The sequence below is a fragment of the Methylophaga sp. F-2 genome (assembly GCF_056859315.1).
Genome location: NZ_JBSXOF010000019.1, coordinates 747462 through 805132 on the forward strand (window position 1 = coordinate 747462; position 57671 = coordinate 805132).

The window sequence follows — 57671 nt, forward strand, 5'->3', positions numbered from 1 at the left end:
AGGTATGGGGTTATTTGTTTCAGTAAACTCAGTGCCTGACGGTTATAGATAGCATATGTAAGGCTTGGTGTATGATGGCTTTGAGCGGTTTTCTTTTTAGTGATTTTCCCAGCCACTACTTGAGTCATTACGTAATCTAATAGCTCTCGCTCAGTGTTACTAATCGTCACTGAAAGTTGTCTGTTTTCATTTTTATGTTTTCGACACAGGGTAACGGTGCCTTCACCGTCTATAAGTCCTGCGATATATGCAGCATCGATGGCTGAGAGTTCAGCTGTAACCTTGTAGAGAGACATTCCATTACCTCGTCTGTTGGGCTATCTGGTATTTGATAATTAGATTATAGGTTGGATAAAAGTATGAAACCAAACCAACAACATCATACAAGATATCAAAATATTGGGATTCGCTATAGCTCCTCCCAACTTACTCCTCAGATTTTCAGGCACAAAAAAACCACCCGAAGGTGGTTGTTTTGTATTTGGTGGAGGCGGCGGGACAGTGATTCCTGAATTTTCATTCAGGCCTGGACTATTCCTTCATCTGATAAATCAGATGGAGAGCGTTTGTGAGTATCAGTTTTACCATCAACCCACCCTAGTATTCCATGAAGACAAGTCTCGTTAGGAACCTATGAGTCTCTAGCCGGCTTACTGGTTTCCCATTCACCGGACGGCGTTGGCATAGGACCCTTGTCCCGTAGCGTTCACCGTATGAGCTCTCTTTTTCCAATAGGGATCACTCCCTATGGCGACCATTTTACTAATCGAACCCGCGTCCGCAGATCCTCCGCCTTCGGATCTACATGCTTATTTCATCTATTAATTTAACTACCTGCTACCCGATGAACAGGGAAAACAAGTAGCGATCTTGTAAGGTTTTAATCTCTTAGTACCAAGCATACCTCGAGACGATCTTGTGAGAGTCGACGCCCGATACCAGACGCACAAGCACGGATCTGGTCGAACGGCATTCACTGGTTATTAAGCAGCTAGTGCGTAGTTGTTATCGTTAGCAACTAATTTAATTCCAGTCTTTTTTACGAGAGAACTGAAGTACTCGGCATGCACCTTAGGTTTTGTAATCCCCGTCGAAGCCAGGTCGCCCCCAAAGTGTTGAACTCTTATATTGTATCGGATTAGGCGTTTTTCAACCAGTGAAAACTTATCTTGCTTTCAGAATTCTGGCTTTGTCACGATTCCAGTCGCGATCTTTCTCTGTTGCGCGTTTATCGTGAAGTTGTTTACCTTTGGCCAGCGCAATTTCAATCTTGGCCATGCCTTTTTTCCAGTACATATTTAATGGAATCAGCGTGTAACCTTTACGCTCAACTGCACCGATCAGTTTGTGTAATTCTGCTCTATGCAGCAGTAACTTACGGTCACGTTGTGGCTCTGGTTTGATATGTGTGGATGCGGTTTTTAACGCGGTAATGAGTGCGTTGGCTAACCAGGCTTCACCATTGCGAACGTGGACATAGCTTTCGTTGAGCTGCACTTTTCCATCACGCAGGCTTTTCACTTCCCACCCTTCGAGAACCAGTCCTGCTTCAAATTTATCTTCGATGAAAAATTCATGCCGTGCCTTACGGTTCACTGCGATGGTGTTTTCGCCTACTTTCTTTTTATTCTTTTTCGCTGCCATGTGCATATTATAGAGTGTTTAAACAGCGGCTTCATTATTTATCATTCACGAAACTAAAATGAGTGCGGTTTGTTGAAAGACAAAAGTTTTGGGTACAATCGAGTGAATTTACTTTTTTGAGGCGACCGAATGGCTAGACCTACAAAGTCGATTCATGGCGAGTGGACATCTCGCTGGGCATTTATTCTTGCAGCAACAGGATCGGCTGTTGGCCTGGGAAACATCTGGAAATTCCCATACATCACGGGTGAAAATGGTGGTGGTGCCTTTGTTCTAATTTATCTGCTGTGTATTGCCATTATCGGCGTTCCGCTGATGATGGCTGAAATTCTTATCGGTCGTCGAGGCCGACAAAATCCCATCAATAGTTTGAAGTCGATTGCTGAAGAAGAAGGCCGAAGTACAAATTGGCAATGGCTTGGTGGCATGGGTGTGCTGACGGGGTTTTTGATTCTTTCCTACTATAGTGTAATTGCCGGCCAGGCTATGGCGTATATTCCGCGCGCTTTTTCTGGTGTATTTGAAGGGGTCACCGCTGATGGCGCAATTAGTATCCATAAAGCCCTGGTCAATGATCCGGAACGTTTATTAGCCTGGCATACGATCTTTATGCTGATGACGGTTGGGATTGTGGTACGCGGTGTCCAGCATGGTTTAGAAAAGTCTGTGCGAATTATTATGCCCGCCCTGTTTATCATCATATTGATGTTGGTTGGCTATGGTTACAATACTGGGCAATATTTTGATCAGAGTGTGCAGTTTTTATTTGCCATCGATTTTTCTAAATTAACGCATACTGGCGTGCTCACTGCGATGGGCCATGCCTTTTTCACCTTAAGTTTAGGTATGGGCGCGATTATGGTGTATGGCTCTTACTTACCTAAAAAAGCGTCCATCTTTAAAGTATCGCTGACCATTTCTATTATGGATACTACGGTTGCCTTGCTGGCTGGCTTGGCAATTTTCCCTCTGGTATTTGCTAATGGGCTTGAGCCTACGGCGGGGCCAGGTTTGATTTTTGACACTCTGCCGATTGCCTTTGGTCATATGCCTTGGGGGCAGTTCTTTGGCGGTATCTTTTTCATCTTATTATTATTCGCTGCCTGGAGTTCGGGTATTTCTCTGGTAGAGCCCATTGTGGTCTGGCTGGTTGAGAATAAAAACATGACTCGGCTAAGAGCGAGTGTGTATTCAGGTGTCATCATCTGGTTGCTAGGCTTGTTGACGATTTTCTCATTTAACCTTGGTCGGGAATGGCGATTATTCGGATTAACGATGTTTGAGTTGCTTGACTACCTCACAGCGAATATTATGTTGCCTTTGGGCGGATTACTGATAGCCTTGTTTGCAGGCTGGGTAATGAAGCGAAATAGCTCTATGGATGAGCTGGGATTAGGCAATGGATTGTTGTATTCGACTTGGCGAGTACTTGTACGTTTTATTACACCGATTGCAATTTTGATTGTTTTTGCCAATCTTATCGGTCTTCTGAATTAATTAATGACGTAACCGGATTTCAATGACTACCATCACACGAAGCTCTCTGGTCATGTACACACCTGATCAAATGTTTGATTTGGTTAATGATGTTGAAGCCTATCCACGGTTTTTGCCTTGGTGTCGCGACAGCAGAATTATCAGTAAAAATGAAGATGTTATCTGCGCCTCTCTGGATATAGCCAAAGGCGGTATTCATCATGAATTTTCTACTCGAAATGTCCTCGACCATGGCAATGCCATACGCATCGAATTAATTGATGGCCCCTTTCGCCATCTTGAAGGCCACTGGCAATTCAAACCGATTGGTGACAATCAGGGTTGTCGTGTTCAACTGGATATGGACTTCGAGTTTTCAACTCGTTTATTAGACTTGGCACTGGGCCCTGTCTTTACTCAAATATCAGGTTCATTAGTGGAAGCATTTTGTAAACGCGCACAGGAAATCTATGGAAAACGCTGATTTAATCCATATTGAGGTAGCTTATGCCCTACCTAATGAACAAGTTATTATTCCTCTTGAAGTACCCAAAGATTGTCTGGTTGAAGATGCGATTAAACGGTCCGGTATTCTCGAACGTTTTCCTCAAATTGACTTAAAAACCGATAAGGTCGGTATCTTTGGCAAAATGTGCAAACTCAATGCTGAGCTTAATAATAAAGACCGTATTGAAATCTACCGTCCGCTGATTGCTGATCCTAAAGAATCACGTCGCCAAAAAGCTGAGATGGAGAAAAAGAAAAAAGCAGAGGCTGATTAATCAGCCTCTTTTTTTATACACCGCCTGAGATTCCAGTAAATCCATTTCCTGCTCGGTAAACCCGGCATCCAACCTGGCTTCAGTATGGAATGGCCCGCGAATTTCCCCGTTAAAATAGGTATTCAGTAAGGTTTTAAATGTCTCAAAAGGATCAACGCCGCGCTGTTCACAAAGATAGTTAAACCAACGGGTGCCGATCGTCACATGGCCTATTTCTTCTTGCAGAATCAACGTCAGAATATCAAAGGCTTTGATATCACCTGAGTTTTTCAACTTATTCATCATCGACGGTGTAACATCCAGTCCCCTCGCCTCCAACACTCTAGGCACCAACGCCATTCTTGTTAAGGGATCATGATGTGTCTTTTGCGCCATTTCCCACATCCCATCATGAGCAGGAAAGTCACCGTAGTGAAACCCCATGGTTTGTAAATGCTCATCCAATAACAGAAAATGATGCGCCTCTTCATAAGCGACCTGCATCCAGTCCTGATAAAAAGCCTCAGGCATCTCAACAAACCGTGCTGTCGCGTCCAATGCCAGATTAATCGCATTAAACTCAATATGGCAGATAGCATGAATCAGTGTGGCATGGCCAGTTTGCTGGTTATTACGTCGTCTGGGTAAGGCTTTTGGTGGCACTAAGTCCGGCTTGTCTGGTCTGCCAGGCACGGTCGGTACATCTAGCTGTTCACGATTGAGATGAAATCCTTCTTTAATGATCTGCTCGTAGAGTGCTCGGGTTTCGTGTGCTTTTTGCCACGGGTCATTCATCAACAAGCAGCTTAAAGCCTGTTGACGGACATCAATATTATCAACCATCTAATCTGACTCGTGGATCGACTAAGGTGTATGAAATATCAGTCATGACAAGACCAACAATGTATAAAACTGAGCCCAGAAATACCATAGCCCGGACAATCGCAAAGTCTTGAGCTTGAATAGCATCAATAGTGTAGCTACCTAAGCCGGGAATACCAAAAAAAGATTCAAGGATCAGGCTGCCCATGAATAAGGTAGGTAAGACAACCACTGCTCCGGTCAGTATAGGGATCATCGCATTCTTTAACACATGCTTAAACAACACTCTGACTTCTGATAAACCTTTCGCCCGGGCTGTGCGCACATAGTCTTTTGAGACTTCTTCCAAAAATAAGGTGCGATACCAACGTGAGCCAGATCCGATACCAGAAACGATGCCGATAAAAACAGGCAGAATAATAAACTTAAAGGCATCCAGTCCTTGTGCGTAGCCGGACAGCGGGACCAGTTGCATGATTTTACCCACTAGAAACTGACCGCCGATAATATAAAACAGACCCGAAATAGACATCAGGATAACGCACAGAATAACGCCACTAAGATCGAGATAACTCGCTCTAAAAAATACCATCAACATGGCAAAGGTAATATTGGCTAGTATGCCAATAATAAAAATCGGAACCGCTATCGCTAGGCTCGGCCACATGCGTGTTTGTATATCTTCACCAATATCGCGACCATCGTCTGCCTGACCAAATTCAAAGGCAAACAAAGTTAAGGATTTATCAAAGAAAATAGTGTGTGTGAGCTTGTTTAAGCCTTGCTCTTCACTATTCCAGAGCAAGGCTTTGTCATAGCCTCTTTCTTCTTTCCAGACGTCGACGGCTTCTTGTGTGACATGTTTATTCCCTAAGTGCATACGCGCCATATCATCCGGCGTATTAACCATAAAAAATAAAGCAAAGGTCAGCGCATTAACCCCAATCAAGATGGGGAATGCATAAAGAATCCTTCTGACAATATAAGCAAACATAGATTAACCAGGCTGTTTCATTCGTTAGCACGACTTTATCGTAAGTCATCACTTTGTCTGTTCGACATTATGACGCTAAGACACTCATTGAGAAAGAGCTATTACATCTTTGCAGGTTCACTTTAAAGCATTTTGTTACTCAGCGTTTCAAATGCTTATCTGAATGCGGTTTTAAACGCTTTTCAAAATTAGCATTTACTAATACACAAATTTTGTTATCGTGTAGCGACGATCATCATAAACAGCTAACGAGGTCACGATGAGCTTAACAGCAATGGATTTAGTCAAAAAGGCTAAGAGTGAAATTAATGAAATCAGTTGTGATCAGGCTGCATCAATGCTTGATGATGCTACCGTGATAGATGTCAGAGAACCCGCGGAATTTGATGCAGGCCATATCTCTGGTGCCATTCATATTCCCAGAGGGATGTTGGAGTTTTCACTCGCATCTCACCCGTCACTCGCTAATGTCGAAGACCCTGTTATTGTCTATTGTAAAACTGGTGGTCGCGCTGCTCTAGCAGCTCAGACATTGCAGCTAATGGGCTATCAACAGGTTTACTCGATTGCCGGTGGTTATGACGCCTGGCAGCAGATTTAAATTACAGGAATATACCAATGAACCTCTGTAAATACACGCTACTACTGCTCGCATCTACTCTCATACCTTCACTTTCGTATGCAGAGACAACGCAAATTATGATTAGAGCAATGGCTAATGATGCCAAGTATATCGGCACCAGTGTGGGCGGTGTTCGGGTGATAGTGAAAGATGCGGAAACAGATCAGTTACTTGATGAAGGTTGGATTAATGGTGGCACAGGCGATACTGATCGTTTGATCAAAAATCCCATTCATCGCGGTGATGTATTAAGCGATAGAAACACGGCGGGTTATCTGGCGACAGTCGATATTGATACACCACGTTTGATTAAAATCACTGTGCTTGGGCCCTATGCCTATCGTCAGTCCCTGCAAGAGGCAAGCATCACGACCTGGATAATTCCTGGCAAAGATCTGCTCGGTGACGGCATTAGTATAAAAATGCCAGGGTTTATTGCCGATGGCTGGACCCAGGTTTTACAAGGTGGTGTAGTAGAGTTTTATCTGGATGCGTCATTATTATGCGGCTGTCCAATTAAGAAAAATGGTTTGTGGGATCCTAAAAACTACGAGGCAAAAGCTATCTTGATGCAGGATGAGAAAAAAATTAATGAAATCCCACTTAGTTTTACCGGACCGATTGGTATCTTCTCTGCAAAAACCCAATTGAAAGAGAGTGGCCATTACAAAGCGATTCTCTATGTCATTGATACCAAGACAGGTAATGTCGGGGTGGACAGAACGATGTTTGAGATTAATTTAGACTAAAGGTTGTAACAATCGCAGCATGAGATCGTCTTTGTTAAGACAACATTCTGCAGGAGAATAATATGGCGCTTCCATCATGTCCGGTCACAGGAACAGGCCTTGGACTTCGCCGACAATTTATCGATGAGCTGTTAAAGTCGGCCAATCATGATATCGATTTCATGGAGGTGGCTCCAGAGAACTGGATGGGAATGGGTGGTAAGTATGCCAAGCAATTCACGGCCGCATGCGAACGCTTTCCCATGTTATGTCATGGCTTATCATTGTCTATCGGCAGTCCGGCGCCACTGGATATCAACTTTCTAAAACAGTTAAAGCAATTTTTTGATAAGCATCAAATCGTCAGCTATAGCGAACATTTAAGCTTTTGTAGTGATGAAGGACATCTCTATGATTTAATGCCGATTCCATTCACTGACGAATCTGTTCGTTATGTCGCAGATCGCATTAAACAGGTGCAGGACATTCTCGAACGGAAGCTCATCATAGAAAACGTTTCATACTACGCCGCTCCCGGCCAGGAAATCACTGAAATTGATTTTACGCGTCAGATATTAGAAGAAGCCGACTGTGACCTGTTGTTGGATGTGAACAATGTCTATGTGAACAGCATTAATCATGGCTATGATGCTCAGACGTTTATCAACTCGATGCCGACGGGTCGTATTGCTTATCTGCACATAGCCGGGCATTACAATGAAGCAGAAGATTTGATTGTCGACACTCACGGTGCCGATATTATTGATCCTGTCTGGCTACTACTTAGTCACACCTATCAAACACATGGTGTTATCCCAACGCTGCTTGAGCGTGATTTTAATATCCCTTCTCTATCTCATTTATTAGATGAAATGGCTGTTATCAGACAATATCAACAGCAGCCACAAAACATGCATGCAGCTCATGGCTAATCATTTTCAGCAAACACAATATCAGTTCGCCGCCTATATCCGTGATCCGGAGCATCAGGCTATTCCAGATCAACTGGAAAGCCGCCGAATGGCGATTTACCGCGACTTATTTTTTAATAATATCAACAATACCTTATCGACTGCTTTTCCTGTTATACGGCAACTGATGACTCAAAATGACTGGTTAAATCTGGTCAGATCGTTCATGAAAGATCATTTTTGCCAATCCCCCCGCTTTGTTGATGTGTCAAAAGAATTTATTAATTATTTACACCAGCAAAATGATGTTGATAAGGCTATGCCTTTTTTACATGAACTTGCTCATTATGAGTGGGTTGAATTGGCATTGAGTATCGCTGAGGAAGAATGGCAACAAAGTGAAATTGATGAACATACCAATTTGCTGGCAATGTCTTATCAAGGTTCTCCACTTGCCTGGTTATTAAGTTTTGATTTCCCAGTACATCAAATCAGTCATGACTTTCAACCAACATCGGCTTCTGAAACACCCCATTTTCTGTTGGTATACCGTAATCAAGCTGATGAAGTGAAGTTTATTGAGCTCAATGGCTTGAGTGCACATTTGTTCGAACGCATCACGGCGGGTGAGGATGTCGATTCCGTTATAGATTCTATAGCAGAAGTGATGCCGCAACTTGACCGTCAATTGATAACAAATGGAGCCAGAGATTTAATAACGGATTGGTTAGCAAAAGGCATTTTGCTGTTAAGATAGGCATAAAAAAGGCCGGGAATATCCCGGCCTTTTTATTCTAGATGCGAATAACGTTTAAGCAGTCGCTAATTCAATCGCTTCAGCAGAAAGACGGGTAATTTCATCCCAATTTTCAGCATCGACTAAATCTGCAGCACACATCCATGAACCACCGACACAACCGACATTAGACAGACTGTAATAGTCCTTCACATTTTTCTGGTTGACACCGCCAGTTGGGCAGAAGGTAATTTGTGGAATCGGCGCACCGATTGATTTCAGCATTGGCACACCACCCGCTGCTTCAGCAGGGAAGAACTTCATTGCTGTAATACCTTTTTCCAGTAAAGCCATCGCCTGACTTGGATCAGCAACACCCGGTAATAAAGGCACACCGGTTTCTAATGCCGCATCAATCAATTTTTCCGTGGTGCCAGGGCTGACGATAAACTCGGCGCCAGCGTCAATTGCCGCATTTAATGTTTCAATATTGATGATAGTACCAGCACCGACGATAGCATCTGGAACTTCAGCTTTAATACGGCGAATAGATTCAAGTGCTGCATCTGTTCTCAGTGTAATTTCCAGAACTTTTAAACCACCTTTAACCAACGCTTTAGCTAAAGGCACAGCATGTTCAACGTTATTGATAACCATCACCGGTACAATCGGTGATACTTTCATGATCTCTTGAATTGTTTTAGACATTGATTAATTTATTCCAAATAATTATTCGACATTAAACATGTTAATGGCACCCGTTTCAGCTGATGAAACACCTTGGCGGAAGCTATCAAACAGTTCACGGCCCATGCCATAGTGATGTTCAGTATTAGCCAGAACACAAGCCATACGTGAGTTCAGTTCTTCTTCATCAACTAACACATTTAATTCGCCACGCTGTGTATCAAGACGAATCATATCGCCATCGCGAACTTTGGTCAGGATGCTGCCATCTGCACATTCCGGACAGAGATGGATAGCTGAAGGCACTTTACCAGAGGCACCAGACATACGGCCGTCAGTAACAAGCGCTACTTTAAAGCCTTTATCCTGTAATACGCCCAATGGTGGTGTCAGTTTGTGCAACTCAGGCATACCATTTGATTTTGGTCCTTGGAAGCGCAGAACAACAATCACGTCTTTGTTCATTTCGCCACGTTTGAAGGCTTCAACAACATCATCCTGGTGATCAAAGACCATCGCCGGTGCTTCAACCACTTGATGTTTCGGATCAACCGCTGAAATCTTAGACATACCACGGCCAAGATTACCTTTGATCAGATGTAAGCCACCGCTTGTTGCAAATGGTGCTGCCACACTACCGATAACATCAGTATCAAGAGAACCTTCAGGGCCTTCTTCCCATGTCAGTGTGCCATCTTTTAGAGTTGGCTCTTTGGTGTACTGTTCCATACCTTTTTCATCACCGATAGTAATGATGTCAGTATGCATTAAGCCATTTTTAGATAGTTCACGAATTAACACACCCATACCACCGGCAGCCTGGAAGTGGTTCACATCAGCTGTACCATTAGGATAAATACGTGTCACTAATGGAATAATTTTTGACAGACGGTCAAAGTCATCCCAGTTAATGATAATACCTGCCGCACGGGCAATCGCAATCAGATGAATAGTGTGGTTAGTTGAACCACCTGTGGCTAATAGACCCACCAGGGCATTCAAAATCGCTTTCTCATCGATCATATGACCGATTGGACGATAGTCATCGCCTAACGCGGTAAATTTGAGTGCTTGTTCAGTCGCACGTTTTGTTAACGCATCACGCAGCGGTGTGTTTGGATTAATGAAGGAGCTACCAGGGAGGTGTAAGCCCATCATTTCAACCATCATTTGGTTACTGTTTGCTGTACCGTAGAAAGTACATGTACCAGGGCTATGATAAGACTCAGACTCTGCTTTTAATAACTCTTCACGACCGACTTTACCTTCAGCGTAGAGCTGACGAATACGGACTTTCTCTTTGTTAGGCAAACCGCTCGGCATAGGTCCTGCCGGTACGAAAACAGCCGGTAAGTGACCAAAACTCAATGCACCAATCAATAAACCCGGAACAATTTTGTCACAAACGCCCAGATACATAGCGGCATCGAACATATTGTGGCTGAGGCCAATGGCGGTTGCCATTGCAATGACGTCACGGCTGAAAAGCGACAGTTCCATACCTGGCTGGCCTTGCGTAATACCATCACACATGGCAGGAACACCACCAGCAAACTGAGCGACACCACCGGCTTCGGTTGCAGCTTTCTTGATGATTGCAGGGAAATCTTTAAACGGCTCGTGCGCCGATAACATGTCGTTGTATGAAGAAATAATCGCGATATTGGCTTTTTTATCTCCTGCCAAGTCCGCTTTTTCTGACATGGAACAGGCAGCAAATCCATGAGCTAAATTGCCGCAGCCCAATACAGCACGATGTGGGCCTTTTTGCATCGCCTCATCAATACGGCCGAGATAGATTTCCCGTGTTTTTTTGCTTCTCTCGATTACGTCATTGGTGACGGCTTCTAAAACTGGATGAACCATACTTTCCTTCTCTCTTAAATGCTTTGCCTGATTATATGCAAAGATAATGGCGGGGCTCGGAGTACCCTTAAGATTCTACGTAAAGACCAAATATTATAACGCTAATAGTCATTTTTAGCACGCTGTTATCAAAAACTTACACCGTCAACGCTCGATAAAAAAGAGGTCTTTTTATTGTTTTTCAACATCCATACAACGTAATCAGGCGTAAACATTGGTTGTGATATGCATCACATTGTCGTTTCAATAAGATTGTCTGAATATAAAAAATTTTGCTTGCCGTGTTATCCATTAGCGCTTCAGGTATCATAACGGCCTTTAAATTTTTACCGATACGATCTATGACAACTGAAACAAAAACCCTGCGCCAAATCCGCAGTTTTGTTCGCCGTGAAGGCAGACTGACGCCTGGTCAACAACGTGCTCTGGACAATCACTGGCCCGTCTTTGGTATCGATGATGATACAGATTTGTCTGATCTCAACGCATTGTTTGGTCGCGAAGCACCAAAAATTATAGAAATTGGCTTTGGTAATGGTGCATCGCTGATTGAAATGGCAAAAAATCAGCCTGACCAAGACTATATTGGCATCGAAGTACATCGTCCAGGTGTAGGCCAGCTTCTTAAAGCCATTGATGACGAACAACTGACGAATGTCAGAGTGGCATGCACAGATGCCGTACAGCTTATTAAGCATCGCATTAAAAACCAGGTTCTGGCACGTGTTCAAATCTACTTTCCTGATCCATGGCATAAAAAACGCCATAACAAACGACGCATCATTCAACCTGAATTCGTCAATGTGCTGGCTGATAAACTAACGCATGGCGGACATCTTCATTTAGCTACAGATTGGCAGGATTATGCTGAGCAAATGCTCGCCGACGTTTCTTCCAATGCTCGCTTTCAGAATACCAGTCCTGACAATACCTATATCGAACGCCCAAGTTATCGCCCGCTGACAAAATTCGAACAGCGTGGACATAGGCTCGGTCATGGCGTTTGGGATTTAGTATTTAAAAGAGTCTAATCTGTGATTGAGAAAAGCTTGCACGCCTTAAGCGCTTAGGATACTTTATCTTCTTGTTCAAAAAACCGCTGCAAGTGATTGACTATGAAATTAAATATCCTCAAGGCTCCGACTTTTTTATTACTCGGCACAATGAGCAGTGCCAGCTTTGGTGCAGGCTTTGCGATTATTGAGCAAAGTGTGACGGGACTCGGTAGAGCCTTTGCAGGGAGTGCTGCATCTGCAGAAGATGCCAGTACCATTTATTTCAACCCAGCGGGTTTGATGTATTTAAAACAGGCAGAAATGGATTTGGCAATTAACTACATAGCGCCAAACTCAGAGTTTAATAATGATGGTACATCATCACCCTCGAATGGCGGCGAAGGCGGCGATGCTGCAAAAAATGCTGTGGTACCCAACTTTTATTACGCTAAACCTCTAAATGACAAAGTGGTTATAGGGTTTGGGATTACCGCCCCTTTTGGTCTGGTGACTGAATATAATGAAAAATGGGTAGGTCGATATTTTGCAGTCAAATCTGATCTTAAAACCATTAACTTCAATCCCAGCATTGCTTACAAGCCAACAGATAAATTATCTATTGGCTTTGGTGTTAGTGCTGAATATATCGATCTGACATTAGTTCAAATGACAAATCTAGGTACATCTGACGGCAAAGTGAAACTGGAAGCCGATGACTGGGGCTATGGCTACAACCTGGGAATGATGTATCAAGCTACGCCAGATACCCGATTGGCCTTGGCTTATCGTTCCAAAATTTCACACACACTCAAAGGTGATGGCACTCTAACAGCCGTCAATGGCAGTGTTCTGGCCGATGAGAATACATGGTGATGTGGATTTACCTGAGACTATTTCATTGGCTATTCATCATCAGATTAATTCGAAATGGTCGGTTCTGGCTGACGCCACTATGACAAGATGGAGCCGTTTCCAGGAGCTCGCCATTGAATCTGATGGGGGTACTTTCACCAGTACAAAACCAGAAGACTGGGAAAACAGTATGCGTTATGGCTTGGGGGTAAATTACCGTTATAACGATAAATGGCAATTCCGATCTGGGATTGCTTATGACGAAACAGCTGTGCCAGGTATAAAGCGAAGAACAGCCAGAATACCTGATATCGACAGAAAATGGATTGCTATCGGTGCCACATATAACTATTCCGACAATCTGATTATTGATGCTGGTTATGCACATTTATTTGCCAATAATCCTTCAATAAAAGAATCTGACGGAACCAATAGTCTTAATGGTGATTACGATGTCAGTGTTGACTTGTTGGGAGTTCAACTTCGTTGGTTAATGTAAATGTCCAAAGATATGACAGATTACATTTCAGCCAGTGCCGCTCAGACCTTATATGGCTTATTCAGGGAAAGACTCAATAAAACGCCTGACTCACCGGCCTATATTAATTACTGTGAACAAACTCAACAGTGGCAAACGATAAGTTGGTCAGATGCTGCTCAGCAGATAGCATACTGGCAACAGGCTTTAAAAGCTGAAGGTTTATCTCCTGGTGATCGTGTCGCCTTAAACCTGAAAAATTGTCCTGAATGGGTATTTTTTGATCAAGCGGCGTTAAGTCTGGGACTGATCACCGTACCGCTCTACCCCGATGATCGGCCTGACAGTCTTGCTTTTATATTGCAGGATGCTGATGTCAGATTTTTGCTGTTACAAAACCACCATCAGTGGAATCGTCTAAAGCCTTCTCTTTCAGAGGATCATCAGCTTAAACGTGTCATTATTAAAAGTGCTGACAAGTTAATGCTTGATGCACCTGCAATGTATTTGGATGAGTGGTTAAAAAAAGACATCATCTATCCGCTGCTTGACTGGCAAACAGAGACAGATCAGCTTGCAACTATCATTTATACGTCTGGCACGACGGGGAAACCCAAGGGAGTCATGCTAAGTCACCATAATATTCTATCGGTGGCCAGTGCCTCACTTAAACATTTTAAAATTCAATCTAATGACTTATTTCTCTCCTTCCTACCTTTGTCTCATACCCTAGAACGAACCGCAGGCTATTATTTGCCAATGATGACAGGATCGAAAGTCGCTTTCTCCAGAGGCATTCCTCAATTAGCAAATGATATTCAACAACTACAACCCTCAGCCTTAATTGCTGTGCCTCGAATATTCGAACGTATTTATCAACGATTACATACAAATGTGTCATCACAGCCTTGGTATAAACGTTTTTTATTCCTGCTGACACATAAAATCGGTTGGTCATATTTCCTCTACAATCAACAACGCCGTCATTGGTCACCTATTTTCCTTCTTATGCCTGTATTGGATAAATTAGTGGCAAAGAACGTACAGGCATTATTTGGTGGGCAACTGAGAGTCGCCGTTACGGGAGGAGCAGCTATTCCACACCATGTTGCCGAGATATTTATTGGCATGGGCATCAATCTGTTACAAGGATATGGTTTAACTGAAACAAGCCCGGTTATTAGTGTGAATACACTTGGCGATAATCAACCATACAGTGTTGGTCACCCTATCCCCACTGTTAAAGTAAAGATCGCCGAAAATTCAGAATTATTAGTGCAGAGCCCTGGCAATATGCTGGGCTATTGGAATAATCATAAAGCCACGGCAAAAGCCATCGACTCTGATGGTTGGCTTCACACTGGTGATCAAGCTGAGATATCTGACAGTGGACATATTTTCATTACCGGACGCATTAAAGATATTCTGGTTTTGAGTAACGGTGAAAAGGTTTCGCCTGCCGATATGGAGATGGCGATCACCAGCGATGAACTGTTTGAGCAAGCCTTGATTGTAGGAGAAGGTAAACCCTTCCTGTCTGCCCTGATTGTGTTGAATGCTGAACAATGGCTTGTGCTAGCGCAAAAGCTAAAGCTGGATGCGATGAATAAACATAGTCTGCAGGATAAATCCTTACAGCAGCATGTTATCCAACAGTTCAGACGTTTATTGCACGACTTTCCTGCCTACGCCAAAATTCGTCGGGTTAACCTGAGTTTATCGCCTTGGACGATCGAGAATGGCATGCTTACTCCAACAATGAAAATAAAACGCGCCAAGATTATTGAATCAAATCAGCACATCATTACCGGGTTTTATCAAGACTGATTATTCAGCTGTACTTGTGAGTCTGTTTTGGAACTCAGGTAAAACTCTCATCACCGCTTCGACAGTATGAAATGAACCGAACACAAGAACCCTGTCACCCGCTTGCACATGTAATAAGGCTTGTTCATAAGCCTCAATTACGGTGGTGTGACAGCTGAAGTTTTCCTGCCCGGCATCTTGCATCGTTTTAGCAGCTATAGACTGAGCATCCATACCACGGCTACCATCCAGTCCTGCAAAGAACCAATGAGCGATGTCCTTTTGCAGAATCTGCGTCACCGCCTGACAATCTTTGTCTTTTAACATGGCTAAAACAGCATAGGTGTTACCTGTACTATTTCGCTCTGATAACAAGCGCTGAAGGTTTTCTGCACCCTGCTGATTATGGGTAACATCTAAAATTATGGTGATGTCTTCGTGTCTGATTTCTTGAAAACGTCCTGCCAGAACAACGTTCTTCAGTCCATCGCTAATGGCAGAATCATCAATCAGCATACCTTGCTCGCGTAACAGATAACAAACCTGAATGACGGCTGCGGCATTCTGAAGCTGATAATCACCAACTAAGGCTGGATACGGAAGCACCATTGCCTCTTTGTCAGTTGACTGCCATGACCATGTATCTGCTGTTAGCGGTGAATAGCGATAAGCCATACCAGCCTTGTATATAGGTGCTTCTAGTGAGATTGCATAATCAATCAAGGTATGAGGTGGTTCAGACTCAGAACAAACAACTGGCGTTTGGGCTCGAATAATGCCCGCTTTTTCATAGGCAATTTTTTCGCGTGTGTCACCTAACCAGGCAGTATGGTCTAAGCCAATCGGGGTAATCAGTGCAACATCAGCGTCGAATAGATTAACAGCATCTAAACGCCCGCCCATTCCAACTTCCAATACCGCAATATCAATTTCTTGCTGACGAAAAATATCAGCGGCCGCTAAGGTAGCAAACTCAAAATAAGTCAGTGAAATGTCACCACGAGCCTGATCGATTCGAGCAAAAGAGGCACATATCTGCTCGTCTGAACAGGGAGTACCGTTAATGGCTATGCGTTCGTTATAAGCAAGCAAATGCGGTGAGGTATAAGTGCCTGTGCGATAACCAGCAGCCATGAGAATACTACTCGTCATAGCCACCGATGAACCTTTACCATTGGTGCCAGCAATAGTCACCACCTTAAATGGTAGGTGTGTCTGCCCTTGCATTTTTTCCCATACCTGACCAATACGTGCCAGACCGGGATCAATTTCAGTAAAGTGTAACTTTTCTTGCCACTCTAACCATTGTGGCAATGTGCTGAACCGCATACAGTGGCTAGGCTATAGCACGATGCTGAAGCATGCTGAGAATATTAGATAATCTATCTCGCATTTGACGACGGTCAATAATCATATCAATTGCACCATGTTCAAGCAGGAACTCAGCACGCTGAAAACCTTCCGGTAAAGTTTCACGAACCGTTTGCTCAATAACACGTGGACCAGCAAAACCAATCAGAGCATTAGGCTCAGCGACGTTGATATCACCCAGCATCGCTAAACTTGCAGAAACACCACCCATTGTGGGATCAGTCATCACCGATACAAACGGGATACCCGCATTACTTAGCTGAGTCAGGATCGCACTGGTTTTTGCCATTTGCATTAAAGATAACAAGCCTTCCTGCATACGCGCACCACCACTGGCAGAAAAACAGACCAATGGAATATTATTTTTCAGAGCGACTTTGGCAGCGCGAACAAATTTTTCACCCACCACAGATCCCATTGAACCAGCCATAAAGTTAAAATCAAAACTCACAGCAACTAATGGCAGACCATTCACTCTACCCTGCATTGCTAGTAAAGCATCATTTTCACCTGTTGAACGCTGTGCTTGGGTGAGACGATCTTTATAGCGCTTACTATCTTTGAATTTAAGGGTATCGACCGGCTTTACTTCAGTAGCAATTTCTTTACGATCACCCTCATCCAAAAAACTCTCCAGGCGTGTTCTGGCATTGATGCGTTGGTGATGATCGCACTTAGGACAAACCATCAGGTTACGTTCAAGCTCAGCACGATAAAGCACATTGTCACAACTTGGACACTTGCACCAGACACCTTCGGGCACTGAACGGCTGCGTACTGTCGTGCGAATTTTTGAGGGAAGTAATCTTTCAAACCAGCTCATCTTGTCACCTTCGTTATATTTATGCTTTTGCTAAATCACGCGCATTAATAGCGTGTCGCATTTCGGCTACTAAGCCAGCTACCGCAGCAGGTAACTCTTCAAGTCGTTGGGCATGTTCTTCAATACACTTCACGAGTGTACTTCCCACAACAACCGCATCGGCTATTTCAGCCACTGCTGCAGCCGACTTACCATCTCGAATACCAAAGCCTACACCTAACGGTAAATCTGTTCTTTCTCTCAATAATGCCAGTTTGTTGTTTACTTCCGTAACATCAAGTGAAGCAGATCCTGTTACCCCTTTTATGGAAACATAATAAATGAATCCTCGAGCATAACTGGCAATCATCGTCATACGTTCGTTGGATGTGGTTGGTGCAACGAGGTAAATCGTATCGATTTCATGCTCATCCATGATCTGACGGAAATCATCTGATTCTTCAGGCGGTACATCAACGGTTAAAACACCATCAACACCCGCTTCTTTGGCTAATTTGGCAAAGGTGGGATAGCCAATGGCTTCTATTGGGTTGGCGTAGCCCATTAACACGATGGGTGTTTCAGAATTTTTCTCACGAAACTTCTTCACCATCTCTAAGACAGACTTCACACTCACGTCATTCTTTAATGCCCGTTCACAGGCTTTTTGAATAACCGGGCCATCGCTCATTGGATCCGAAAAAGGAATACCCAGTTCAATAATATCAGCACCAGCATCGACGAGTGCGTGTAATAATGGCACAGTTACCCAAGGCTCAGGATCACCCGCTGTGACATAGGGAATCAGAGCTGTCTGTCCATCTGCTTTCAGTTTTTTAAAACACTGACTTATACGACTCATTGTTACTTCCTTAGAATTTTAATCCAGCCATTGCTGCAACGGTATGCATGTCTTTGTCACCACGGCCCGATAAATTGACTAACAATGTTTGTTCAGGTGACATTGTCGGTGCCAATTTTTTCACATAGGCCAGCGCATGACTCGACTCAAGTGCTGGAATAATTCCTTCCGTACGGGTTAAATCATGAAATGCGGTTAGCGCTTCTTCATCTGTTACTGATACGTAATTTGCCCGACCAATATCTTTCAACCAAGCATGTTCAGGACCCACACCAGGATAATCTAATCCTGCTGAAATAGAGTGCGTTTCAATAATCTCACCATAATCATCTTGCATAAGATAAGTACGGTTACCATGCAATACACCAGGTCTTCCCGCACTTAGTGGGGCTGAATGCTGGCCTGTTTCAATGCCATGTCCGGCACCTTCAACACCATACATAGCCACAGATTCATCTTCAATAAATGGATGAAACAAACCGATAGCATTTGAACCACCACCAATACACGCCAACAGTGCATCCGGCAGCTTGCCATTAATATCAAACATTTGCTGTTTTGCTTCACGACCGATGATAGATTGAAAATCTCTCACCATCGTCGGATAAGGATGAGGCCCAGCTACAGTCCCGATAATATAGAACGTATCATCAACATTCGTTACCCAGTCGCGCAAAGCTTCATTCAAGGCATCTTTGAGTGTACGTGAACCTGACTCAACAGGCACAACTTGTGCACCTAATAACTTCATTCTATAGACGTTCTGCGCCTGACGTTCAACATCTTCAGCGCCCATGTAGACAATACATTCCAAGCCCATCCTAGCTGCCACTGTGGCGGTAGCAACACCATGCTGTCCAGCACCTGTTTCAGCAATAATACGGGTTTTACCCATTCGCTTGGCTAATAAAGCCTGGCCGATGGTATTGTTCACTTTGTGAGCACCGGTGTGATTCAGGTCTTCACGTTTCAAATAAATCTGGGCGCCGCCTAATTTCTTTGTCCAGTTTTCAGCCAGGTAGAGAGGTGATGGACGACCAACAAAGGTACTCAGGTCTCTGTCCATTTCTGCCAAAAAATCAGGATCGTTACGATACTGTTCATAAGCATCTTGTAACTCATAAATAGCTCCCATCAGCGTTTCGCCAACGAAACGACCACCATAGGGCCCGAAATGTCCGCGCGCATCAGGAAATGATTTGTAATAATCGTGAATATGCTCTTTAAGCATTTGCCACCTCTCTCATAAAAGTGCTGATCTTCTCATGACTTTTTATCCCCTTATCGCTCTCAACGCCACCACTGACGTCAACAGCATAAGGTTGCACTTGATGGATAGCCTCTCTGACATTCGTCACATCAAGACCACCCGCTAAAATAATCGGTTTGTTTATACGACCGATCAAAGACCAGTCGAAGGTTTTTCCAGTACCGCCTGGTATCCCAGGCTGATAGGTGTCTAACAGTAAAGCTGAAGCTGACGAGTAGCGAGCTGCAATTTCAGACAAATCTGTACCCTCTCTCATTCTGATTGCTTTCAGATACGGTAAATCGAATTGCTGACAAAATTCAGGTGTCTCATTACCATGAAACTGAATTATATCAACCGATACATCGTCAAGGCAGCGTGAAACCAGATCTTTTTCTGGGTCAACGAATAGCGCAACTTTTGAAACAAAAGGAGATAAATCAGCGGTAATCACCTTAGCCTGCGCAAAAGATATCGCTCGCGGACTCGGGGGATAAAACACCAGGCCAATGGCATCCGCCCCTGATTCTGCAGCAAAATCAGCATCTTGCTGACGTGTTATGCCACATATTTTTACTCGGGTTCTCATCTGTTTCGGTTTTACTCTCAAATAGAGCTGTTACTTTACCAGAGCACCGGAAAAGCTGACACCGTAGGTATTGAATATTGTTGCGGATATCTCACATCGACCAGATACAAGCCTTCTGCGGGAGCAGTAATGCCTCCCTGACTTCTATCAACACTACGTAGAACTTGACCTGCCCAGTCGACTGGCTTGCTGCCATCACCAATAGCCGCCATGACCCCAACCAGATTTCTTACCATGTGATGTAGAAAAGACAGTGCTTCGACATCAATAGCAATACAATCTTGCTGCTGGCTAACCTGAATTTTATCCAGTGTCTTTATTGGACTTTTTGCCTGGCATTCACTCGCCCTGAATGCTGAAAAATCATGGCGACCGATTAGTTGGTCAGCTGCCGCCTGCATTTTTCCGATATCTAGCGGCGGATAATGCCACCACATCCGGTTTTGGTGAATAGAGGAACGGCTAAGACGGTTTAAAATTAAATAACGATAACTACGTTTAATTGCAGAAAAGCGGGCATTAAAATCATCATCAACAAACTGAACCCAAGTAACATTAACATCTTTGGGTAGATTGGCGTTAATCCCCAAAAGCCAGCCTCGCTTTTCACGAACTGAATCGGTGTCAAAATGTACAACTTGATTTAAACCATGTACACCAGTGTCCGTTCGCCCCGCGGCATAGACTTCGACAGGATGGTTTGCCACAATGGAAACGGCTTTCTGTAACTCACCCTGAACGGTTCTGGAATGCGACTGAATTTGCCAGCCACAAAAATCAGTTCCGGCATATTCTATGCCGAGTGCTATTCTCACTACGTCCTCTCTCTAATTATTCTGATAATGAGTCGAGGATCGTTTGGGCACGTACTCTTTGCTCTTCGTTACCTTCGGCTAACACTTCATTAAGAATACTTCTCGCGCCATCAGCATCATCCATCTCGATATAAGCCGAAGCCAGATCCAGTTTCGTTTCAGCCTCATCAATTTCGTCAATATCACCGATATCAAACTCGATATCAGGTTCATCATCATTACCATTGATATCGAATGGTGCAATATCGATACGCTCAGGATCTAGTGAGCTCGATGCACCCGGTTCAAAAGGAAGTAAAGAGTCATGCTCAATTTCATTTTCATCCTCGTCATCATCTTGTTCAACTGTGCCGAAAGTCGTCCCCGTATCAAATGATAAAAGATCATCATCAATATGATTTTCCTCAGACTTATCATCTTCTTCGAGTAGAACGTCTGATGTGGTCGCTGGATCGGAAAGCAATAGTTCGTCATCAGCATTATCAGACGAGTACCGCACTACAGTATCAAATTCCAATGGCGCTTCATCATTATCTTCGGTGGTCTCGGTATCAATCGAATCATCATTGTCTTCGGAGAGCTCAACAACAATCGAATCTTCATCAGTGTCATTGTGGCGACTAAATTCTAATCGTTCATCATCAACATCATCCACGTCAACCGTATCTTCAATGACTGAAACAGGCTGAATATCCTCTGTTACTTGTGACTCCTCAGCTGTAAATAATGCATGACCAGGAGCCAATTGCGCTCCCCATTGTTTTATTTCATCCCACTCAATACTTTCTTCATCGAAATCTGTCGTTTCAGCAAGTGAAATAAAATCATCAACCTGTTTTTGTTTATATAAAATAAACAACAATTTATATGCTACCAGTGTATTAGCTGGCTCTCTGGCTTTAGCTTGCTCCAGAGCAATTTTCGCTTGTGCATAATCGGCATAGCCAACAAACATATCCGCTTGCTCAACCAGTTCCATCACACTTTTCTGTGGTAGTTGTTCCTGACTGAGAGGTTCATCATCACGATGGTCATCTACGTCGTTATTTTCAGGCACTTCATCAACCTGAATTTCTGATCTGTATTGCTCATCATCTGTTGGGCTCGGTGCATCAAAATCTGTCACTTCAGTATATGAGCTGTCATCACTATTTTTTCTTCTGGCAAGTAATAACAGTACAAGCAGCAGTAGTAGTAACGCGCCACCGAGCTGTAATTTATATTCGACTAGGAAAGCCTTGATAGTATCAACAAGGTTGTCAGGTACAACGCCATCTGATGCAGGCAGTTCACTAATAGTCTCTTCAGTTTCTGTTGGTACAGCGTCTCCTTCTTCTGATTCGATTGAAGAAGAATCCGGCTTATCAACACTGCTGGCATCTGATTCTGTCTCTGCTGCGACTTCAGTATCAGATAAATCATCCATTGCTTCAACTGAGGTATTAGACTGATCTTTGTCCTCTAATAAATCTTGCAATCGGGCGAGATCAGCATCCTTCAGCGAGATTAAGCGACGCATGGTTTCCAACTGCTCTTCCATGGCATCCATTCGTGCTTTGAAGTCGATATTTTCTTGAGCTTGTGCTTCTATCGTTTCCTGTGCCAGCGTCAGTTGCTCTGTCAACGCATTAATTTTTTCATTGCCAGCCAGGTTAGGTGAAGCGTCATCTTGTGTGGTTTCACTTTGCTCAGGCGCAACCAGTTTCAAGTGTGCTTCTTTATCTGCGTCACTTTCAATTGCAGGAGACGACGCTTGCAAATTATCTTTTACTGGATTTTCAGCATCCGCTTGAACGACCTCGTCTTCAGTCGATGCTGCTTGAGGCTGCTCCAGAACGGCAGGCGCTGCCTTAACTGGCGCTTTATTACGTTGACGCCATTGTGCATTCTGGCTTTTAAATAATTGATAAGCTTCAGCCTGAGATTTTGACAATATGGCCGCTTGATCAGGAATAGTGAGGGTATACCCCGCTTTCAGTCCGTTAATATTGTTATCGACAAAGGCTTCGGGATTAGCCTCAACCAGTGCCAACATCATTTGCTGAACTGAAACAGAGGCATTGGGACGTGTTGTCAGTGCAATGTTCCAAAGAGTATCTGCCTTGGCAACGGGCCCGTATTTCTGACTACTGAACCCTAATGCATTTGATTGACTACTTTCAGTTTTCGTTGATGTTACGGTGTTAGCTTTCGGGGTGGAGCGGGTTTTCGCTGTCGATGACATCAACACTTCAGGTGGATCAAGCAGAACCGTGTATTCTCTGATAAGTCGGCCACCACCCGCTGAAGCTGTTAACAAAAAATCCAGAAAAGGTTCTTTAATCGGTTGTTCAGAACTAATTAAAACGCGCGATTTTCCTTGCTGTTCAACAACATCAAATTTCAGTTGTGTCAAAATATAGCTTCGATCCAGACCCGCTTTATCAAATTCATCATTTGACGCTATTCTGATTTCAAAACTTTCTTTTTCTTCGGCAGCTAAAGCATTGATGTCTATGCTTGCTTTGAATGGCTCATTCAAAGCTGACATCACTTTGATTTCGCCCAAACCAAAAGCATAACTAGTTAAGGGGGTGAAAAAACCTATCGTTGATGCGACAGCGATACTGGCAAAAAGCTGTTTCTTCATTTTCATCCCCTTAACTTCCTTATCTAGCTTAATTTAAAGGTACTTTTCAACTAAGACTTCAGCAATCTGAACACTGTTAAGCGCAGCACCTTTACGAACGTTATCTGCAACAACCCATAAATTTAATCCTTTTTCATGGGAAATGTCTTCGCGGATACGTCCGACAAATACGGGATCTTGTCCTGAAGACTCGGTCACAGCAGTTGGATATCCACCATCTTTACGCTCATCAAGCAATACGATGCCTTCAGCCTTTTCATATAATGCTTTGCATTGTTCTGCCGTTATTTTGTCACGAGTTTCGATATGAATTGCTTCTGAGTGCCCGAAAAACACAGGTACACGAACTGCTGTTGGATTAACTTGAATGGATTCATCACCCATAATTTTGCGGGTTTCCCACACCATTTTCATTTCTTCTTTGGTGTAGCCGTTATCCATAAACACATCAATTTGTGGTAACACATTAAACGCGATTTGTTTTGGATAGACTTCTGCTTTCACAGGACGTCCGTTTAATAAATCCGCTGTCTGCTTGGCAAGCTCATCCATTGCAGGCTTACCGGAACCAGAAACCGCCTGATAGGTACAAACATTAATACGTGTGATACCGACAGCATCGTAAATAGGCTTCAGTGCCACCATCATTTGGATGGTTGAGCAATTAGGATTAGCAATGATGCCACGGTTTTTATAATCAGCTACTGCTTCTGGATTGACTTCAGGCACGACCAGCGGGATATCATCGTCATAGCGGAACTGTGATGTGTTATCGATAACTACACAACCAGCTGCCGCGGCTTTTGGCGCATAAATTGCGGATACGCTTGCACCAGGAGAAAACAGGCCAACCTGCACTTTTGAGAAATCAAATTCAGCCAAATCTTCGACAAGTATCGATTTATTGCCAAAGCTAACTGTAGAGCCTGCACTTCGTTCACTCGCCAGCGCATATACTTTACCCACTGGGAACTGACGTTGGTGCAAAATTTCCAACATGGCCTCACCTACGGCCCCTGTAGCACCTACAACTGCAACATCTACTTTTTTATTCACAATACACCTTTCGTTTTTAATTTATAACGCTGCAAGCACCGCATCACCCATCTCTGCAGTAGAGACCTTGGTCATACCCGCAGAGTAGATATCAGCAGTACGAAGACCGTCATCCAACACCTTGCTCACAGCTTTTTCAATTCGATCTGCCATTGAGGCTTCATCGAGCGTGTAACGTAACATCATAGCAGCTGATAAAATTGTCGCTAGTGGATTCGCAATATTCTGTCCGGCAATATCAGGTGCAGAACCATGGATTGGCTCATACATGCCTTTGCTGTTTTCATCCAGTGATGCTGAAGGTAACATCCCAATCGAGCCGGTAAGCATAGAAGCACAGTCCGATAAAATATCCCCAAACATATTGGTGGTAACCATGACATCAAATTGCTTCGGTGCCCTCACCAATTGCATTGCCGCGTTATCCACATACATATGACTCAATTCAATATCCGGATAGGATTTTGACAATGTTGTCATAGTTTCACGCCACAATTCTGTGCTTTCCAGCACATTTGCTTTATCTACAGAGCAAACTCTGCCTTGTCGTTTGGCGGCGATATCAAAAGCGACTTTACCAATTCGGTTGATTTCACTTTCGCGATACACAAGTGTATTGAATCCTTGTTTTTCGCCATTATCCAATGTTCTGATACCACGAGGCTGACCGAAATAAATCCCCCCCGTCAACTCGCGCACAATCATCAAATCCAAGCCAGCAACGACTTCAGGTTTCAAAGTAGACGCATCAGCTAACTGCGGATACAAAATAGCCGGACGTAAATTAGCAAATAAATTCAATTCAGAACGTATGCCTAAGAGGCCTTTTTCCGGTCTTACACTAATGTCCAGAGATTCCCATTTATAACCACCAACAGCACCTAGCAAAATAGCATCAGCCTGTTTTGACATTTCTAAGGTTTCTGCTGGAAGGGGGGTGCCTGTTTCATCATAGGCCGCACCACCAATTAAGCCGTACTCAAGGTTGATATCCAGACCTTCTTCACGAAACTTTTCAAGAATTTTGACTGCTTCAGCAACGATTTCAGGACCAATGCCATCACCAGGCAAAACTACAATTTTTTTTGTCATTTTTTATATCTTTAAATAATTTACTAAATTCAGAGGTTGTCTTAAGAGAATAACCAGGGTGCTTCTTGCTTACGCTTTTCTTCATAAGCTTTGATGTCAGCGGTGTGTTGTAATGTCAGGCCGATATCATCAAGCCCTTCAATTAGACAGTGTTTTTTGAAAGCATCGACATCAAAAGCGATTGACTGCCCATCTGGCAGAGTAATTTTTTGCTCAGGTAAATCAACCGTCAGTTGATATCCAGGTATAGATTCAACTTGTTCAAAGAGTTTATCTATCAACGACTCTTCTAAAGTTATCGCCAAAATACCATTTTTGCTGGTGTTGCTGAAAAAGATATCAGCAAAACTTGGGGCAATAATAACGCGAATACCGAAATCATCGAGTGCCCACACAGCATGCTCACGACTTGAGCCACAGCCAAAATTCTCACGTGCAAGAAGAATCGTACCACCTTTGTAACGTGGTTGATTAAGCTCAAAGTCAGGATTCAATGGACGATTTTTTGTATCTTGTCCAGGCTCCCCATGATCAAGATAACGCCACTCGTCGAATAAATTGGGACCAAAACCAGTGCGTTTGATGGATTTTAAAAACTGCTTAGGAATAATCGCATCGGTATCCACATTGGGACGGTCTAATGGGATAACGATGCCAGTTTCAACTGAAAATTTTTGCATTGCGAGGAATACCTCTTAGTTCGTCGCGTTCAACGTTAAATAAAAATTCACGGGCACAGCATGGCTGATGTTGGGCAAACCAGCCAACTCACGTAATTTTTCTACACCTGCTGCTAATTCATAATCATCGGCATTTAAAATCACCGGATGAGCAGACACTACCAATAACTCATTTGTGGCGACTTTGGTAACCAGCACCTCAAAAGTCAGTGCTTTTTTCTGGCCGTGCAGTTCAAGCATGCCATCCACAGATAACGGTTTTGTCTGTCCTACTTCAAGCTGTTTAATTTCATCAGGCGGTAACTTGGCAGTTATTACCGCTTTGGGAAAGTCAGCAATATTGAACAAAAATTCTTTCATCCGACTATCGCGAATTTCAACACCCGTGTCTACCGAGGCTAGATCGATCGATACAGAAAATTCACCACTTTCAGACAGACTCCCCGCTATTTTGTCGAATTGATGTACTTCAGCAATATTCACTTTCTTTGTCGAAATAAAATTGATTTGTGATTCGCTATTGTTGATTTGCCATTGTGTCGCAGAAGCTGCTGAACTCACCAATAAAAAACCCAGGGTCGATAACCATACATTCATTTTTTTCATTTTTCTTCCCTTATTATTCGTAAACAGTAGTAACAGAACCATCAACTGATTCATGCTCTTTCATTAGCTCATCAATTGAACGGGTTAAACTTTCTTCAACCGGTGATTTAAGAACAATGATTTCTACACGTCTGTTAATCGCTCGGTTTTCTGGTGAATTGTTGGGCACAAGCGGTTTTGTATCTGCATAACCCTCCAGCACAAACCGTTCTGGCTTCATATCACCCGGAGCCAACAATTCATGTACTACAGACGTTGCTCTTGAGGTAGATAGTTCCCAATTAGATCGATATCTTGGTGTATTAATCGGCACATCATCAGTGTGACCTGCCACAGCTATTTGTCCACCTGTGTCAACCAATACATCATGGATTTTTTTGAGAATGGGTTTAAAACTGGGGTTTAGCCGAGCATCCCCTGATGGAAATGAGCCGTTTTCCCTTATACGAATAACAATGCGACTAAATTGACTTTCAACTTCAATCAAGCCTTCTTTAATTTCTTCATCAAGTGCTTCACGAAATTTTTGGGTTTCTTCTGCAATTTCCTGTGCCTGTTGCTGAGCTACTTCTTCAGCATCCATCGTCACCTTAATTTTTTCACGAGTATCGTCAACCGTTTCTTGTCTGACAACTTTCAATGGTGTTGGCTTAGGATCACCTGGGCTATATTCTTGGGCAATAATACTGGTACCCACAGGCACAGCATCCGCAATGACTTCTCGTTGAACCCCAAAGGCATTATCCAGGGATTTAACGACCATCTTATATTTCAGAGCATCCATTTCTGCAAAGGATAACAACAATACAAAAAAGCACATCAGCAGTGACATTAAGTCTGCAAATGTACCCATATAGGCCGGCAGGCCTTCGTCTTGCTTTTTAGGTCTAGGGCTATCTTCACTCATTATTGTGTGACCAACATTAGTTAATCTGCTGGTTCATCTGAGTCGCGTTTTGAAGCAGGTAGGAAGTTTTGTAATAACTCACCCAACACTTTTGGATTTTGGCCTTCCTGTATCCCCATCACACTCTCGATGATGATGCTTTTATTCATCAGTTCTTCACTACTGCGTAAAGCGAGTTTATCGGATACTGGCAGAGCAAACATATTCGCTAACATCGCACCATAAAGTGTTGTCAGCAAGGCGACGGCCATCGCGGGACCAATCGACTTTGGATCCGACATATTAGATAGCATTTGTACAAGACCTACTAATGTACCAATCATCCCCATTGCGGGGCCCGCATCCCCCATCGTTTTAAAAATTTGCTGACCAATGGAGTGTCGATTAACAGTTTCATTCATTTCGGTAACCAGTGCTTTTTTGACGACGGCTGGCTCATGTCCATCTACCAGCATCCGGATACCTTTCGCTAGAACAGGGTTGGTGATTTCTTGTTTTTCCAGAGCAAGTAAACCTTCTTTTCTGGCAATGGTCGCCAGCTCAACAACCGACTGGATAATTTCTTGTGGAGATTCCGATTTATACAAAAACGCTTTCATGGCTGTTTTAATAGAGCCTAAAAACTGTCCTAAGGTAAATCGCATCAGTACAACGGCGAATGAGCCGCCAAGCACAATGGCTAGTGAGGGCATATTGATGAAAACACCGGCTGCAGCCCCCATAGCAATCGTTGCTATAATTAGGCCCCAAGCCGCAATAAAACCTAGCAGTGTAGCTAAATCCACTCAATTACTCCCTAAACACTAGAAACTCATCAATGAAATGCCGAAGCACTGGCAGTGCATTCTACCTAATCGCATAGTAAAAATCTCCTCTATGTCGATGGAAAATGATGCTTTTTATACTTCTTCGAACGGTAAATAAAAACCGCGGGCATGACCATCAGCATAATCACAATTATTACAATCCCCAATGGCCAGAGTATCGGCTGATTCCATTGAGACTGAAGTTTTTCACGCACACCCGTATCGATACGTCGGTATTTGAGCGTGTTATTAGCCATTAAATTAGGCTTAACATTATGATTCCACTGGTGATAAAGCGAGAACTGTTTAGGATGAAAGCCCCATATCCAGGGCGTATTTTTCCTGACAATATCAACCATCTGTTTGATTATAGCCAATCGCTCTGGTGTGTTTGACATGGTGCGCATCTTTTCAAAAAGTTTGTCAAAGTCTTTATTTTGATAATTTGCTGTGTTTTCACCACCAAACTGAGCACGACCATTTGGACCATAAAGTAAAAACAGGAAATTTTCTGGATCGGGATAATCGGCATTCCAGCCCCATTGGAACATCTGTACCTGTCCGCGGCGGATTTTATCCTGAAAACGATTGTAGTCACTGCTGCGGAGAACCAGCTGTATTTTCAGCTTTCTAAACTGCTTACGCATCCAGTCCAAATCCGATTTGCTGTCAGGACCACTCGCGGTGATATCCATGTAAATGACAAGTGGCTCACCTGTTTTTTTATCCCTGCCATTTGGATATCCAGCTTCCGCTAGAAGTTGTTTTGCTGCTTCTATGGATTTACGTTCAGCTTGACCATTCTTCCATGTATACATATATGGATTGATACCCGCTTTACCTTCACTGTAGCCAAAAATACCTGGAGGAATAGGTCCCTGTGCAGGGATGCCGCGGCCATTAGCAAAAATAGAAATATATTCTTCCTGATCTATGGCGATAGAAATCGCTTGTCGGAGTTTTCTGGCTCGCTCACTATATCCGCCAACAACAGGGTCTAACATGTTAAATCCGGTATAAAAACTAGTCGCAGCAATGGCTGTTTCCAGTTTTATTCCTTTGGCTTTCATTTCATCACTTAAACCAAATTCGCCCGATGTTGAAATATTCACCGCTTGCTCGAAACTATCTGAACTTATGCCACTAACATCATAGTAGCCCTGCATGAATTTTCCCCAGTAAGACGTATTTTCTTTTTCGAGAGTAAAAACAATTTTGTCTATCATGGGCAACGGTTTACCCGCATCGTCTAATAAACCATTTTGCTTATCCGTGTCTTCCCCTTCTGCTGGATAGCGTTCACCGTGAAAGTTAGGATTTTTAGTCAACACCATACGTCGGTTCGGATCATTCTCAGTCATGTAAAATGGGCCAGTTCCGACAGGATACCAATCTAGAGTGATATTTTTATTAATCAGCCCTGGCTGGGAGTAAAATTCTTCCGCCTCCCATGGGATAGGCGCAAAAAAAGGCATTGCTAACCAGTAATCCAGTTGTGGATATTTTCCGTATACTTTTATCTGATAGTGATAATCATCAATGGTCTTTACACCACTGATTTCATGCTGACGAAGGTCGACTTCACCCTGCTCTTTTCGAATGGCTCTTAATTGCTCAGCGTACTCTTTAAGCCCAACGATATGCTCCGCCATCACTCCAAGGATTGGAGAATGGACTTCAGGGTGTGCCAGACGTTTTATCTGGTAGACAAAATCAGCGGCAACCAGCTGCCGTGTAGCTGTTTTTTCAAAGTCCGCTAAATCTTCTACATTGGCGATTTGTTCGTCTGTTAAATGATGGTAAAGCCAGTTTCCATTCTCATCTTTTACAAACGCAGGATGAGGCTGATAGAGAATATCGTGTTTGATAGGGATGCTATAGACAGAAAAGGCAATATTCTTGGCATTGGCATTAACCGGATTATCGTCCTTATCCAAATAAACCACTTCAGGCATCGCTGAGGCCGACAATGGCTCGAGTTGATAGGGTCTTTTTAAATAATGATACTGATAAGGTGGCTCGTATACCTGACCAGTGATTATAGCTTCATTCGCGCTGTAAGAACGGGCGGGATCTAAATGTTTAGGGCGAAGTGAAAAAGCGCTGTAGAGAATAGATTCATCACTGGATGCTTCTGGATAAGGTGAGTTTATCGCTTTCATATCACATGCTGTTACTAAGAACAGCACGCTACTAAGCAACCAATATTTCAATCTCATATAACCTCATTTCAAAGCAATAGATACTGTTTGCATGATAACAGTAGAAGATTACTGCATGCTTGCCCTTTCCGTCATCCCTAAAATCAGGTAAGTTATCCGCCTTTATATGTAGTTAGGAGAGACACATGGGTTTTCTGCAAGGCAAACGCGCATTAATTGTGGGTGTCGCCAGCCCCCGCTCAATTGCATCTGGTATTGCTCATGCGATGGCACGTGAAGGTGCTGAATTAGCTTTCACATATCAAAATGAGAAATTAAAATCACGCGTTGAAAAAATCGCTGAAGAATGTGGCGCGAACCCAGCGCTGGTCTTTCCTTGTGATGTTAGCAGTGATGATGAAATCAACAGTGTATTTGAATCATTAGGTCAACACTGGGATGGTCTTGATACTATCGTTCACTCTGTTGCATTTGCCCCCCGTGAACAATTGCAGGGTGGCTTCGTTGATAGTGTGACCCGAGACGGTTTCGCTATGGCCAACGATATCAGTGCATACAGTTTTGCTGCTTTAGCGAAAGCAGGAAAAAACATGATGGCGGGCCGTAATGGTTCATTATTGACACTGAGTTACTTAGGTGCTGAAAAAGCGATTGATAACTACAATGTGATGGGTGTAGCAAAAGCCGCTCTGGAAGCGACCGTCCGCTATATGGCCTACTCGCTTGGTGAACAAGGTATTCGTGTTAATGCAGTGTCAGCCGGTCCAATCAAAACACTTGCTGCTGCGGGTATCGGTGATTTTGGCAAAATGCTGGCTTATGGTGAACGCAATTCACCATTAAGAAGAAATGTCACCATTGAAGAAGTGGGCAATGTAGCGGCATTCTTATGTTCCGATCTGGCATCAGGTGTCACAGGTGAAATCACCTATGTTGATGCCGGTTATAACATTGTCGGCATTGGTGATAAGTAAACCGCTTATTTTTGCTGGTATTCTAAAAGGGCATTTATAAATGCCCTTTTTTTTGTTCAAAATATGGAGGCCCTATGTCTCATAAACATGCCATGATTTTGCTGGCCTTCATTGTGCTGGGAGCAGTGAGTGGTGTTTTACTCGGTTGGTATAACCCCACGCTAGCCGTTAATATCAGCTGGCTTGGTACATTGTTTCTCAACGCACTAAAAATGACCATTATCCCTTTGGTGATTGCTTCTATTGTCAGTGGCATAGGTTCATTAGGCAACTTAAAGAAATTAGGCAAATTAGGTGGTTTTACGCTGCTTTATTACAGTCTATCGACAGCGACTGCAGTCTTAATTGGACTCATCGTTGTTAATTGGATCCAGCCCGGCGCTGGTATGCAATGGAGCCAAACGGCTGTGCCCGACTATATTTTAGAAAAACAAAATACGGGTATCAGCGATATTATTCTGTCTCTCGTCTCCCCTAATCTGATTTCCTCAGCCGCACAAACTCAGCTTCTACCGCTCATTGTCTTTGCAATCCTGTTCTCTATGGCATTAAGTACCTTAGGTGAAAAAGGTAAACCCGTGTTTCAGCTGTTTGATGGCATTAATGAGGCGATGATGACCTTAGTGATCTGGGTTATGCATCTGGCCCCAATAGGTATTTTTGCTCTGATTGCTGCCAGATTGGGTAATGCGGGTGGTGGCGAACACTTTCTTGCCGAAATGAAAGCCGTTGGTTGGCATGTTGTGACCGTGTTAACAGGACTTTCTATTCATGGGGTCTTGTTACTACTGGTTTTATTTTTGATGACAAGACGGGGAACCTCCTACCTACTTGGTATGGCTCGTGCATTAGTGACAGCATTTGGTACAGCCAGCTCCTCTGCGACACTTCCATTAACAATGGAATGTGTCAGAGAGAATGGTGTCAGCCATAAGGTCAGTAAATTTGTATTACCACTTGGCGCAACTATCAATATGGATGGTACAGCGCTATATGAAGCAGCAGCGGTGATGTTCATTGCACAGGCTTATGGTATTGATTTAAGCCTGACTCAGCAGGCCATTGTATTTGTTACTGCCACATTAGCTGCTATCGGTGCAGCTGGCATACCTGAAGCCGGACTGGTCACCATGGTAATTGTTCTAAGTGCTGTAGGCTTACCACTGGATGGCATCGCCTTATTACTCTCTGTTGATTGGTTCCTGGACAGGTTCAGAACCTCTATCAACGTCTGGAGTGATAGCGTGGGCAGTGCTATCGTTGATCGGTTCACATAAAAAAGGCGCCCTAAGGCGCCTTTAACAATGCTCAATAAATAATCATTTATTTCAGTGCATCCTGATGAATATCAATATCTGCATCATTGCGTAATTGGGCAATAAAGGCTTCAACCTCTGCCGATGCATAAATGCTCGTTAACTGTTGTTGCAGAGCTTTCTTCTGCTCCTCAGTAACATCATCAATATTGCCATTTTTAACCGCTGTTAATTTGATAACAACGTAGTTTCCATTATCTGCTGAGAATCCTTCATACTCAGACGCCGATAAGGGTTTTGGCATTGTGAAAGCACGTTGAAGAATTTGACTGCTGACTTTCTCTGCATCACGGCCATAAAACTCGGCAGCCTGCCAGTTAGTTAACAGAGACTCAGGACTTTCGCCAGATTTGACTTTTTCTACTACAGACTCACCCTCATCTTGTGCCAGTTTTCTTGCTTTATCAAATACTAACTGTTGTTTGATTGCTGGAGAAACAGACTCAAAGGGTAAAACCGTTTCTGGTATATGTTTGTTCTTATGTACAACGATAAGATCATTATCTGACAATTCAATCACAGCACTGTTTAGGTCATTTTTTAAGACATCTTCACTAAATGCTGCATCAATGACTTTCTTATTACTAGTGACCCCAGCCTCAGTTCCAGTTCGAGTAAAACTCTCGGTTGTTTTGATATCCAGACCAAGTGCCTCAGCCGCGACATCCAGACTGTCGGGATTTTCGAAACTCAAATTGGCTAACTGTTCAGCTTTGTCATAAAAAATAGATTCAGCTTGCTGGCGACGATACATTTTCTCAACTTGATCACGCGCCTGATCAAATGTTTTGCCTTCTGGCTTTTGAATACCCGTCAGTTTAATCAGGTGATAACCAAATTCTGTCTTGACCGGTTCACTGACATCTCCGACATTCGTCAATGCAAATGCTGCTTCTTCGAATGCTGGATCCATGACGTCTTTACCAAAGAAACCAAGATCACCACCTTTTTCAGCTGATCCAGTATCATCAGAAGTTTCTTTTGCCAATAAGGCAAAGTCTTCACCGTTCTCTAAACGGATTTGAATCGCTTTAATTTTTTCTAAAGCCGCATCGTCATCACCTTCAATTAAAATATGGCTTGCACGACGCTGTTCAGGACCCACAAATTGATTTTGATTATCAGCATAGAATTTTTTCAGTTCATCATCATTGACTTGAACCCCTTTCGCCAACTCATCAACCGATAACTCAATATAGTTCAGTTTGACTTGTTCTGGAGCTGTATAAGCAGCTACGTTGTCGTCGTAATATTGCTTCACTTCGTCCTCATCCACATTCACTTTGTCAACGAATCGCTGAATAGGAACGACACCATAAGCTAGCTCGCGTTGTTGTCTCTCTAATCTCAATGCTTCATTAAGTAATTTAACACTGGCAATTGATGAATTCTGAATATTGGTGGTGAGCTCTTGAGATAATAAATCTGCTCTTAACTGCGCTTCATACTGAGCAGGGGTATAGCCTACCCGCGCCAGCACCATCCCGTAATAATCGGAATCGAACTTACCATCACGTTGGAAAGCGGGAGTAGAACGGATGAACTGAGATACCGCAGCATCGCTGATACGTTGTTTTAAGGTTTGATTTGCATCTCGTAATAAACGTTGGTCAATAAGCCCGTCTAATACGTCTTTTTTTACACTAGCGTTATCAAACATCGCTGGATCAAATTGATCCCCCATCATGCTACGCATACGATCACGATACTGCTGTAACGACGTTTGTAGTTCTGTTTGGGTGATGGGTGAGCCATTCACTTCTGCCACAACAACCGTCGAGGCGCCAGACAAATATGAGTTAATGCCCCACAGAGCAAATGGAATACTAATTAAACCAACGATGAACCAGGCAATCCATCCCTGGGCGTGATTACGTATGAAATGCAACATATGAAGAGAACCTTCCCGAAATGTTGTTAAAAACGGCTATTCTAATACAATAGGCAAAAAAAAAGGCGCATAAGATGCGCCTTTCCTCTTTTTTGGCGGAGCGGACGGGACTCGAACCCGCGACCCCCGGCGTGACAGGCCGGTATTCTAACCAACTGAACTACCGCTCCGTATATTCTTGGTGGGTGCTGAGGGGTTCGAACCCCCGACCCTCGCCTTGTAAGGGCGATGCTCTCCCAGCTGAGCTAAGCACCCCAAGAAAAAAAACTAGTTTACAGCATCTTTTAATGCTTTGCCAGCTTTAAATGCAGGAATTTTTGCAGCGGCAATTTTGATTTCTTCACCAGTACGTGGGTTACGACCAGTACGTGCTGCACGCTCACGAACAGAGAATGTACCGAAGCCAACTAATGTGACTTGATCGCCACTGCTTAGAGCTTTAGTTACGGCAGATGTCATGCCATCAACAGCTTGTGCAGCTTTTGCTTTTGAAATGTCCGCAGCTGCAGCAACTGCATCGATGAGTTCAGATTTATTCACAGCTTAATTCCTCATATCATTATTTATTTATGTCGTCCAAGTCCCAATAGCGACGTTAAGTTATGCTTATGAGTCCCATTGGTTCTGAGTATCTAACTACAGCAAAATCGGCGTGTCAAGACAGTTCATTTGTGTTGTTAGCAAGATTTTATCTAGCTTGAGTGAATAAGCCATCCAGTTAAAACCAATTTAGATCATCTGGCATGATTATTGAGATTAAGCAGATGCAGCAAGATAACAACGAGTCAATCTGACAAAAGCTTCAACCGTAATTGTTTCAGGACGTTGTGTTGGATCAATATCAGCGGCCTGAAACATATCGATAGAAATCAATTTTTTCAATGTGTTAGCAATGGTTTTTCGGCGTTGACTGAATGCTTGAGTGACAATATGACTCAATGTTGCCATGTCGACATCACCACCGAGGCGTTGTTTACGAGGCTGTAAATAAATGATGGCAGATTCAACTTTAGGTGCCGGTTCAAACGCTTCAGGAGGAACAACAAATAACATATCCGTCTCACACTGATGCTGAATCATGATACTCAACCGACCGTACTGCTTTGTTCCAGGCTGCGCACAGATGCGCTCAACAACCTCTTTTTGCAGCATAAAACACATATCCGTGATGTGTTGAGAATAATCAAGCAAATGGAATAGTAATGGCGTTGTAATGTTGTAGGGCAGATTACCTATTATTCTCAACGGTTGGTGGTTACTGACAAGTTGATAATAGTCATACCGCAACGCGTCTGCTTCATGAATATTAAGCTGCTCATAGTTGGAAAACTGGCTTCTTAACAGTGGCACCAGATCTCTATCAAGTTCAATCACGTCAAGCTGCGTACAACGCTGTAATAGTGGCTCTGTTAAAGCACCTCGCCCAGGACCGATTTCAACAAGATGCTGACCAGCTTCCGGACTTATCGCTTCAACAATTGAATTAATAACTGACTGATCATGTAGAAAGTTTTGTCCAAAACGCTTTCTTGCTCGGGGGAAAGAAGATTGGGTCATGATTTACTCAATGTGTGTTAGCCATCGCAATGGCCATCGATAAAGCAGCATATAAACTGCTTGGATTAGCCTGACCGCTTGCAGCTAAATCAAGCGCTGTCCCGTGATCAACTGATGTTCTAATAAAGGGTAAACCCAAGGTGACATTAACGGCCTTACCAAAACCATGATGTTTCAAAACCGGCAATCCTTGATCATGAAACATCGCTAATACAACATCATAGTTCAGTAACTTATCCTGATTAAATATTGTATCAGCCGGCCAGGCACCTGAGACGGCATAGCCTGCTTTAATATAGGCATCAATCACGGGCTGGATAATATCCACCTCTTCACGTCCAAGATGACCATCCTCACCCGCATGAGGATTTAAACCACATACGGCTATTCTTGGATTGACTAAGTCAAAGTGTTGTCGCATCGACTGGTTAATAATCTCAATGACTTGACTCAGTTCATCACGATTAATTGCGTCGGCGACCTCCCGTAAAGGCAAGTGTGTCGTTGCCAGTGCCACTTTTAACGACTCTGTTGCCAACATCATCACCACTTTCTTGACACCAGATCCATCAGCAAAAAACTCAGTGTGCCCTGTAAATGCTGCACCAGCATCGTTGATAATGCCTTTATGTACAGGCGCCGTTACCACAGCATCAAATTCATGAGATAAACAGCCTTCCAAGGCTGTTTGCAGTGTTTCCAGCACATAGCGACTATTGAGCTTATCCAGTTGTCCTGCTGTAACCGGCACTTTTAAGTGATGAGGCATAACGTAAAGCTCACCAGATTCAGCAATTTTAGGCGGCGCTGACAAATCGACTTCAATCATTTTAATTGATAGACCAAGTAGATCAGCTCGTTCAGCGAGTAATACTGGATCAGCAAGTGCAATGATTTGAGCCTGATGCTTTTGCTGCGCTAGAGTCAGTACCAAATCAGGGCCAATTCCAGCCGGTTCGCCTGGGGTTATTGCAATTCGTTTTATTTCACTCAAGGATTACGGTACTCAACATAGGCCTCATCACGCATCGAACGTAACCATGTTTCCATTTCTTCATCAATTTTACGCTGGCGAATTTGTTCACGCGCTTTGCTTCGTTGGTATTCTTCCGCCATGTTTTCTTCACGACGGTCAAAAACTTTAATCAAATGCCAACCAAAACGACTCTTAAACACATCGCTCATTTCACCCACAGCTAGCGAATTCATCTTTTCTTCAAACTCAGGCACCATCACACCCGGGCTAACCCAACCTAAACTTCCACCGTCAATCGCTGAGCCCGTATCATCTGAATTAGCTCGTGCTAACTCGGCAAAGTCTTCGCCATTAACAATGCGCTCTCTCAGCTTTTCAAGACGTTGTTGTGCTTCTTCATCAGTGGTTAGCTCATTGGTTTTTATCAAAATATGACTAGCTAATGTTTGCTTGACCAAGTGAACATCTTCACTTTTTTTATCTTTGACTCTGACTAAGTGAAAGCCACTGCCGCTGCGTAATGGTTGACTGACCTCACCTACTGCAAGTGTTGGTACAACATCAGCGAACAGTGATGGCAGCTCACCTTGTTTACGCCAGCCTAATTCGCCGCCTTCAAGCGCATTTTGACCATCAGAATATCCGGCAGCAACTTGAGAAAAATCGCCCCCCTCTTTCAATAAAGCCTGAACTTTTTCCAGCTTTTCTTGTGCTGCTTGCACTTCCTCAGGAGATGCCGCTTCAGGAAGACTAATAAGAATATGTTGTAGATCGTACTCGACTTGTCCACCGTCTTGAATTTTTTGAGTAGCTAGAAAATTGTCGACTTCTCGATCTGATACCACAACTCGGTCTTCAACCTGACTTTTACGTAATCGAGCGATAATCATTTCATCGCGAATAGTTTCACGAAATTGGCTAAAGTCATAACCATCTTTCTCTAAAACATCTCTGAACTGCCTCAAAGTCAATTGGTTTTTATCAGCAATCTGTTTCAGAGCAGCATTAAGTGCATCATCACCAACACGGATACCTACTTTATCTGCTTCCTGAATTTGCAGACGTTGCATAATCAATCTTTCCAGTACTTGTTTACGCAATATGTCACTTGGAGGCATAGCAGCATCTCTCTGACGGATTTGCTGACGAATTGTTTGCTCCATATCCTGTAAATCACTCTCAAGAATGACTTCGTCGTTTACAACTGCAACAATCTTATCTAAAGACTGCGCCCATACATTGGTTGCCAGTAACAAACCGACAATCAGATACTTAATCATTAAATTCTATTACTCCAAATTTATGTTTTAACTTCGTTTCTGTTCGAGGCGTCTAAACGCAATGGACTATCTAGCACATCTCAAGTTCACTCTGCCTCAAACCCACGAATACTGCGTTCTAATAAACTATCAGATTTCTGGCCGAAGCTTCCCAGGCCTTTTAATTCAATTTGCAGATAAATGGCTGTATTCCGTTCTTGATCGGAAACATCATTGACGTAATCACGCATAACTAAACGTGTTGCCCAGCAACAACTGTCATATTGTAGGCCAGCAATTTTTTCCAGCGTTGTACCTTGATCAATTGCATGATACCAACGACCAAAGAATTTCCAGCGTTCAGAAATGGGAATTTGAGTAGACACATCTATCTGCTCTAATGATTCCTCTATCCCATTATTCGGTGTTGGATCATCACGACGATAACGATGTGAAATATTGAAAATACCGCCATTATCATTTTTATAACGTAATCCCACTGAAGACATATTAGATTTCAAACCACTGGGATCCCATTGAAACTCACTATTCAATGACCACTCATCACCAATATAAGCGACCGCTTCAGCCACCATGTCAGAAGTAGAGTCACGTTCTGCAATGGTACCGTCTAATGTGACACGTTGATCAGTAAAATAACGAATTTGACCAACGGTTAGCTTAAGATTTTCTTTACCTGACTCCTCGTCAATAATCCGTGTTGTTACTGCCAGGGTTAGCTGATTAGCATCACCAATTCGATCCCGACCAATAAATCGATTATGAGAAAATAATCTTAGGGAATTAAATGTTGTCAGGCTCGTATCGAAGTCTGGAATATCTGATTGATCACGTTCGGGAACATAAAGATAAAACGCACGTGGTTCCAGCGTCTGAATATAATTATCACCCCATGCGGTCATTTGTCTGTCAAAAAATAATCCGCTATCTAAACTCGCGATAGGTAAAGTTCTTATGGCACTATCATCATAAGCATTTGTTTTATCATTTTTAAGACTGTACTGCGTATGATTAATGGCTAATCGAGGCGTAACAAAAAATGCGGCGGTTCCCATAGGCATACTGATTGACGGTTCAATATTGATACGCTGGCCATCGACTTTCTCATTGTGATCGAATTCAACATATTCACTATCTAACTCATAGGTCAATCCTAATGCCTGATCAGGTAGATAACCTTTTAGTAATAACTGAGGTAAGCGTTTGTATTGTTCTTCGACATCACCCAGAGTTTGGTAGCCTTGGGCTCTCGCAGTAAAATTCCACACATCACCGCTATAACCAGTTTCGACATTTCTATTCAAATAAGTCCGGCTAGACAGACTCAAGCCCGAACCAAAATCTTCAAAATATTCATCATCTGAGACGTAGTTATAATCAACTAAAGCACGCCAGCGGTTATCAAAATAACTTTCATGCTGCCATGAGAATAACTTTCTGGCTTCCTGATAATGAGGATTAAAATCTTCACCATTACTTTTTAAATCATCGGAGTTCAGATAAGTTGCTTCAACTTCACCTTCTCCTGATTCAAACAAATATCTGAATTGTCCGCCCAGCATTAACCCACGGTCTGACATATAACGAGGCGTTAAGGTGGCATCCAGATTAGGTGCTATATTCCAGTAATATGGGGTTAATACATCAAACCCTGTTTTATCACTGTTACCAACAGACGGTATTAAGAAACCTGATTTACGTTTGTCGTCTAAAGGAAAATTGATATATGGCGTATAGAAAACGGGCCAGCCCCCCATTCTAATCACCACATTTTTTGCTTCACCAACAGCCGTTTCATGATCTAAATGCACTTTATCTGCTTTGAGCTGCCAGGCGTCGCTTCCTTCTGGACAGGTTGTGTAGGTTGCATCGTCAAGATCCGTCGTTTGCTGACCCTGCCTTAAAATATGAGTCGCCTCACCACGCGCATGCATCTGACGAGTATGATACTGCGCATTCAGCATTTGACCCTGGTCATTTGCGACCGACCACTCAGCCTGCTCAGACTCAATCACCATTTCGCTGTCACGTACGCTCACATTACCACTGGCTCTGACATCACCACTGTTACGGTTATAGGTCGCTCTGTCAGCACTGAGTAATTGATTATCACGCAAAATATCAACATTACCGGAAAAAACAGATGTGCCGTTTTGTAATAGCTGCACTTTGTTTGCTTTTACATCGACCGGGGACTCATTCTCGGATTTTGTTTCTGTGGGGATAGGTAAAAACTGATCTTCGTAACCGAAGTGACAAGTTAACCCTTGCTCTTGTTGCGCAGATGCGACACCAGCTGATAAGGATAGTAACAAGGTTGATAATAGCTTCTTTTTGCGCATGTTCATCCTCAAGCTGCAGCTCTAGCCATGATCGACATCCTGACCTAATGATAAATAACTCACAATTTATCGCATATTAATGATGAATCAGCAAATTGAAGAGGCTCAGCATTAAACTAAAAATCAGTTTATCTAAATAGGCTCAAGTACTTAGTCTAATTGCTTATCTGTTACTATGTACTGGCGATGAGTGAGATTCCGTTCATGTGCTGCTGTGATTGAAATTAATTTGTGATGAAATGTTGACAGTATGAAACTCAGTCCCTATGATATGCGCTTCCTTTCGGGGCTATAGCTCAGCTGGGAGAGCGCTTGCATGGCATGCAAGAGGTCGGCGGTTCGATCCCGCCTAGCTCCACCAAAAACCGAAAGAAAAAGTTTTAGGTCCCCTTCGTCTAGAGGCCTAGGACACCGCCCTTTCACGGCGGTAACAGGGGTTCGAACCCCCTAGGGGACGCCAACATGAAAACGGGTTTGTTAAAACCCGTTTTTATTTTAAGTAGTAGAAAAATGTAAAGTTACTGGGTCCCCTTCGTCTAGAGGCCTAGGACACCGCCCTTTCACGGCGGTAACAGGGGTTCGAACCCCCTAGGGGACGCCATCTTTATCTGCTCAGTCAGAGCAGATATATCCGGCAATATCTAAATTCATCTCAGCGTTATTTCACTCTCTTATTCATCCACCACGCCAAGCCTGCAAACAATATCGTAGGCAATGAAGCCGCCAACCATGGCAGTATTCCAAATACTAATCCAATATGTTGAAAACTTTGGTTAAACAGGTAAAAACCTAAACCGATCAATACCCCTGCCAGAATCCTGCCGCCGATAGGCGTCGAACGCAATGGCCCAAAAATAAACGGCACGGCCAACAGCACCATGACTGCTGTGCTTAACGGCATCATCACCTTGCTCCAGAACGCCAGCTCGTATTGAGCGACAGATTGATGATTGGTTCTCAGGAAGGAAATATAATCCAGCAAATTCCAGACGGCCAGAAATTCTGGTGGCACAACAACCACGTTTAACATGCCTGGATTTAATTGTGATTTCCAGCGGGCATGTGTTGTTGAATTGACTTTAACACCATGCTCATCAATAGTGCTTTGCACAACATCGTTTAATATCCAGCTATCGTCCTCATATTTGGCACTGCTTGCTTTAGTGAGTGCGCGTAAGCGATTCGCACCATCGAATTCGTAAATGGCTATATTGGTAAATGTGCCATCGCTATTGATTCGTTCGATATGGTTAAAATGGTTACCGTCTCGCGTCCAGAATCCATATTCAGATCGTGTGCCTACCGTTCCGGTTTGCGCTACTGACTGCAATTCTCTGGCATGTTCTTCGGTAAGCGGTCTAATCACCTCACCCACTACAATCGCCAGCAATACCAAAATTGCAGCAACTACCATCACTGACTTGTTAATATCTTTTATCGATATACCTGCCGCACGCATGGCTACAAGCTCACTCTGACTAGCCAGGTTACCTAAGCCAATAACACTGCCTAATAAAGCAACGACAGGCAGTAGTTCGTATATACGTTTCGGCATGGTCAGAGCAAGATAAGTCATAATATCAAGTAGCTGATATTGACCTTTACCGAGATCATCAAGCTCAGCGACAAAGTCCATAAAGGTATAGAGCCCGAGAAGCACCAACAACACGATAAACGTGCTGGAGAGTATGTGGGAAGCGATATATCTAGAAAGAATTTTCATTATTGCAGGCGTCTTTGTTTTTGTTGCGATAATAATCGCTGAATTTTTTGTCTATTCATCAGAAATAGCATGATCGTGGTCATTAACAGATGTACCCATATCATGCCAACACCTACGCTAATACTGCCTTTTTCAATCCACGCCTGATTTACACCGAGTAAATTGCTGTAAATGATATATAGTAAAACAGCAGGCACAAATCCAGCATAACGGCCTTGTCTGGGACCGGCATTAGATAAAGGAATAGCAGATAAACAAAGTACTAACACCATAATAGCTGATGAAATTCGCCACTGAATTTCGGCTATATCCTCCAAGCCTCCCCGCTGCCATAAAACACTAGTGGGAAGCGCTTTATGCCTTTCCCGCACTTGTCCGTCATCACCTTTTTCAACAAGCAAACTATGTGACTTAAATTCGGCGATTGTAAAATCCTGTTGTCCTGCTCTACCTTCATAGCGATAACCGTCATTCAGTACCAGAAATTTATCGCCGGTGTCGACATCCACTTCAAAATGTCCCGTATCTGAGCGAAAAATCAATGGCTTATCTTTGCGATGAATTTCAATAAACACATTTTCCATCAACTGCTTATCACTGCTGAGTTTTTCAGAATAAAACGTCCAGTCACCATTGCGGCTCTCTTTAAAACTGCCAGCAACAAGTCCAGTGGTGTTCGCCGACATTTTCGCTTTTTGTTCTAACTGGTAGCGATCAGCCAAGACGCTTGGAACAACTGTCAATGATAAATACGCCACAACTGTTGCTACCACACCAGCAAATATCAGCACATTTCTGATGATACGTTTACGTGAAATACCACAAGCAGCCATCACAGTCAGCTCGTTATCTGAGCTCATTCTGCCCAACGACAACATCACGCCAAGAAAGGCGGCAATAGGGAGTAAGATGGACAGTGCACCGAGGGAACTAAAGCCGAGCAGACTAAAAATAACATCCGCCGGCATATTGCCCACCGCCGCTTCTGCCAGATAGCGCGCAAACCGTGTCGAAATATAAATTAACCAGAGTACCCCTGTGATTGCAGTCAGGTTAATCACAAATTCCTTGAGCATGTATCGGTCAATGACCCATAGCCAGGAAAAAATCTGTTGTGGAACGTTGCGCATGTATTAAGAGTCTTGGTTAGAATAGATCGGTATTATCTGACACACTAAAATAACGAAGTCTAAACCAAATTGACCCTACAGGAGAAATCCATGCAGTATTTTGTCACTAGCGATGCCCTCGCATCTCAGCAAACCGATTGTATTGCCGTCGGCATATACAACGAAGGTGAACTCAGTCCTTCCGCCCAACAACTCGATGATGCTTCACAAGGTCAGATTAAACGTATCGCTGATAATGGTGACTTTAGCGCAAATCCAGGCCAAACATTATTTCTCCACAATCTGACAGGGATAAACAGCCCTCGGGTTTTATTGGTAGGCTTTGGCAAAAAAACAAAAACAACTGAAAACGATTTTAATACCGCCACTGCAGCTGCCATCGTTGCGCTGAATGAAAGCGGTGCTGAAAAAGCCTTATGCTGTTTTACGGATATTGAAGTAAATGAACGCACAACTGTCTGGAAAGTCCGCCAAACAGCTTGTAATACCGAAACAGCACTTTATAAGTATTCACAAACAAAATCAGAAGCGAAAGCTGTCAAGAAACCACTTTTAGAATGCGCTATCTTTGCAGCTCAGAATACTGATGCTGACTTACAAAAAGCTGCTGAACAAGGTGCGGCTATCGGTGCTGGTATGAACCTGGCACGTGAGCTTGGTAACCTGCCTGGCAATATTTGCACACCGACCTATCTGGCTGAACAAGCCGTTGCGTTGGGCAAAAAATTTGCTTCCATTACTACCACCGTGCTGGAAGAAGCCGATATGGAAGCCTTGGGTATGGGCTCTCTGCTCTCCGTATCCCGTGGCAGCCGCCAGCCAGCCAAATTAATCACCATGGAATACAAAGGCGCAGGTGACAGCAAGCCAGTTGTCTTAGTGGGTAAAGGACTCACCTTTGATGCCGGTGGTATTTCACTAAAACCATCTCAAGGCATGGATGAGATGAAATACGATATGTGTGGCTCTGCCAGTGTGCTCGGAACACTACAAGCTGTGGCTGAATTAAACTTGCCAATCAATGTGGTGGGTGTGGTACCCAGTTCAGAAAACATGCCTGATGGTGACGCCAACAAACCCGGCGATATTGTCACAAGCATGGCCGGTAAAACTATCGAAATTCTGAATACCGATGCCGAAGGCCGTTTAATTTTATGTGACGCTCTCACCTATAGTGAACGGTTCGATCCAGAAATCGTCATTGATATTGCGACATTAACTGGTGCCATCATTGTAGCCTTAGGTAGTACAACCACCGGCTTAATGGCTAATAACCAACAACTTGCTGATGATTTATTAAAAGCCGGTAATGACAGTTTTGACCGTGCTTGGCAGTTACCTTTATGGGATGATTATCAACCCTTGCTGGACAGTAATTTTGCCGATATTGCTAATGTTGGGGGTAAAGAAGCAGGAAGTGTCACTGCCGCCTGTTTCTTATCACGATTTACGGAAAAATATACTTGGGCACATTTAGACATCGCTGGAACAGCATGGAATAGTGGAAAAAATAAAGGGGCAACGGGTCGTCCAGTCCCAATGTTAGTTCAATACTTATTAAATCGTATCGACGCTAACAAATCATCATGACCCGAATCAGTTTCTACATTCTGAAATCAAGCGAGCTTGAAAAGCGGCAGGCATTTGCCTGCCGTCTCGCGGAGAAAGCCTATCATCAGGGCCATCAAATTTATATCCATACCGCTTCAGAAGATCATAGTCAGTCAGTCGATACGGCACTGTGGGCTATACGGCCTGACAGCTTTGTACCACATGAAATCACTGACAGTTCAGATAATCAGAGTCCGGTACTTATCGGCTATGAAGACAAAAAGCCTCCCAGACTGATGGATGTACTAATTAATCTCACCGAAGAACAACCCATGTTCTTTAGCCAATTTGAACGTGTAGCTGAAGTAATTGATGATAATGAATCAAGCAAACAAGCTGGTCGTCAACGCTTCCAGTTTTACAAACAACGTGGCTATGAGATAGAAACTTTTCACGTTTGAACCAAGCTAGCAAACCGCTAAAAATACGAAATCCATATTGCCTCTGAACAGATGTTGTCGCAGCAGGTATAATGCGTCGTTTATTTATAGCGTATACATACGACATTCGTATATCCCGAACACCCACCAGACAAACAAGACATCACATGGAAAAAACATACAACCCTGACGCAATTGAGCAACGTTGGTACCAGAAGTGGGAACAAGCTGGCGAGTTTAAACCGACAGGTGAAGGTTCACCTTATGCGATTATGCTGCCCCCTCCTAATGTTACCGGTAGCCTGCATATGGGTCATGGCTTTAATAACACCATCATGGATACCTTGACTCGTTATCATCGCATGAAAGGTGACAATACTTTATGGCAACCGGGCACCGACCACGCGGGTATCGCGACACAAATGGTGGTAGAGCGCCAACTTAACGCTGAAGGTAAAACCCGTCTCGACCTGGGACGAGAAGATTTCACTAAACGTATCTGGGAGTGGAAGGAAGAATCCGGCGGTAATATTACCCGTCAGTTACGTCGTCTTGGTTCCTCACTCGACTGGTCACGTAACCGCTTTACGATGGATGACGATCTGTCTGAAGCAGTTAAACACGTCTTCGTGACATTATACAAAGAAGGCTTGATTTATCGTGGAAAACGATTGGTTAACTGGGATCCCAAACTCCACACCGCCATCTCTGATCTGGAAGTAGAAAACCGCGAACAAAAAGGTCATATGTGGCATCTGCGCTACCCGCTTGCTGATGGATTGACCACCAGTGAAGGCAAGGATTACATCGTTGTCGCCACTACCCGTCCAGAAACCATGCTAGGTGATACAGGTGTCGCTGTGAATCCTGAAGATCCACGTTACAAGGATCTGATTGGCAAAGAGATTCTATTGCCGTTAGTCAATCGACGCATTCCGATTGTGGGTGATGAACATGCCGATATGGAAAAAGGCACGGGCGCGGTAAAAGTAACACCAGCCCATGACTTCAATGACTATGAAGTTGGCAAGCGTTGTGGTCTGCCAATGATCAATATCTTCACACTCAACGCTGATGTACGTGATGTTCCACAAATATTCCATACAGATGGCAGTGCCAATACTGACATTGAAGCCAGTATTCCGGAAGCCTATCGTGGATTAGAGCGCTTTGCCGCACGTAAAGCGATTGTCGCCGACTTTGATACAGCAGGTCTGCTGGAAGAAATCAAAGATCATGATCTTACGGTACCTTATGGCGATCGTGGTGGCGTCGTCATTGAACCGATGCTGACAGATCAATGGTATGTCGATGCAAAAACACTGGCCAAACCAGCAGTTGAAGCAGTCGAAACAGGCAAAGTGAGGTTTGTACCTAAGTCTTATGAAAACATGTATTTCAGCTGGATGCGTGATATCCAGGACTGGTGTATCTCGCGCCAACTCTGGTGGGGTCACCGCATTCCTGCCTGGTACGATCAACAAGGCAATGTTTATGTAGGTCATGATGAAGAGGCTGTTCGAGCTGAGAATAACCTCGCTGCAGATATCCAGCTAACACAAGATGAAGACGTACTTGATACCTGGTTCTCCTCAGCACTTTGGCCCTTCTCAACTCTGGGTTGGCCTAAAGCGGATGACGCAGTAAAAACCTGGTATCCGGGTAATGTGTTGGTTACCGGTTTTGACATTATTTTCTTCTGGGTAGCCAGAATGATGATGATGGGCATTCATTTCATGGATGATGTGCCGTTCAAAGAAGTATACATTCACGGTCTGGTACGTGATTCGCACGGCCATAAAATGTCAAAATCCAAAGGTAATGTGCTGGATCCTATCGATATCATCGACGGTATTGATTTAGAAACATTGGTACAAAAACGTACCTCGGGCATGATGCAGCCACAACTGGCTGAGAAAATTGAAAAAGCGACACGCAAAGAATTTCCGGAGGGCATCGAGCCCCATGGTACAGACGCACTGCGCTTTACCTTTGCTTCACTGGCTTCTACCGGCCGTGATATCAACTTTGATATGAACCGTATCGCTGGCTACCGTAATTTCTGTAATAAATTATGGAATGCAGCGCGTTATGTTTTGATGAACACCGAAGGACAAGATACCGGTGTTGACAATGATGAAGTCGAACTCAGCCTGGCGGATCGCTGGATCATTTCGCAATTGCAAATTGCTGAAAAAGAGGTCACTGCTGCGATTGATGGTTATCGGTTTGATCACGCCGCACAAGGTATTTATGAATTTATCTGGAACAGCTACTGTGACTGGTACTTAGAACTATCTAAACCAGTATTAAATAGCGAATCCGCTTCTGATGCAGCAAAACGTGGTACACGTCGTACACTGGTGCGTGTTCTGGAAGCCACATTAAGAATGGCACATCCGTTTATGCCGTTTATTACAGAAGAAATCTGGCAGACCATTGCCCCGCTCGCTGGAGTAAACGGTGAGACGATTATGCGTCAGCCTTATCCTATTGCCGATGAGAATAAGGTTGATCATGCGGCGGTTACTGAGATGGAATGGGTCATGCAGTTCATTACGGGCATACGTTCTATTCGCTCGCAAATGAATATTGCACCGAAGAAAACATTGCCGGTCTTGCTCAAGGATGCTTCTGAATCAGATAGAGGCATTCTAAGCAGTAATCAGCAGTTCCTGAGCCGTCTGGCAAACCTTGAATCAATTGAAATTCTGGAAGGTGCTGCACCTGCAGCTGCAACAGCATTAGTGGGTAAAATGGAAATTCTGATTCCGCTGGAAGGTTTGATTGATAAAGAGGCTGAAATCAATCGCCTGAATAAAGAAATGGCGAAGCTGGATAAAATCATCAAACAATCATCAGGCAAGCTGTCGAATGAAAATTACGTCGCCAAAGCACCTGCTGAGGTCGTGGCAAAAGAAAAAGAGAAATTAGCAGAGCTCAAACAATCTTATGCCTTACTTGAACAACAACTTAAGGCTCTGAGCTAACCCACTCTCTGATTGTAAGCAAAAAAAAAGCCGCTGATGAACAGCGGCTTTTTTATTTTAGAATAAACTAACTTATTCTTTTTCCATACCAATTTCATACAGTTCGATATTGGCTTCTTCAATTTCACCAGTAGTTGCATCCACATCGACTTTGACTTCATAGCCATGAATGCTTTGAATATCAAATTCGTAGGTCGCATCACCATCGAAACCGATTTCATATTCTGAAGCAACAACTTTCCCTGGGTGTACAGCTAAGGCAAATTCTTTCGCTTCAGCTTGTGAAATTTTCGCTAATTTTTTGAAAACGGGATCATTAGCATCGACTTCACGCTCAATCTCACCAATGAAACCTTCTTCAGCATTACATTCAACATTGTAGGTCTTGCCATCGGCTTTCGCTTCAATATCAAATTCATAAACAGGATCATCGCCTTCCATTTTCATTTCAACTTTACGTGCATGACCTGGAATAGTATCCAAAGCGGCATCCAGACAAGTTTCAATTTTTACGATATCCCAACTACGGATATCATCCAAATCATAATTATCATTTTCAGCAAATGCAGTTGAACTAATGCTTAAAGCGAGGACGGCAGGGATTGTCTTCAAGAACATTGAAGTCATAGAGTAAAGCTCCTTATTAGATTAGATAGATCAAAAGATCAGTCTCTACCCACAAGAGCAATGATCAAACTTGTGGGTAAAGTATAACATCCATTGGTAAAAATAGGACAAACTCCTATTTCATAAAATGATATCAAATGGTATGAAGGAAATTTTTCCTAAACACTGACACGTTTATATTGACGATATTGTGGATGCCAGAAGAGCTCTTCAATCTTATGTTCTAATTCACTATCCGATATCTTAGAAGCCAGTTGCTGATTTTGCGCAATTTTCACAATTTGAAATGCCATCTTTTTGCTTAACTCAGCGATATCATCCAAGGCTGGCAGTAACTGCTCTTCTTCCCCATTAAGTAGTGGTGAGTGTGTTGCCAGCACCTCACTTGCGACCATCATCATTTCATGTGTGATGTGTTTAATTTGACCAGCGATAACGGCCAAACCAATCCCAGGAAAAATATAGCTATTATTACACTGTGCTATTGGATAGGTTTTACCTTGATAGACAACCGAGTTAAAGGGGCTCCCAGTAGCGATAATGGCTTTACCCTCCGTCCAGCTAAGCAGTGACTCAGGCAAGGCCTCAATCTGCTTTGATGGATTACTCAAAGGAAAGATAATGGGTCGCTCGCAATGGGCTAACATCGTTTTGATAACTGTCTCATTAAATAGTCCCGCCTGCCCAGAGACTCCAATAAGTACTGTCGGTGAAGCGTGATAAATAACATCCGTTAAATCCAGCGTCATTTTATCCGCCTTCCACTTTGTTCGCAGAGTGGCATTTTGGCTTAGACGGCGTTGAAAATCGAATAAGCCAGCCATGTCATCCATTAATAGTCCCGCTTTATCAATCATAAATACGCGTTCGCGGGCCTGACACCAAGCCCTTCTGTCATCATTTGTCGGATTATTTGCTCAGCAATGCCACAGCCGGCAGAGCCGGCTCCTGCAAAAACGATAATCTGCTGTGACAGTGTTTCATGTTTTGCTCTACACGCCGCCAATAAACAGCCGACGGTTACTGCAGCCGTGCCTTGAATATCATCATTAAAACAACACAATTGTTGTTGATAACGCTCCAGTATGGGCAGCGCTTTGCTTTGTTCAAAATCCTCAAATTGTAATAAGACATCGGGCCAACGTTTCTTAATTGCCTGGATAAACAGGTCGATAAACTCATCATATTCTGCGTCGTTTATACGTTTATGTTTCCAGCCGATATAAAGCGGATTATCAAGTAAGGCCTTATTGTTAGTCCCAATATCCAACATCACCGGTAAGGTATAAGCTGGGCTTATCCCAGCGCAGGCGGTATAGAGTGATAACTTACCAATAGGGATCCCCATCCCTCCCACGCCCTGATCACCCAGTCCGAGAATCCGGCTGCCATCGGTGACCACGATAACTTTGATCTTATCTTTAGTGACATTGTGCAGAATGTCATCAATACGATCTTTATCCGGATAGGAAATAAATACACCACGCGCCCGTCGATAAATTTCAGAAAAGCGCTCACAAGCTTCACCTACTGTCGGCGTATAAATAATCGGCATCATCTCAACCAGGTGCGCTTTTAATAAATAATAAAATAAGGTTTCATTGTTATCCTGAAGATAACGCAAATAGATGTGCTGATTGATGGGGGCTTTGAAGGTTTTATATTGCAGATAGGCTCTTTCCGCCTGTTCTTCAATCGTTTCAAATCGATGTGGAATTAAACCATTGAGATTAAAATCATGACGTTCCTGCTCGCTAAAGGCAGTGCCTTTATTCAGTAAAGGTGTGGCAAGTAAGGCCGGCCCAGCATGAGGAATATAAATTGGATCTTTCGCCTTAATACCACGCATCGATATACCTCACTTCTGATTCACATTAGCATCAGTTAAACAGTAAAACGACGATGGATTCAAGTCAGCTTTTTTAAGTTACGGCTCACAACGATATTGATGATATCGAATAAAAGAAGGCGTCTCAGCCATCAAGGTTTGATAATGCCTAACACAACCGCAATATTAGCCAGGTCTGCTGCGGTATTTACCCGCAGTTTACTTTTAATCTGTGTATTGTAGTTTGCAATGGTTTTATACCCCAGGTGCATATCTGCGGCGACTTCATGGGCAGTCATGCCTTTTGCCAGTCGACAAAATACATCAAATTCACGTGGTGAAAGTAAATCCAGCACTTTTCGATAATGCTCGATATTGTCATGCCGGACATCATCAACTTCAGGGAGCAGACTTTCTTCAATATATCGCTTGCCTTCTGCCACACTTTTAACCGCTTCAGCCAGCACTTCGGCTGCACTATTTTTACTGACGTATCCCATAGCACCCGCTTCCAGTGCGCGTTCAACATAAATAGCCTCATCATGAATGCTGTAGACCAAAATAACCGCGTCAGAATCCAGCTTTTGAAGTCGACGGATAGTTTCAAGCCCACCGATGCCTGGCATGGATAAATCCATCACCACCACGTCAGGTTTAAAGCGTTCATATTCCTGTGTGACTAACTCCCCTCTGTCCAGGTCACTAATCTGCCCGATAAAGGGTTGTGATGATAGTAGAATTCGAAATCCTGCTCGTACTACTTCATGGTCATCGACTAACAGTACTTTGATTTTATTATTGTTGTTCATACTACTTCTCTATAAATGGCATACGTGCTGTCACCGTCACGCCATCATCTGGTGAAGACTCGAACATAAACAGTCCTCCCATACTTTCTACTCTCTCACGCATGGCAAGAACACCAAACCCCTCGCCTGATGATGAACCGCCGATACCATCATCGGATACTTGAATCACCACCCATTTTTTTTGCTGAACAAGGCTCTGCCTGACGCTGATATTGGCCAGATTAGCTCTGGCATGACGTACGACATTGGTCAAACATTCCTGCACAATACGATAAACATGGATCGCCACTTCCTCATCCAAGTCATCAATACAGTCATCGTAATTTAAATGAATATCCAGGGACGGCTGCCGGCGTTTCCACTCGCCAACCAGATCGGTCAGGGTCGCCACCAGTCCTAAATCAGTTAAACTGAGAGGATGTAACGTTCTCATCATCGATCGCACAACCCCAGATAAATGATTACAAATTTCGATAATCGAATCAGCAATACTCTGGACTTTGCTATCGGATTGTTTAGCCACAACAGCCATCGCTTTCACTGCAGTAAGAGACTGCCCCATTTCATCATGTAATTCACGTGACATATGTCGACGTTCATTTTCCTGAATATGCATGGTATGTCTTGCCAGCGCCTGATTATTTTGTCGGGCCGCATTTAACGCACCGGTCAGGTTATTAATCTCTGCCGCAATAGCATCAAACTCACTAATGCGAAAGCGTGGTAATCGTTGTTCATAATTACCACTTTCCACCGTTTTTAAACCCGATAAAATGGTTTTCACCGCCGTCAACATCGAATGAAACACGACATTGATAGCTAGGAAAATAATGCCGAGCATTAATACGATCGACCAGAAATACACCTGTGACTCCCGCCAGGCTTCATGGATTTCATCCATTGGGTCAGCACTAATGACAATGCGTTTAATCGCATCATTAGGCAGTTTGATTTCATAGGCCGAGCTAATGCTATCCATCATCACCGCCTCAATAAACCATTGAGGTGGTGAATCATCAGTGATGTCACTCTTTTCACCTCTCAGCATGGTTTCATTCCCAGCCTGGTCAAAGATCGTGATCTGTAAATGACGTGTTTCACGTAAGCGACTGATTTGTTCCAGCCATTCACTCTCGGTATGCTCATCACGCGTGAACTGATTAAGTCCAAACTCAACCATTTGCAGTGCCAAATTATAGGAAGATGTCACCTCATCCCTGACTGACTCACGCGCCTGCCACACAGCTAAACTGGCTCCCAGTGCGATGATAACCAGTACCGAAATAACTATCCGTAAATTAATCAATCCTCTTAAGCTCATCCTTTACGGCTCCACGGGTAAGTCATTCACTTCGACGCCAGTATTCTTAGTCTTGTTCATAACATGATTTACACATTAATAACTGAAAATAGAACTTAAGCACCGACGGTTTTTAATACTACTTTCTGTTATTCACAAAAAAAGGAATTCTTCCTATAACACTTACATCTACAGACACCTAACATTGGCAGTTAATCATAACAACCTGAATAGCCTGAATGAGTGAAATAAAAGATAGTAAGACTGATAAGGTCAAAAACAAATTACTCGAGTTATTTGATGATGTACTAACTCATGATGGGTTTGGTGAAATTAAAATAGAAATGCGAATACTCAAACGCCAACAAAAGGAAGTTATTCTACACTGTGGAAAACAATATCGATTTGTTATTGATACGCCGCAGCAGCCATCAAACGAGTAACATAAGCTCTGCTAACAAAACTACACAGATAAATACCAAGGAATAAAAAAGGCCTGTGATGATAAATCAGTCATCACAGGCCTTTTTGTCAGGATAAATATGATGTTTGTGCTAAAACATGCCCAGTTGTAACTGCGCCGCTTCAGTCATCATATCTTTGGTCCATTGAGGCTCCCACACCAATTCCACGTGCGCTTTTTTTACACCGGGAACAGACATTACCCTGGATTCGACATCACCTGGAAATGACTGAGCAACAGGACAACCTGGTGCAGTCAGAGTCATATCGATATTCACATTACCAGAGGTACTGATTTGAATATCGTAAATCAGGCCCAGCTCGTAAATATTAATCGGGATTTCCGGATCATAGATGGTCTTTAATACATCTATCACATCTTCTTTTAACTGTTCCGGGCTGATTTGATATTGATCGTTCATAAACCTGCCCTTTTACTCTGTAGAAACTGAAATATCGTGATCATTGTCAACTGCGGCATGAACGGTATGCCAGGACAATGTGGCGCATTTAACGCGCGCAGGAAACTCTTTTACCCCTGCCAACACCTGTAATTTGCCAGTAAGCTCAACAGCATCTTTATCACCGGTTAGAGCTTTATGAACATCTTCATAAAGTGCCTCAGCATCGGCTAGGGTTTTCCCTTTCAGGGTTTCCGTCATTAAAGACGCTGATGCCACTGAAATCGCACAACCACTGCCCTGGAAACTGATGTCTTCAATGACATCGCCTTTGAGTTTCACATAGACAACTAAAGCATCACCACATAAGGGGTTATTACCATGTGCCATATGATTCGCATCGGTAATTTCTCTGAAATTACGTGGCTTTTTCTTGTGATCCATGATCACTTGTTGATAGAGATCTCGTAAATCACTCATCAGGCAAACAACTCCTGTGTGGTGTGAATGGCTTTAACCAACGCGTCAATTTCCTGTTCTGTATTGTAGAAAGCAAATGAAGCACGTGCGGTGGCAGCAATACCATAATATTGCATAACAGGTTGGGCACAGTGATGGCCAGCACGTATAGCAACACCTTGCTGATCAAAAATAGTACCCACATCATGAGGATGAACATCTTCAATCAGAAACGATAAAACACTGGCTTTGTGTTCGGCTGTACCAACGATCCTGACGCCATCAATAGCCGATAATTTATCCGTGGCTAATTCAAGCAAAGCGTGTTCGTAGGCGGCGATTTTTTCAATACCGATTGACTGCATGTAATCAATAGCCGCCCCTAAGCCCACTGCACCGGCGATATGTGGAGTACCGGCTTCAAATTTATACGGTAATGCGTTGTATTCTGTGTGGTCAAAACTCACAGAAAGAATCATATCGCCACCACCTTGCCATGGCGGCATGGCTTCTAATAAGGCTTGTTTACCGTATAAAGCCCCAATACCCGTTGGTGCAAACATTTTATGGCCTGAAAACACATAAAAGTCACAATCCAACTCTTGCACATCAACTTGCATATGTGGCACCGCTTGTGCGCCGTCAATCAATACAGGTATGCCTTTAGCTTTGGCTTTTTCCGTCATTTGTTTGACCGGATTGACCGTACCTAAAGCATTAGAGACTTGGCCAACAGCCATGATTTTGGTTTTGTCGGTCAGCAGCTCATCCAATCCAGACAAATTCAGCTCACCTGAGTCTGTCATCGGGATGATCTTTAACTTAGCCCCTGTCTGTTCACATACTATTTGCCACGGCACAATATTGGCATGATGCTCAAGGTAACTGATAAGAATCTCATCACCCGCTTGCAGTTGGGGTCTGACAAAACTTTGAGCCACTAAATTAATAGCTTCTGTTGCACCGCGAACAAAGATAATTTCTTTATCCGACTTCGCGTTCAGGAAGCCTCTTATTTTGCTTCTGGCACCTTCATAAGCATCTGTGGCGCGTTGACTCAGTCTATGCACACCACGATGGACATTAGCATTATCAAGCCGATAATACTGATCCACGGCATCAATGACCTGAACAGGTTTTTGGCTGCTCGCGGCATTGTCTAAGTAGACTAAAGGATGTCCGTTAATTTGCTGATTCAGGATTGGAAAATCACGACGAATAGCAGCAATGTCAAAATCATTCAGCATTGTATCGACCAAATTATGAGTAGATTGCGTCATAACTTACGCACCTCGCGGTAATCGCGTTTCGATCACATTTGATAAGGCCTGGCGAATCGGCATATCTGAAATTCGTTGCAGCACTTCAACAGCAAACGCATAGGTCAATAAGCTTCGAGCACTGGTTTCATTCATGCCACGTGCACGCAGGAAAAATAATTGCTGTTCGTCCAACTGACCAACGGTACTACCGTGACCGCATTTAACGTCATCAGCATAAATTTCCATTTCAGGCTTGGTATCAATTTCACAAGTGCGCGACAGCAGTAAATTACGGTTACTCTGATTCGCATCTGTTTTCTGTGCATCTTTATGCACGATAACTTTGCCGTTAAAGACGGCATGACTATCACCATCCAACACGCCTTTGTAGATCTCTTCACTAGTGGTATTGGGCACAGCATGATCGATGCGTGTGTGGTTATCGACATGTTGCTTTCCAGCAACCAGATATAAGCCATCCATTGTCACATGGGCCTGCTCACCCAATAGCTGGCTATGAATATCATTTCTCGCCAGTTTAGCCCCTAGAGAAATATTATTGGTATGCCAGACACTGCTACTCGCCTGCTTACCGGCCAATGTCGCTATATGATAATGAGACAAGGACTCATGCTGTAATTTGAAATGACTCAAATGAGCCTTTTCTGCCAAGTTCACTTCTGAAATGACATCTGTCAATCCAACGCTGTTATCAGCTAGGCTGACATAATGCTCGACCAGTGTTAATTCAGCATCTTCAGCGATATCGATCACATGACGTAAATGCGTAGCCAGTTTATCGGTTTCACCCGTATTAATCACCAGCAACTCTACCGGCTTGGATACCTTGGTGTTCGCAGTGACCTGAATATAGGCCCCTTCCGTCATCAACATCGTATTGAGGGCATTCAAGCCAGCTTTTTCAAGCGACACCTGCTGACCTAACACTGATTTTGTTTTAGGAAATGCCTGTGAAAGCGGCTCTACAGTGAGTCCAGTATCTAGACCATCCAGATGTGATAACTCAGCACTGAATTGGCCATCAACTATGACTAAGCGATAGGCAGTTTCGAGTAATGCGACCTGTGAACAACGCATTTCATCCAACTGGCTCGCAGCAGCTTCGTGTGTGAATGCCTCTTGAGATAAAGCCCATAAAGACGTGTATTTCCAGTCTTCAACTTTTTTAGAGGGTAATCCTTGACGCTGAAATTGCGCACGGGCTTGTTGGCGTAACTGCTGCAGCCAATCAAGCTCTTGACCGGGTAAAGTCTGAGTCACGGCGATATCGTCAAAAGGTGTTGTGATATCCGTTAACTGTTTCATGCAGTCTCACCTTCAGGCGCATC

53 protein-coding genes, 5 tRNA genes, 1 other RNA gene and 1 pseudogene (2 of these 60 cut by a window edge) are annotated in these 57671 nt (G+C 43.4%); 20 read left to right on the plus strand and 40 right to left on the minus strand.

The genetic code is table 11. From position 1 onward, the window contains the following. The 3 genes from AC13DA_RS12850 to smpB all read right to left on the minus strand — a co-directional run. Window positions 1-296, minus strand: partial view of an LAGLIDADG family homing endonuclease gene (locus AC13DA_RS12850; protein ID WP_482945979.1) — the 5' portion only. It extends 157 nt beyond the left edge of the window; 296 of the gene's 453 nt are visible here — the first part of the coding sequence; it begins with the start codon at window positions 294-296; its stop codon lies off the left edge, out of view. Between the two features lie 467 nt (window positions 297-763). Continuing rightward, window positions 764-1101: a transfer-messenger RNA gene (ssrA, locus tag AC13DA_RS12855) on the minus strand. Between the two features lie 63 nt (window positions 1102-1164). Beyond that, window positions 1165-1644 carry an SsrA-binding protein SmpB gene (smpB, locus tag AC13DA_RS12860; RefSeq protein ID WP_007145454.1) on the minus strand — a complete coding sequence of 160 codons (480 nt, stop codon included), beginning with the start codon at window positions 1642-1644 and terminating at the stop codon, window positions 1165-1167. Between the two features lie 129 nt (window positions 1645-1773). On the opposite strand from smpB, the gene AC13DA_RS12865 reads away from it, so the two are divergent. The 3 genes from AC13DA_RS12865 to AC13DA_RS12875 are packed head-to-tail and all read left to right on the plus strand — an operon-like array spanning window position 1774 to window position 3902. Next, window positions 1774-3141: a sodium-dependent transporter gene (locus AC13DA_RS12865; protein ID WP_284452036.1), complete on the plus strand. Its 1368-nt coding sequence runs from the start codon at window positions 1774-1776 to the stop codon at window positions 3139-3141. A gap of 22 nt (window positions 3142-3163) precedes the next feature. Beyond that, window positions 3164-3604, plus strand: a complete 441-nt coding sequence (locus tag AC13DA_RS12870) for a type II toxin-antitoxin system RatA family toxin (protein ID WP_007145456.1) — start codon at window positions 3164-3166, stop codon at window positions 3602-3604. Then, window positions 3591-3902 carry an RnfH family protein gene (locus tag AC13DA_RS12875; RefSeq protein WP_007145457.1) on the plus strand — a complete coding sequence of 104 codons (312 nt, stop codon included), beginning with the start codon at window positions 3591-3593 and terminating at the stop codon, window positions 3900-3902. Before AC13DA_RS12870 ends, AC13DA_RS12875 begins: the two co-directional genes overlap by 14 nt. Here the strand turns inward: AC13DA_RS12875 and AC13DA_RS12880 are convergent, their stop codons facing one another. Both AC13DA_RS12880 and AC13DA_RS12885 read right to left on the minus strand, forming a co-directional pair. Next, the gene (locus AC13DA_RS12880; protein WP_482945980.1) at window positions 3903-4724 is read right to left on the minus strand and encodes a ferritin-like domain-containing protein; all 822 of its coding nucleotides are present in this window, start codon (window positions 4722-4724) and stop codon (window positions 3903-3905) included. Further along, window positions 4717-5697, minus strand: coding sequence for an ABC transporter permease (locus AC13DA_RS12885; protein ID WP_284452039.1), 981 nt, complete (start codon window positions 5695-5697; stop codon window positions 4717-4719). Before AC13DA_RS12885 ends, AC13DA_RS12880 begins: the two co-directional genes overlap by 8 nt. Window positions 5698-5956: 259 nt before the next feature. On the opposite strand from AC13DA_RS12885, the gene AC13DA_RS12890 reads away from it, so the two are divergent. From AC13DA_RS12890 to AC13DA_RS12905, 4 genes are all read left to right on the plus strand, one after another. After that, entirely contained in the window at window positions 5957-6298 is a 342-nt protein-coding gene (locus AC13DA_RS12890) for a rhodanese-like domain-containing protein (RefSeq protein ID WP_273181825.1), read from the plus strand. A gap of 17 nt (window positions 6299-6315) precedes the next feature. Further along, window positions 6316-7068 (plus strand): hypothetical protein, encoded by a 753-nt coding sequence (locus AC13DA_RS12895; RefSeq protein ID WP_284452040.1) that lies wholly within the window; start codon window positions 6316-6318, stop codon window positions 7066-7068. A 62-nt stretch (window positions 7069-7130) separates the two neighbouring features. Further along, a complete protein-coding gene (locus AC13DA_RS12900) occupies window positions 7131-7979 on the plus strand; it encodes an HvfB family MNIO-type RiPP peptide maturase (protein ID WP_007145462.1) in 849 nt (282 codons plus the stop codon). After that, a complete protein-coding gene (locus tag AC13DA_RS12905) occupies window positions 7972-8715 on the plus strand; it encodes an HvfC family RiPP maturation protein (RefSeq protein WP_284452041.1) in 744 nt (247 codons plus the stop codon). Before AC13DA_RS12900 ends, AC13DA_RS12905 begins: the two co-directional genes overlap by 8 nt. A 54-nt stretch (window positions 8716-8769) precedes the next feature. On the opposite strand, the gene AC13DA_RS12910 is transcribed toward AC13DA_RS12905, so the two are convergent. Further along, window positions 8770-9402 (minus strand): bifunctional 4-hydroxy-2-oxoglutarate aldolase/2-dehydro-3-deoxy-phosphogluconate aldolase, encoded by a 633-nt coding sequence (locus AC13DA_RS12910; RefSeq protein WP_284452042.1) that lies wholly within the window; start codon window positions 9400-9402, stop codon window positions 8770-8772. Between the two features lie 21 nt (window positions 9403-9423). After that, window positions 9424-11247 (minus strand): phosphogluconate dehydratase, encoded by a 1824-nt coding sequence (gene edd / locus AC13DA_RS12915; RefSeq protein WP_007145465.1) that lies wholly within the window; start codon window positions 11245-11247, stop codon window positions 9424-9426. Window positions 11248-11588: 341 nt separating this feature from the next. Between edd and trmB the strand changes: the two genes are divergently transcribed. The 4 genes from trmB to AC13DA_RS12935 all read left to right on the plus strand — a co-directional run bounded on the left by trmB (window position 11589) and on the right by AC13DA_RS12935 (window position 15399). Then, on the plus strand, window positions 11589-12278 hold the full coding sequence (gene trmB / locus AC13DA_RS12920) for a tRNA (guanosine(46)-N7)-methyltransferase TrmB (protein WP_007145466.1): 690 nt from the start codon (window positions 11589-11591) through the stop codon (window positions 12276-12278). Window positions 12279-12362: 84 nt separating this feature from the next. Then, the gene (locus tag AC13DA_RS12925; RefSeq protein ID WP_482945981.1) at window positions 12363-13115 is read left to right on the plus strand and encodes an OmpP1/FadL family transporter; all 753 of its coding nucleotides are present in this window, start codon (window positions 12363-12365) and stop codon (window positions 13113-13115) included. Then, window positions 13081-13593 carry an OmpP1/FadL family transporter gene (locus AC13DA_RS12930; RefSeq protein WP_482945982.1) on the plus strand — a complete coding sequence of 171 codons (513 nt, stop codon included), beginning with the start codon at window positions 13081-13083 and terminating at the stop codon, window positions 13591-13593. The genes AC13DA_RS12925 and AC13DA_RS12930 overlap by 35 nt, the downstream gene beginning before the upstream one ends. After that, window positions 13594-15399, plus strand: coding sequence for an AMP-dependent synthetase/ligase (locus AC13DA_RS12935; RefSeq protein ID WP_284452044.1), 1806 nt, complete (start codon window positions 13594-13596; stop codon window positions 15397-15399). Here AC13DA_RS12935 and folC read toward each other — a convergent pair whose 3' ends face one another. The 14 genes from folC to AC13DA_RS13005 form a co-directional block, all read right to left on the minus strand. Beyond that, complete coding sequence (gene folC, locus AC13DA_RS12940; RefSeq protein WP_284452045.1) at window positions 15400-16707, minus strand: bifunctional tetrahydrofolate synthase/dihydrofolate synthase; 1308 nt, start codon at window positions 16705-16707, stop codon at window positions 15400-15402. Window positions 16708-16714: 7 nt separating this feature from the next. Beyond that, entirely contained in the window at window positions 16715-17572 is an 858-nt protein-coding gene (accD, locus tag AC13DA_RS12945) for an acetyl-CoA carboxylase, carboxyltransferase subunit beta (protein WP_007145470.1), read from the minus strand. Window positions 17573-17591: 19 nt separating this feature from the next. Then, window positions 17592-18413 carry a tryptophan synthase subunit alpha gene (gene trpA, locus AC13DA_RS12950; RefSeq protein ID WP_284452046.1) on the minus strand — a complete coding sequence of 274 codons (822 nt, stop codon included), beginning with the start codon at window positions 18411-18413 and terminating at the stop codon, window positions 17592-17594. A 10-nt stretch (window positions 18414-18423) separates the two neighbouring features. After that, window positions 18424-19644, minus strand: coding sequence for a tryptophan synthase subunit beta (gene trpB, locus AC13DA_RS12955; RefSeq protein WP_284452047.1), 1221 nt, complete (start codon window positions 19642-19644; stop codon window positions 18424-18426). Beyond that, the gene (locus AC13DA_RS12960; RefSeq protein ID WP_284452048.1) at window positions 19637-20251 is read right to left on the minus strand and encodes a phosphoribosylanthranilate isomerase; all 615 of its coding nucleotides are present in this window, start codon (window positions 20249-20251) and stop codon (window positions 19637-19639) included. Before AC13DA_RS12960 ends, trpB begins: the two co-directional genes overlap by 8 nt. Before the next feature lie 35 nt (window positions 20252-20286). Beyond that, the gene (truA, locus tag AC13DA_RS12965; RefSeq protein ID WP_284452049.1) at window positions 20287-21066 is read right to left on the minus strand and encodes a tRNA pseudouridine(38-40) synthase TruA; all 780 of its coding nucleotides are present in this window, start codon (window positions 21064-21066) and stop codon (window positions 20287-20289) included. 16 nt (window positions 21067-21082) lie between these two features. Next, on the minus strand, window positions 21083-23695 hold the full coding sequence (locus AC13DA_RS12970) for a motility hub landmark protein FimV (protein WP_284452050.1): 2613 nt from the start codon (window positions 23693-23695) through the stop codon (window positions 21083-21085). Between the two features lie 33 nt (window positions 23696-23728). Further along, complete coding sequence (locus tag AC13DA_RS12975) at window positions 23729-24751, minus strand: aspartate-semialdehyde dehydrogenase (protein WP_007145476.1); 1023 nt, start codon at window positions 24749-24751, stop codon at window positions 23729-23731. 21 nt (window positions 24752-24772) lie between these two features. Next, a complete protein-coding gene (gene leuB, locus AC13DA_RS12980) occupies window positions 24773-25843 on the minus strand; it encodes a 3-isopropylmalate dehydrogenase (protein ID WP_473795955.1) in 1071 nt (356 codons plus the stop codon). Window positions 25844-25884: 41 nt separating this feature from the next. Further along, window positions 25885-26523 (minus strand): 3-isopropylmalate dehydratase small subunit, encoded by a 639-nt coding sequence (gene leuD / locus AC13DA_RS12985; protein WP_284452052.1) that lies wholly within the window; start codon window positions 26521-26523, stop codon window positions 25885-25887. Window positions 26524-26538: 15 nt separating this feature from the next. Further along, a complete protein-coding gene (locus AC13DA_RS12990) occupies window positions 26539-27129 on the minus strand; it encodes a YceI family protein (RefSeq protein ID WP_417542956.1) in 591 nt (196 codons plus the stop codon). A gap of 13 nt (window positions 27130-27142) precedes the next feature. Beyond that, window positions 27143-28036 carry a flagellar motor protein MotB gene (locus AC13DA_RS12995; RefSeq protein ID WP_007145480.1) on the minus strand — a complete coding sequence of 298 codons (894 nt, stop codon included), beginning with the start codon at window positions 28034-28036 and terminating at the stop codon, window positions 27143-27145. A gap of 20 nt (window positions 28037-28056) precedes the next feature. After that, window positions 28057-28821 (minus strand): flagellar motor protein PomA, encoded by a 765-nt coding sequence (pomA, locus tag AC13DA_RS13000; protein ID WP_007145481.1) that lies wholly within the window; start codon window positions 28819-28821, stop codon window positions 28057-28059. Between the two features lie 89 nt (window positions 28822-28910). Continuing rightward, window positions 28911-31061 (minus strand): ABC transporter substrate-binding protein, encoded by a 2151-nt coding sequence (locus AC13DA_RS13005; protein ID WP_482945983.1) that lies wholly within the window; start codon window positions 31059-31061, stop codon window positions 28911-28913. 128 nt (window positions 31062-31189) lie between these two features. Between AC13DA_RS13005 and AC13DA_RS13010 the strand changes: the two genes are divergently transcribed. Together AC13DA_RS13010 and AC13DA_RS13015 are read left to right on the plus strand one after the other, a co-directional pair. Continuing rightward, window positions 31190-31978 (plus strand): enoyl-ACP reductase FabI, encoded by a 789-nt coding sequence (locus tag AC13DA_RS13010; RefSeq protein WP_284452056.1) that lies wholly within the window; start codon window positions 31190-31192, stop codon window positions 31976-31978. Window positions 31979-32052: 74 nt separating this feature from the next. Continuing rightward, window positions 32053-33255: a dicarboxylate/amino acid:cation symporter gene (locus tag AC13DA_RS13015; RefSeq protein WP_284452057.1), complete on the plus strand. Its 1203-nt coding sequence runs from the start codon at window positions 32053-32055 to the stop codon at window positions 33253-33255. A gap of 46 nt (window positions 33256-33301) precedes the next feature. Here AC13DA_RS13015 and AC13DA_RS13020 read toward each other — a convergent pair whose 3' ends face one another. From AC13DA_RS13020 to AC13DA_RS13055, 8 genes are all read right to left on the minus strand, one after another. After that, the gene (locus tag AC13DA_RS13020) at window positions 33302-35185 is read right to left on the minus strand and encodes a SurA N-terminal domain-containing protein (RefSeq protein WP_284452058.1); all 1884 of its coding nucleotides are present in this window, start codon (window positions 35183-35185) and stop codon (window positions 33302-33304) included. A 93-nt stretch (window positions 35186-35278) separates the two neighbouring features. Beyond that, a tRNA-Asp gene (locus AC13DA_RS13025) sits at window positions 35279-35355 on the minus strand. A 9-nt stretch (window positions 35356-35364) separates the two neighbouring features. After that, a tRNA-Val gene (locus AC13DA_RS13030) sits at window positions 35365-35440 on the minus strand. 12 nt (window positions 35441-35452) lie between these two features. After that, complete coding sequence (locus tag AC13DA_RS13035) at window positions 35453-35725, minus strand: HU family DNA-binding protein (protein ID WP_091711754.1); 273 nt, start codon at window positions 35723-35725, stop codon at window positions 35453-35455. Between the two features lie 216 nt (window positions 35726-35941). Further along, entirely contained in the window at window positions 35942-36742 is an 801-nt protein-coding gene (gene rsmA, locus AC13DA_RS13040; protein WP_284452059.1) for a 16S rRNA (adenine(1518)-N(6)/adenine(1519)-N(6))-dimethyltransferase RsmA, read from the minus strand. Between the two features lie 7 nt (window positions 36743-36749). Further along, window positions 36750-37736: a 4-hydroxythreonine-4-phosphate dehydrogenase PdxA gene (pdxA, locus tag AC13DA_RS13045; protein WP_284452060.1), complete on the minus strand. Its 987-nt coding sequence runs from the start codon at window positions 37734-37736 to the stop codon at window positions 36750-36752. Then, window positions 37733-38998, minus strand: coding sequence for a peptidylprolyl isomerase (locus AC13DA_RS13050; RefSeq protein WP_273181864.1), 1266 nt, complete (start codon window positions 38996-38998; stop codon window positions 37733-37735). The genes pdxA and AC13DA_RS13050 overlap by 4 nt, the downstream gene beginning before the upstream one ends. Window positions 38999-39084: 86 nt before the next feature. Beyond that, complete coding sequence (locus AC13DA_RS13055; RefSeq protein ID WP_284452061.1) at window positions 39085-41340, minus strand: LPS-assembly protein LptD; 2256 nt, start codon at window positions 41338-41340, stop codon at window positions 39085-39087. Between the two features lie 285 nt (window positions 41341-41625). On the opposite strand from AC13DA_RS13055, the gene AC13DA_RS13060 reads away from it, so the two are divergent. The 3 genes from AC13DA_RS13060 (at window position 41626) to AC13DA_RS13070 (ending at window position 41941) form a co-directional block, all read left to right on the plus strand. Then, window positions 41626-41701 (plus strand) — tRNA-Ala (locus tag AC13DA_RS13060). A gap of 23 nt (window positions 41702-41724) precedes the next feature. Next, window positions 41725-41800, plus strand: a tRNA-Glu gene (locus AC13DA_RS13065). A gap of 65 nt (window positions 41801-41865) precedes the next feature. Continuing rightward, window positions 41866-41941 (plus strand) — tRNA-Glu (locus AC13DA_RS13070). Between the two features lie 57 nt (window positions 41942-41998). On the opposite strand, the gene lptG is transcribed toward AC13DA_RS13070, so the two are convergent. Beyond that, window positions 41999-43063: an LPS export ABC transporter permease LptG gene (lptG, locus tag AC13DA_RS13075; protein ID WP_007145491.1), complete on the minus strand. Its 1065-nt coding sequence runs from the start codon at window positions 43061-43063 to the stop codon at window positions 41999-42001. Then, a complete protein-coding gene (gene lptF, locus AC13DA_RS13080; protein ID WP_007145492.1) occupies window positions 43063-44193 on the minus strand; it encodes an LPS export ABC transporter permease LptF in 1131 nt (376 codons plus the stop codon). The genes lptG and lptF overlap by 1 nt, the downstream gene beginning before the upstream one ends. A gap of 90 nt (window positions 44194-44283) precedes the next feature. Between lptF and AC13DA_RS13085 the strand changes: the two genes are divergently transcribed. The 3 genes from AC13DA_RS13085 to AC13DA_RS13095 all read left to right on the plus strand — a co-directional run bounded on the left by AC13DA_RS13085 (window position 44284) and on the right by AC13DA_RS13095 (window position 49174). Next, a complete protein-coding gene (locus tag AC13DA_RS13085) occupies window positions 44284-45783 on the plus strand; it encodes a leucyl aminopeptidase (protein ID WP_007145493.1) in 1500 nt (499 codons plus the stop codon). Continuing rightward, a complete protein-coding gene (locus AC13DA_RS13090; RefSeq protein WP_284452062.1) occupies window positions 45780-46205 on the plus strand; it encodes a DNA polymerase III subunit chi in 426 nt (141 codons plus the stop codon). The genes AC13DA_RS13085 and AC13DA_RS13090 overlap by 4 nt, the downstream gene beginning before the upstream one ends. Before the next feature lie 146 nt (window positions 46206-46351). Then, window positions 46352-49174: a valine--tRNA ligase gene (locus AC13DA_RS13095; RefSeq protein ID WP_284452063.1), complete on the plus strand. Its 2823-nt coding sequence runs from the start codon at window positions 46352-46354 to the stop codon at window positions 49172-49174. Window positions 49175-49246: 72 nt separating this feature from the next. On the opposite strand, the gene AC13DA_RS13100 is transcribed toward AC13DA_RS13095, so the two are convergent. The 4 genes and pseudogenes from AC13DA_RS13100 to AC13DA_RS13115 form a co-directional block, all read right to left on the minus strand. Continuing rightward, a complete protein-coding gene (locus tag AC13DA_RS13100) occupies window positions 49247-49801 on the minus strand; it encodes a PepSY domain-containing protein (protein ID WP_007145496.1) in 555 nt (184 codons plus the stop codon). A gap of 158 nt (window positions 49802-49959) precedes the next feature. Continuing rightward, window positions 49960-51650, minus strand: a pseudogene (locus AC13DA_RS13105) (NAD-dependent malic enzyme). Between the two features lie 131 nt (window positions 51651-51781). After that, window positions 51782-52438 carry a response regulator gene (locus AC13DA_RS13110; RefSeq protein WP_007145498.1) on the minus strand — a complete coding sequence of 219 codons (657 nt, stop codon included), beginning with the start codon at window positions 52436-52438 and terminating at the stop codon, window positions 51782-51784. Window position 52439: 1 nt separating this feature from the next. Further along, the gene (locus AC13DA_RS13115) at window positions 52440-53759 is read right to left on the minus strand and encodes a histidine kinase (protein WP_284452066.1); all 1320 of its coding nucleotides are present in this window, start codon (window positions 53757-53759) and stop codon (window positions 52440-52442) included. Window positions 53760-53977: 218 nt separating this feature from the next. Here AC13DA_RS13115 and AC13DA_RS13120 point away from each other — a divergent pair, with 218 nt between their 5' ends. Continuing rightward, on the plus strand, window positions 53978-54181 hold the full coding sequence (locus AC13DA_RS13120; protein WP_284452067.1) for a hypothetical protein: 204 nt from the start codon (window positions 53978-53980) through the stop codon (window positions 54179-54181). A 111-nt stretch (window positions 54182-54292) separates the two neighbouring features. On the opposite strand, the gene AC13DA_RS13125 is transcribed toward AC13DA_RS13120, so the two are convergent. The 5 genes in view from AC13DA_RS13125 to sufC are tightly spaced (at most 12 nt apart) and all read right to left on the minus strand, a layout consistent with a single transcriptional unit that may run on beyond the window. Next, window positions 54293-54622, minus strand: coding sequence for an SUF system Fe-S cluster assembly protein (locus AC13DA_RS13125; protein ID WP_007145501.1), 330 nt, complete (start codon window positions 54620-54622; stop codon window positions 54293-54295). A 12-nt stretch (window positions 54623-54634) separates the two neighbouring features. Further along, a complete protein-coding gene (gene sufU / locus AC13DA_RS13130; protein WP_284452071.1) occupies window positions 54635-55081 on the minus strand; it encodes a Fe-S cluster assembly sulfur transfer protein SufU in 447 nt (148 codons plus the stop codon). Then, entirely contained in the window at window positions 55081-56340 is a 1260-nt protein-coding gene (locus AC13DA_RS13135) for a cysteine desulfurase (protein WP_284452072.1), read from the minus strand. The genes sufU and AC13DA_RS13135 overlap by 1 nt, the downstream gene beginning before the upstream one ends. Window positions 56341-56343: 3 nt before the next feature. Next, complete coding sequence (sufD, locus tag AC13DA_RS13140) at window positions 56344-57648, minus strand: Fe-S cluster assembly protein SufD (RefSeq protein WP_284452073.1); 1305 nt, start codon at window positions 57646-57648, stop codon at window positions 56344-56346. Next, window positions 57645-57671, minus strand: partial view of a Fe-S cluster assembly ATPase SufC gene (gene sufC / locus AC13DA_RS13145; RefSeq protein WP_284452074.1) — the 3' end only. Its footprint extends 735 nt past the window's final position; the window shows 27 of its 762 coding nt (coding positions 736-762); its start codon lies beyond the right edge, outside the window — the gene reads right to left on this strand; its stop codon occupies window positions 57645-57647. Before sufC ends, sufD begins: the two co-directional genes overlap by 4 nt.

What these genes read in the sequence shown, in the direction of transcription:
- smpB (WP_007145454.1), bottom strand. Translation starts at nt 1,644, where the DNA reads ATGGCAGCGAAAAAGAATAAAAAGAAAGTAGGCGAAAACACCATCGCA.
- AC13DA_RS12865 (WP_284452036.1), top strand. Translation starts at nt 1,774, where the DNA reads ATGGCTAGACCTACAAAGTCGATTCATGGCGAGTGGACATCTCGCTGG.
- AC13DA_RS12870 (WP_007145456.1), top strand. Translation starts at nt 3,164, where the DNA reads ATGACTACCATCACACGAAGCTCTCTGGTCATGTACACACCTGATCAA.
- AC13DA_RS12875 (WP_007145457.1), top strand. Translation starts at nt 3,591, where the DNA reads ATGGAAAACGCTGATTTAATCCATATTGAGGTAGCTTATGCCCTACCT.
- AC13DA_RS12880 (WP_482945980.1), bottom strand. Translation starts at nt 4,724, where the DNA reads ATGGTTGATAATATTGATGTCCGTCAACAGGCTTTAAGCTGCTTGTTG.
- AC13DA_RS12885 (WP_284452039.1), bottom strand. Translation starts at nt 5,697, where the DNA reads ATGTTTGCTTATATTGTCAGAAGGATTCTTTATGCATTCCCCATCTTG.
- AC13DA_RS12890 (WP_273181825.1), top strand. Translation starts at nt 5,957, where the DNA reads ATGAGCTTAACAGCAATGGATTTAGTCAAAAAGGCTAAGAGTGAAATT.
- AC13DA_RS12895 (WP_284452040.1), top strand. Translation starts at nt 6,316, where the DNA reads ATGAACCTCTGTAAATACACGCTACTACTGCTCGCATCTACTCTCATA.
- AC13DA_RS12900 (WP_007145462.1), top strand. Translation starts at nt 7,131, where the DNA reads ATGGCGCTTCCATCATGTCCGGTCACAGGAACAGGCCTTGGACTTCGC.
- AC13DA_RS12905 (WP_284452041.1), top strand. Translation starts at nt 7,972, where the DNA reads ATGGCTAATCATTTTCAGCAAACACAATATCAGTTCGCCGCCTATATC.
- AC13DA_RS12910 (WP_284452042.1), bottom strand. Translation starts at nt 9,402, where the DNA reads ATGTCTAAAACAATTCAAGAGATCATGAAAGTATCACCGATTGTACCG.
- edd (WP_007145465.1), bottom strand. Translation starts at nt 11,247, where the DNA reads ATGGTTCATCCAGTTTTAGAAGCCGTCACCAATGACGTAATCGAGAGA.
- trmB (WP_007145466.1), top strand. Translation starts at nt 11,589, where the DNA reads ATGACAACTGAAACAAAAACCCTGCGCCAAATCCGCAGTTTTGTTCGC.
- AC13DA_RS12925 (WP_482945981.1), top strand. Translation starts at nt 12,363, where the DNA reads ATGAAATTAAATATCCTCAAGGCTCCGACTTTTTTATTACTCGGCACA.
- AC13DA_RS12930 (WP_482945982.1), top strand. Translation starts at nt 13,081, where the DNA reads ATGGCAGTGTTCTGGCCGATGAGAATACATGGTGATGTGGATTTACCT.
- AC13DA_RS12935 (WP_284452044.1), top strand. Translation starts at nt 13,594, where the DNA reads ATGTCCAAAGATATGACAGATTACATTTCAGCCAGTGCCGCTCAGACC.
- folC (WP_284452045.1), bottom strand. Translation starts at nt 16,707, where the DNA reads ATGCGGTTCAGCACATTGCCACAATGGTTAGAGTGGCAAGAAAAGTTA.
- accD (WP_007145470.1), bottom strand. Translation starts at nt 17,572, where the DNA reads ATGAGCTGGTTTGAAAGATTACTTCCCTCAAAAATTCGCACGACAGTA.
- trpA (WP_284452046.1), bottom strand. Translation starts at nt 18,413, where the DNA reads ATGAGTCGTATAAGTCAGTGTTTTAAAAAACTGAAAGCAGATGGACAG.
- trpB (WP_284452047.1), bottom strand. Translation starts at nt 19,644, where the DNA reads ATGCTTAAAGAGCATATTCACGATTATTACAAATCATTTCCTGATGCG.
- AC13DA_RS12960 (WP_284452048.1), bottom strand. Translation starts at nt 20,251, where the DNA reads ATGAGAACCCGAGTAAAAATATGTGGCATAACACGTCAGCAAGATGCT.
- AC13DA_RS12970 (WP_284452050.1), bottom strand. Translation starts at nt 23,695, where the DNA reads ATGAAGAAACAGCTTTTTGCCAGTATCGCTGTCGCATCAACGATAGGT.
- leuB (WP_473795955.1), bottom strand. Translation starts at nt 25,843, where the DNA reads ATGACAAAAAAAATTGTAGTTTTGCCTGGTGATGGCATTGGTCCTGAA.
- leuD (WP_284452052.1), bottom strand. Translation starts at nt 26,523, where the DNA reads ATGCAAAAATTTTCAGTTGAAACTGGCATCGTTATCCCATTAGACCGT.
- AC13DA_RS12990 (WP_417542956.1), bottom strand. Translation starts at nt 27,129, where the DNA reads ATGAAAAAAATGAATGTATGGTTATCGACCCTGGGTTTTTTATTGGTG.
- AC13DA_RS12995 (WP_007145480.1), bottom strand. Translation starts at nt 28,036, where the DNA reads ATGAGTGAAGATAGCCCTAGACCTAAAAAGCAAGACGAAGGCCTGCCG.
- AC13DA_RS13005 (WP_482945983.1), bottom strand. Translation starts at nt 31,061, where the DNA reads ATGAGATTGAAATATTGGTTGCTTAGTAGCGTGCTGTTCTTAGTAACA.
- AC13DA_RS13010 (WP_284452056.1), top strand. Translation starts at nt 31,190, where the DNA reads ATGGGTTTTCTGCAAGGCAAACGCGCATTAATTGTGGGTGTCGCCAGC.
- AC13DA_RS13015 (WP_284452057.1), top strand. Translation starts at nt 32,053, where the DNA reads ATGTCTCATAAACATGCCATGATTTTGCTGGCCTTCATTGTGCTGGGA.
- AC13DA_RS13020 (WP_284452058.1), bottom strand. Translation starts at nt 35,185, where the DNA reads ATGTTGCATTTCATACGTAATCACGCCCAGGGATGGATTGCCTGGTTC.
- rsmA (WP_284452059.1), bottom strand. Translation starts at nt 36,742, where the DNA reads ATGACCCAATCTTCTTTCCCCCGAGCAAGAAAGCGTTTTGGACAAAAC.
- AC13DA_RS13050 (WP_273181864.1), bottom strand. Translation starts at nt 38,998, where the DNA reads ATGATTAAGTATCTGATTGTCGGTTTGTTACTGGCAACCAATGTATGG.
- AC13DA_RS13055 (WP_284452061.1), bottom strand. Translation starts at nt 41,340, where the DNA reads ATGCGCAAAAAGAAGCTATTATCAACCTTGTTACTATCCTTATCAGCT.
- lptG (WP_007145491.1), bottom strand. Translation starts at nt 43,063, where the DNA reads ATGAAAATTCTTTCTAGATATATCGCTTCCCACATACTCTCCAGCACG.
- lptF (WP_007145492.1), bottom strand. Translation starts at nt 44,193, where the DNA reads ATGCGCAACGTTCCACAACAGATTTTTTCCTGGCTATGGGTCATTGAC.
- AC13DA_RS13085 (WP_007145493.1), top strand. Translation starts at nt 44,284, where the DNA reads ATGCAGTATTTTGTCACTAGCGATGCCCTCGCATCTCAGCAAACCGAT.
- AC13DA_RS13090 (WP_284452062.1), top strand. Translation starts at nt 45,780, where the DNA reads ATGACCCGAATCAGTTTCTACATTCTGAAATCAAGCGAGCTTGAAAAG.
- AC13DA_RS13095 (WP_284452063.1), top strand. Translation starts at nt 46,352, where the DNA reads ATGGAAAAAACATACAACCCTGACGCAATTGAGCAACGTTGGTACCAG.
- AC13DA_RS13100 (WP_007145496.1), bottom strand. Translation starts at nt 49,801, where the DNA reads ATGACTTCAATGTTCTTGAAGACAATCCCTGCCGTCCTCGCTTTAAGC.
- AC13DA_RS13110 (WP_007145498.1), bottom strand. Translation starts at nt 52,438, where the DNA reads ATGAACAACAATAATAAAATCAAAGTACTGTTAGTCGATGACCATGAA.
- AC13DA_RS13115 (WP_284452066.1), bottom strand. Translation starts at nt 53,759, where the DNA reads ATGAGCTTAAGAGGATTGATTAATTTACGGATAGTTATTTCGGTACTG.
- AC13DA_RS13120 (WP_284452067.1), top strand. Translation starts at nt 53,978, where the DNA reads ATGAGTGAAATAAAAGATAGTAAGACTGATAAGGTCAAAAACAAATTA.
- AC13DA_RS13125 (WP_007145501.1), bottom strand. Translation starts at nt 54,622, where the DNA reads ATGAACGATCAATATCAAATCAGCCCGGAACAGTTAAAAGAAGATGTG.
- sufU (WP_284452071.1), bottom strand. Translation starts at nt 55,081, where the DNA reads ATGAGTGATTTACGAGATCTCTATCAACAAGTGATCATGGATCACAAG.
- AC13DA_RS13135 (WP_284452072.1), bottom strand. Translation starts at nt 56,340, where the DNA reads ATGACGCAATCTACTCATAATTTGGTCGATACAATGCTGAATGATTTT.
- sufD (WP_284452073.1), bottom strand. Translation starts at nt 57,648, where the DNA reads ATGAAACAGTTAACGGATATCACAACACCTTTTGACGATATCGCCGTG.